38 protein-coding genes and 1 pseudogene (1 of these 39 only partly in view) are annotated in these 44,093 nt (G+C 61.5%); 24 read left to right on the forward strand and 15 right to left on the reverse strand.

What is annotated here, in order from left to right; genetic code table 11:
* The 3 genes from A3CW_RS0132250 to A3CW_RS0132260 all read right to left on the reverse strand — a co-directional run.
* On the reverse strand, nucleotides 1-1,022 hold the 5' portion of the coding sequence (locus A3CW_RS0132250) for a branched-chain amino acid ABC transporter substrate-binding protein (RefSeq protein WP_028207248.1). The gene continues 124 nt to the left of window position 1, outside the view; the window shows 1,022 of its 1,146 coding nt (coding positions 1-1,022); it begins with the start codon at nucleotides 1,020-1,022; its stop codon lies beyond the left edge, outside the window.
* 129 nt (nucleotides 1,023-1,151) lie between these two features.
* Entirely contained in the window at nucleotides 1,152-2,507 is a 1,356-nt protein-coding gene (locus tag A3CW_RS0132255) for an amidase (RefSeq protein ID WP_028207249.1), read from the reverse strand.
* A 5-nt stretch (nucleotides 2,508-2,512) separates the two neighbouring features.
* The gene (locus tag A3CW_RS0132260) at nucleotides 2,513-3,196 is read right to left on the reverse strand and encodes a DUF2848 domain-containing protein (RefSeq protein WP_028207250.1); all 684 of its coding nucleotides are present in this window, start codon (nucleotides 3,194-3,196) and stop codon (nucleotides 2,513-2,515) included.
* A gap of 198 nt (nucleotides 3,197-3,394) precedes the next feature.
* Between A3CW_RS0132260 and A3CW_RS0132265 the strand changes: the two genes are divergently transcribed.
* Complete coding sequence (locus tag A3CW_RS0132265) at nucleotides 3,395-4,339, forward strand: LysR family transcriptional regulator (RefSeq protein ID WP_028207251.1); 945 nt, start codon at nucleotides 3,395-3,397, stop codon at nucleotides 4,337-4,339.
* A gap of 30 nt (nucleotides 4,340-4,369) precedes the next feature.
* On the forward strand, nucleotides 4,370-4,909 hold the full coding sequence (locus A3CW_RS0132270; RefSeq protein ID WP_028207252.1) for an ureidoglycolate lyase: 540 nt from the start codon (nucleotides 4,370-4,372) through the stop codon (nucleotides 4,907-4,909).
* Nucleotides 4,910-5,087: 178 nt separating this feature from the next.
* Here the strand turns inward: A3CW_RS0132270 and A3CW_RS0132275 are convergent, their stop codons facing one another.
* On the reverse strand, nucleotides 5,088-5,912 hold the full coding sequence (locus A3CW_RS0132275) for an AraC family transcriptional regulator (protein ID WP_028207253.1): 825 nt from the start codon (nucleotides 5,910-5,912) through the stop codon (nucleotides 5,088-5,090).
* Between A3CW_RS0132275 and A3CW_RS0132280 the strand changes: the two genes are divergently transcribed.
* The 6 genes from A3CW_RS0132280 to A3CW_RS0132310 all read left to right on the forward strand — a co-directional run bounded on the left by A3CW_RS0132280 (nucleotide 5,902) and on the right by A3CW_RS0132310 (nucleotide 12,362).
* On the forward strand, nucleotides 5,902-7,206 hold the full coding sequence (locus A3CW_RS0132280) for an MFS transporter (RefSeq protein WP_245623796.1): 1,305 nt from the start codon (nucleotides 5,902-5,904) through the stop codon (nucleotides 7,204-7,206). The genes A3CW_RS0132275 and A3CW_RS0132280 overlap by 11 nt on opposite strands.
* Nucleotides 7,207-8,295: 1,089 nt before the next feature.
* Nucleotides 8,296-9,567, forward strand: a complete 1,272-nt coding sequence (locus A3CW_RS0132290; protein ID WP_028207256.1) for an epoxide hydrolase family protein — start codon at nucleotides 8,296-8,298, stop codon at nucleotides 9,565-9,567.
* A gap of 80 nt (nucleotides 9,568-9,647) precedes the next feature.
* The gene (gene tatA / locus A3CW_RS0132295; RefSeq protein ID WP_028207257.1) at nucleotides 9,648-9,875 is read left to right on the forward strand and encodes a Sec-independent protein translocase subunit TatA; all 228 of its coding nucleotides are present in this window, start codon (nucleotides 9,648-9,650) and stop codon (nucleotides 9,873-9,875) included.
* A gap of 81 nt (nucleotides 9,876-9,956) precedes the next feature.
* On the forward strand, nucleotides 9,957-10,490 hold the full coding sequence (gene tatB, locus A3CW_RS0132300; protein ID WP_028207258.1) for a Sec-independent protein translocase protein TatB: 534 nt from the start codon (nucleotides 9,957-9,959) through the stop codon (nucleotides 10,488-10,490).
* Between the two features lie 69 nt (nucleotides 10,491-10,559).
* A complete protein-coding gene (gene tatC, locus A3CW_RS0132305; RefSeq protein WP_028207259.1) occupies nucleotides 10,560-11,336 on the forward strand; it encodes a twin-arginine translocase subunit TatC in 777 nt (258 codons plus the stop codon).
* A gap of 162 nt (nucleotides 11,337-11,498) precedes the next feature.
* Nucleotides 11,499-12,362, forward strand: coding sequence for an SDR family NAD(P)-dependent oxidoreductase (locus A3CW_RS0132310; RefSeq protein WP_028207260.1), 864 nt, complete (start codon nucleotides 11,499-11,501; stop codon nucleotides 12,360-12,362).
* Nucleotides 12,363-12,909: 547 nt separating this feature from the next.
* Here A3CW_RS0132310 and A3CW_RS0132315 read toward each other — a convergent pair.
* Complete coding sequence (locus A3CW_RS0132315; protein WP_028207261.1) at nucleotides 12,910-13,842, reverse strand: LysR family transcriptional regulator; 933 nt, start codon at nucleotides 13,840-13,842, stop codon at nucleotides 12,910-12,912.
* A 287-nt stretch (nucleotides 13,843-14,129) separates the two neighbouring features.
* On the opposite strand from A3CW_RS0132315, the gene A3CW_RS0132320 reads away from it, so the two are divergent.
* Nucleotides 14,130-14,456: a carboxymuconolactone decarboxylase family protein gene (locus A3CW_RS0132320; protein WP_028207262.1), complete on the forward strand. Its 327-nt coding sequence runs from the start codon at nucleotides 14,130-14,132 to the stop codon at nucleotides 14,454-14,456.
* Nucleotides 14,457-14,604: 148 nt separating this feature from the next.
* On the opposite strand, the pseudogene A3CW_RS51385 reads toward A3CW_RS0132320, so the two are convergent.
* Nucleotides 14,605-14,703 (reverse strand): annotated as a pseudogene (locus tag A3CW_RS51385) (DDE-type integrase/transposase/recombinase); the annotation flags it as partial.
* A gap of 473 nt (nucleotides 14,704-15,176) precedes the next feature.
* Here A3CW_RS51385 and A3CW_RS0132330 point away from each other — a divergent pair.
* The 4 genes from A3CW_RS0132330 to A3CW_RS48225 all read left to right on the forward strand — a co-directional run bounded on the left by A3CW_RS0132330 (nucleotide 15,177) and on the right by A3CW_RS48225 (nucleotide 19,814).
* Nucleotides 15,177-15,809, forward strand: a complete 633-nt coding sequence (locus A3CW_RS0132330) for a DUF3313 domain-containing protein (protein ID WP_051481855.1) — start codon at nucleotides 15,177-15,179, stop codon at nucleotides 15,807-15,809.
* A 22-nt stretch (nucleotides 15,810-15,831) separates the two neighbouring features.
* Nucleotides 15,832-17,397: a PqiB family protein gene (locus tag A3CW_RS0132335; protein WP_081771905.1), complete on the forward strand. Its 1,566-nt coding sequence runs from the start codon at nucleotides 15,832-15,834 to the stop codon at nucleotides 17,395-17,397.
* Complete coding sequence (locus A3CW_RS51390) at nucleotides 17,394-18,101, forward strand: PqiC family protein (RefSeq protein ID WP_081771906.1); 708 nt, start codon at nucleotides 17,394-17,396, stop codon at nucleotides 18,099-18,101. The genes A3CW_RS0132335 and A3CW_RS51390 overlap by 4 nt, the downstream gene beginning before the upstream one ends.
* A 486-nt stretch (nucleotides 18,102-18,587) precedes the next feature.
* Entirely contained in the window at nucleotides 18,588-19,814 is a 1,227-nt protein-coding gene (locus A3CW_RS48225; protein WP_245623797.1) for a paraquat-inducible protein A, read from the forward strand.
* A 70-nt stretch (nucleotides 19,815-19,884) separates the two neighbouring features.
* On the opposite strand, the gene A3CW_RS0132350 is transcribed toward A3CW_RS48225, so the two are convergent.
* Nucleotides 19,885-20,469, reverse strand: a complete 585-nt coding sequence (locus tag A3CW_RS0132350) for a TetR/AcrR family transcriptional regulator (RefSeq protein ID WP_028207265.1) — start codon at nucleotides 20,467-20,469, stop codon at nucleotides 19,885-19,887.
* A 72-nt stretch (nucleotides 20,470-20,541) separates the two neighbouring features.
* Nucleotides 20,542-21,123 carry a TetR/AcrR family transcriptional regulator gene (locus A3CW_RS0132355; RefSeq protein ID WP_028207266.1) on the reverse strand — a complete coding sequence of 194 codons (582 nt, stop codon included), beginning with the start codon at nucleotides 21,121-21,123 and terminating at the stop codon, nucleotides 20,542-20,544.
* Between the two features lie 328 nt (nucleotides 21,124-21,451).
* Here A3CW_RS0132355 and A3CW_RS0132360 point away from each other — a divergent pair, with 328 nt between their 5' ends.
* The 4 genes from A3CW_RS0132360 (at nucleotide 21,452) to A3CW_RS0132375 (ending at nucleotide 25,114) form a co-directional block, all read left to right on the forward strand.
* The gene (locus A3CW_RS0132360; RefSeq protein WP_028207267.1) at nucleotides 21,452-22,114 is read left to right on the forward strand and encodes a DUF3313 domain-containing protein; all 663 of its coding nucleotides are present in this window, start codon (nucleotides 21,452-21,454) and stop codon (nucleotides 22,112-22,114) included.
* A gap of 32 nt (nucleotides 22,115-22,146) precedes the next feature.
* Nucleotides 22,147-22,404 (forward strand): hypothetical protein, encoded by a 258-nt coding sequence (locus A3CW_RS48230; RefSeq protein ID WP_035514590.1) that lies wholly within the window; start codon nucleotides 22,147-22,149, stop codon nucleotides 22,402-22,404.
* A gap of 646 nt (nucleotides 22,405-23,050) precedes the next feature.
* Entirely contained in the window at nucleotides 23,051-23,395 is a 345-nt protein-coding gene (locus A3CW_RS0132370; protein ID WP_028207268.1) for a hypothetical protein, read from the forward strand.
* Between the two features lie 1,011 nt (nucleotides 23,396-24,406).
* Complete coding sequence (locus tag A3CW_RS0132375; RefSeq protein ID WP_028207269.1) at nucleotides 24,407-25,114, forward strand: response regulator transcription factor; 708 nt, start codon at nucleotides 24,407-24,409, stop codon at nucleotides 25,112-25,114.
* A 162-nt stretch (nucleotides 25,115-25,276) separates the two neighbouring features.
* On the opposite strand, the gene A3CW_RS0132380 is transcribed toward A3CW_RS0132375, so the two are convergent.
* The 3 genes from A3CW_RS0132380 to A3CW_RS0132390 form a co-directional block, all read right to left on the reverse strand.
* Complete coding sequence (locus A3CW_RS0132380; RefSeq protein ID WP_245623798.1) at nucleotides 25,277-27,568, reverse strand: TonB-dependent receptor; 2,292 nt, start codon at nucleotides 27,566-27,568, stop codon at nucleotides 25,277-25,279.
* A gap of 382 nt (nucleotides 27,569-27,950) precedes the next feature.
* On the reverse strand, nucleotides 27,951-28,973 hold the full coding sequence (locus A3CW_RS0132385) for a FecR domain-containing protein (protein WP_051481859.1): 1,023 nt from the start codon (nucleotides 28,971-28,973) through the stop codon (nucleotides 27,951-27,953).
* A 3-nt stretch (nucleotides 28,974-28,976) separates the two neighbouring features.
* On the reverse strand, nucleotides 28,977-29,504 hold the full coding sequence (locus A3CW_RS0132390; RefSeq protein WP_028207272.1) for a sigma-70 family RNA polymerase sigma factor: 528 nt from the start codon (nucleotides 29,502-29,504) through the stop codon (nucleotides 28,977-28,979).
* Between the two features lie 531 nt (nucleotides 29,505-30,035).
* On the opposite strand from A3CW_RS0132390, the gene A3CW_RS0132395 reads away from it, so the two are divergent.
* A complete protein-coding gene (locus A3CW_RS0132395) occupies nucleotides 30,036-32,267 on the forward strand; it encodes a TonB-dependent receptor (protein WP_028207273.1) in 2,232 nt (743 codons plus the stop codon).
* Nucleotides 32,268-32,581: 314 nt separating this feature from the next.
* On the opposite strand, the gene A3CW_RS0132400 is transcribed toward A3CW_RS0132395, so the two are convergent.
* Entirely contained in the window at nucleotides 32,582-34,081 is a 1,500-nt protein-coding gene (locus tag A3CW_RS0132400; RefSeq protein ID WP_028207274.1) for a SulP family inorganic anion transporter, read from the reverse strand.
* Between the two features lie 245 nt (nucleotides 34,082-34,326).
* Nucleotides 34,327-35,217 carry a LysR substrate-binding domain-containing protein gene (locus tag A3CW_RS0132405; protein ID WP_028207275.1) on the reverse strand — a complete coding sequence of 297 codons (891 nt, stop codon included), beginning with the start codon at nucleotides 35,215-35,217 and terminating at the stop codon, nucleotides 34,327-34,329.
* Nucleotides 35,218-35,440: 223 nt separating this feature from the next.
* Between A3CW_RS0132405 and A3CW_RS48235 the strand changes: the two genes are divergently transcribed.
* The gene (locus tag A3CW_RS48235) at nucleotides 35,441-36,970 is read left to right on the forward strand and encodes an MFS transporter (protein ID WP_154678091.1); all 1,530 of its coding nucleotides are present in this window, start codon (nucleotides 35,441-35,443) and stop codon (nucleotides 36,968-36,970) included.
* A 38-nt stretch (nucleotides 36,971-37,008) separates the two neighbouring features.
* The gene (locus tag A3CW_RS0132415; RefSeq protein WP_028207276.1) at nucleotides 37,009-37,902 is read left to right on the forward strand and encodes a LysR family transcriptional regulator; all 894 of its coding nucleotides are present in this window, start codon (nucleotides 37,009-37,011) and stop codon (nucleotides 37,900-37,902) included.
* Nucleotides 37,903-37,923: 21 nt separating this feature from the next.
* On the opposite strand, the gene A3CW_RS0132420 is transcribed toward A3CW_RS0132415, so the two are convergent.
* Together A3CW_RS0132420 and A3CW_RS0132425 are read right to left on the reverse strand one after the other, a co-directional pair.
* Nucleotides 37,924-38,931 carry an aldo/keto reductase gene (locus A3CW_RS0132420; protein WP_028207277.1) on the reverse strand — a complete coding sequence of 336 codons (1,008 nt, stop codon included), beginning with the start codon at nucleotides 38,929-38,931 and terminating at the stop codon, nucleotides 37,924-37,926.
* A 106-nt stretch (nucleotides 38,932-39,037) separates the two neighbouring features.
* The gene (locus A3CW_RS0132425) at nucleotides 39,038-39,979 is read right to left on the reverse strand and encodes a LysR substrate-binding domain-containing protein (protein ID WP_028207278.1); all 942 of its coding nucleotides are present in this window, start codon (nucleotides 39,977-39,979) and stop codon (nucleotides 39,038-39,040) included.
* Nucleotides 39,980-40,137: 158 nt separating this feature from the next.
* Here A3CW_RS0132425 and gtdA point away from each other — a divergent pair, with 158 nt between their 5' ends.
* The 4 genes from gtdA to A3CW_RS0132445 all read left to right on the forward strand — a co-directional run bounded on the left by gtdA (nucleotide 40,138) and on the right by A3CW_RS0132445 (nucleotide 43,913).
* Nucleotides 40,138-41,187 (forward strand): gentisate 1,2-dioxygenase, encoded by a 1,050-nt coding sequence (gene gtdA / locus A3CW_RS0132430; RefSeq protein WP_028207279.1) that lies wholly within the window; start codon nucleotides 40,138-40,140, stop codon nucleotides 41,185-41,187.
* Between the two features lie 95 nt (nucleotides 41,188-41,282).
* A complete protein-coding gene (locus tag A3CW_RS0132435) occupies nucleotides 41,283-41,981 on the forward strand; it encodes a fumarylacetoacetate hydrolase family protein (protein WP_028207280.1) in 699 nt (232 codons plus the stop codon).
* Nucleotides 41,982-42,010: 29 nt separating this feature from the next.
* A complete protein-coding gene (gene maiA, locus A3CW_RS0132440; protein WP_028207281.1) occupies nucleotides 42,011-42,661 on the forward strand; it encodes a maleylacetoacetate isomerase in 651 nt (216 codons plus the stop codon).
* A 43-nt stretch (nucleotides 42,662-42,704) separates the two neighbouring features.
* Entirely contained in the window at nucleotides 42,705-43,913 is a 1,209-nt protein-coding gene (locus A3CW_RS0132445) for a 3-hydroxybenzoate 6-monooxygenase (protein WP_028207282.1), read from the forward strand.
* Nucleotides 43,914-44,093 lie beyond the last annotated feature (180 nt).

Below are 44,093 nucleotides of genomic sequence, written 5' to 3' on the forward strand. Positions count from 1 at the left end.
GTTGCCGGCATCGCGGCGAGCACCTTCGCGCGATCGGTCGAGTTCGCCCTCTTCATCGCGTCGTAAATCACGTAGACGGCGTCATACGCGAACGGCGCATACGCATCGATCGGCACCTTGTAGCGCGAGGTATAGCGCTGGTCGAACTCCTGCCCCTTCGGCATCTTCGACAACGCAAGGCCCGCCTCGGAACATACGACGTTACCGATCGCGTCCCCTGCCAAGCTGATCATTTTGTCGGTGCATGCTCCATCACCGCCCAACACGCTCGCCGTGATGCCCAGATTTGCGGCCTGCTTCGCCAGCGGCCCAGCCGTCGCATCCGAGCCGCCATACATGATCACGTCGGGCCGCAAACCCTTGATCTTCGTGAGAATGGCGCGGAAGTCAGTCGCCTTGTCGTTCGTTGCCTCACGCGTGACGATCGTCCCGCCGTCCGCCTTCGCAGCCTTGATGAATTCGTCGGCGAGGCCCTGCCCGTATGCGGTCGAATCGTCGATCACAGCAATACGTTTCGCGTGCAGCGAGCCGAGCGCGTAACGAGCAAGCGCTGGCCCCTGCAAGGCATCGGTGGCGACTACGCGAAACGTCGTCTTGTAGCCTTGCTGGGTATATGCCGGGTTCGTCGAGCCCTGTGAAATCTGCACGACCTGTGCTTCGCTATAAATGCGCGACGCTGGAATCGACACCCCCGAATTGATGTCGCCGACCACGGCCACCACGCCGTCGTCGACCAGTTTCTGGGCGACCTGCGTGCCCGTGCGCGGATCGGCTGCATCATCCTGTGAATCCAGTTTGAACTGCACGGGCCTGCCGCCAATCACGGGATGCTGCAGATTGATTTCGTCGATGGCGAGGCGCGCCGCATTCTCGCTGTCCTTGCCCATGTTTGCGAGCTGACCGGTAAGCGGCGCAGCGTGACCGATCAGCACGACGGCGGGCGTTGCGTCGGCCGCATGCGCCGATGCGTAAATGGCGGCCAGCGCTATCACGCCGGCGAAGGAACGATAAGTAGGTTTCACGGCTGCCTCGCTTCAAGAGTGGATGTATCGATTGGCGCTGTACCGGATGCGATGCGCCTGGAAACCAGTATTCAGTCGCCGTAATTGCACGTCCAACGACAAATTCTTTTCGGCGCCGATAAACAAACCCTATGCCGTCGCGACGTGTGTGCTCGCATGCAGCAAGGTCTCGACGCTGCGTCCTGTCGCCAGAATCGATGCATCGGCGAGCGCGGGCCCGCAAATCGAGAACCCGACAGGCAGTTCGTCTTCGTGATGGCAAGGCAGTGTGAGCGCACAGCCGTCCATGAAATTCACAACAGCCGGATTGCGCAGCACCTTCGCGTTCAGCGCAAAAAAAGCCTCGTCGTCGCGCTCGACGCCGGAAATCGGCGGCGGCACAATCGCAACGGTCGGCATCAACCATGCATCGAACCTGGCCAGCCGCGTGCGCGCATCGCGCACGAATCGCTCACGCGCGGCAAGCAACTCGATATAGTCAGCGGCGCTGTGCCCCTCGCCTGCTCGCAAACGCTTCAGCACGCGCGGGTCGTAACCCTCGGCGTTGCGTGCAACGTGTTCGCGATGCCACGCCCACGCCTGCGCCGCCGTGATGCCCGCGAGCGGAAGGCGGCCTGCAACCTCATGCAGTTCGGGAAATGCGAAGTGTTCGACAGAAGCACCCGCACGCCTTAGCATACCGATGACACGATTAAACGCAGTGCTCACGGTTTCGTCCAGTTCGTCCGTGACATAGTCGGAAGTGACGCCGAAGCGCAGCCCGGTCAGCGGGCGCGGTGCGGTATCGAGCGTCTGTGCCGAGATCACACTATCGATGAGCGCGCAACAATCCACGCTGCGAGCGATCGGACCGATCGAATCGAACGACCTGGATAGCGGCACGACCCCTTCGAGCGGCACACGGCGTGCCGTCGGCTTGAAACCGACGAGACCGCAGAATGCAGCGGGAATCCGCACGGAGCCGCCCGTATCGGTGCCCAGAGCGGCTGCGACGTGCCCGAGTGCGACGGATGTCGCCGCGCCGGAACTCGATCCGCCGGCAAGACGGCTTGCATCGTACGGATTGACGGGCGTACCGTAGTGGGGATTGAGTCCGAGTCCGGAGAACGCAAACTCGCTCATGTTCGTTCGGCCAACGAACACCGCGCCCGCCTCCCGCAAGCGTGCGACTGCAGCGGCGTCCCGCACGGCAGGGGCTGCCCCACGCAAGATCCGCGAGCCGGCAGCCGTCACCTGGCCTTTCACATCGAAGAGATCTTTCACGGAAACGGGCGCGCCCGCCAACGCCGAAGGCACATAGCCGCGGTCGCGGAACGCGTCGCTGCTGGACGCGGCTTCGCGCGCCGCCTCGCGATCGACGTGCGTGTAAGTCACGCCACCGCGCGCCTCGTCGGCATCGATGGCAGCGAGACTGTTGTCGAGCGACTCGAGTGCCGAGGTGGTGCGTAGTGCAAACGCGCTGGCCGATTGACGCAGGGTCCTCATCTCGATCACTCCGTATGCGTGAGTGCATCGACCGAGTAGCGATGCTTTAGACTGCGGCCGAGTACGGGGTCGTGCAGTTCCAGCTCATACACGCCGGCCGACGTCAATGGTCCAATCACCGGCTGCGTGCCGCAGAACAGCACGGTCTCTGCAATCATCGACATCGTGCCGAACGCGCGCCTGATCAGATGCTCCGGATGCATCAGCCGCGCGAGCGTGCCCTCCTGATAACGGACGCGTTCGCCCGACGAATCGATGCGCCAGCTGCGCGCAATCAGTGCATCCCAATGCGCTGCGACGTCCGAATAACGCCAGAGCGCGCGGCCGAGCGGCTTCGCGCACATCTGTTTCGAAACGGCGACGTCGTAGCTTTCGACCCTGCGATCCGTATGATCCGAACCGATGCCGACCAGCAGCCCGTCTGCCTCGGTCTGAATGAGCACGACTTCGACCTCACCTGACGAATGCGCGCCCAGGACATCGATGCGCGCTAAAGTCGTCAGCAGATCGGGCGAGACTTCGTAGAAGCACGGCACAGCCGACGGCCTGCGTACGCCAATTGCTTCAAGTTCGCGAATATGATGCTCGACCTCGGCACTGTCCCTGCCCGCCCAACCCGCGATCACGAGCCTCTTCACCCGCACGTGGACGGGTGTTCCGGATTCGATTTCACATACCACTGTTTTCATCGCAACGTTCCTTCCTTCAATCGTCGTCTCGCCGATCCCGGCTGTATCGCTTCATCGGCGCTCGTTGCAAAGTTTTGGCGTGCGGCGCACCCTTGTCCAACAAATTAAAGTTGTCGCGAGGCGAAATATTTTCTTGTCCCGTCACGTGAGGCGTGGCGATACACTGGGACATTCCAGCTTGCCCTTTCAGGGGCGCGAATGAACCTGCGATTTCTCGAGACCTTTGTCTGGCTCGCCCGGCTGCGCAGCTTTCGTCTGACGGCCGAGCGGCTGAACGCCACGCAGGCGGCGATTTCCAGCCGCATTTCCGCGCTCGAGCAGGAACTCGGCGTGCGACTCTTCGAGCGCGGCTCAAAGGAAGCAACGCTCACGCAGGACGGCACGAAGACGCTGCCATTCGCCGAACAGATGCTGAAGTTGAATCAGGCGATGATCGCGAGCGTCGGCGACCGCTCGAAGGTATCGGGGTTGTTACGACTAGGCGCCATCGAATCGATCGTTCACACGTGGCTGCCGGATCTGCTCAAGCACATCCGCGAAACGTATCCGAATCTCGTGATCGAACTGACCAGCGACACATCGTCCAATTTGTCGACCCAACTGCTCAATGGCCAGATCGACGTTTCGTTTCAGACGACGAGCGTCGCCGGCTCCGACATGATGAATGTTCCGCTAGGCGGCCTGCCAATGCGCTGGATGGCCAGTCCGGCGCTCAATCTGTCGGCGCAGGCGTTGACGGAGGCGGAACTGGCCACTTATCCCGTGATCAGTTTCGCGCGCCACTCGCCGCCGCATGAGTTTCTGACCGGCCTGTTCGCCGCGAGTGGCGACGTGCAGGTGCAGATCAACTGCCTGTCGTCGGTGGCTGCGATCATCCGGCTCGTCGTCGACGGCTTCGGTATTGCCGTGCTGCCGCCAGCGTTCGTGATGGGCGAACTCGAAGCGGGGAAGCTGCAGCTGCTGCAAGTCACGCATCGCGTGCCTGCATTGCCACTCGTTGCCGCGTACCGGCGCACGCCCGACAGCCTGCTCTCCGAATCCATCACGCGGCTCGCGCTGAACGTCGTGCTCGACTTCTGCCTGAAGCACGGACCCGAATTTGCGCTATTCCCGCCCACGGACGACTCTGTCTCGCACACGTGAACATCTGCACATCAAAACGGGTATCCCCACATGCTTACCGCCCTTTCCATTCCAGTCGAACCGCTCCATGCGACTCGTTGCGAACCCTATGGCTGGATGCTTGGCAAGCCGGTGCGTGCCGACGGCGATGCACCTGCATTTATCAGCCCGGCGTCGGACTTCTGGCGCGAACATCTGTTCGATACCGGCGCGCCGGGTGAAACAGAAATTCTGTGGGTGACATACCGTAATCGTGACGAGAGCATTGCGTCACTTGAGGTTCATCATTTGACGCAACAGGCTATCGTGCCGCTGACGGCGCCGGTCGTCCATATCGTCGCGACTTCGACGAAAGACGGCGAGCCGGACATGGACACGGTGCGAGCCTTCACGATTCCGGTCGGGATGGGCCTTTGCATGCGGCCGAACATCTGGCATGCGACGCGGGTTCGTGAACGCGAGGCGACTTGCCTGATGCTGACGCGACCTTCGACGACCTACGATCTCGTCGTTCATCTGAAAACCGGTGCGCCAGCTTGTGAAAGCGCGATTCGGACTATCGAAACGCGCCGGATCGAAAGTGTGTACTAGTGCGCCCATGCAGTGGCCTGATGATCAGGTCACTCTCGATCGAATATTCTCTCTGGTACGGCTTGATCCAGTCAACTTACTACAGAGGTGACGTTGGAGTCTTCAATGTCAGCTTTCCGGCAAGGTGGACGAATGCGTACTGCCGGCCAGACACTCTCGCACTAATGTTCAGACGCTCTCACTTCATTGCGCGATCGACCAGGTAGTCCGTTGGCGATTGTCCCATTGTCTTGCGAAACATCGCGGCAAAGGCGCTGGGGCTGGCAAATCCCAGTGCGTACGCGACATTGGCGACAGGTTCCCCTTTCTCTAATCGATTCAGTGCCTCGGCGAGGCGAACCTGTTGCACCCAATGCCGAAACGTAAGGCCCGTTTCCTTGATAAACAAGCGTATCAGCGTCCTTGAGCTGCCTCCAACTTTCTCGGCCCAGTAATCGAGACTCATGGGAGTGTCAGGCGCAGCCAGTATCGCCTCGCACATCATTAGAATTCGGCGGTCCTTCGGCCATGGAATCTCGAGATTAATTGTCCGAGCTGCTTCAAGCTCGAGCAGAACCAACGCAACGATGTGCTCATTTTTTGCGTTTAGCGAATACTCGGCTGGCTCGGCGAGTAGCGCGAGTATCAACTCCCTCAAGAGTGAACTGATCTCGATCGTTCGACAGGTGTCTCCGAGCCGTACTGCCGTTACCGGCTCGATATAGATTGTCCTCATCGTTGTCGGGCTGAGCATGCGCTGATCGTGAACAACGCCCGCCGGAATCCACAACCCCCGCTGAGGAGGCAGAAGCCAGATTCCCGCGTCGGTCGCAGCGCGCATCAAGCCTGAGGTCGCGTAGAGCAATTGGCCGCGGGGATGACTGTGAGGCGCGACATAGCAGCCTGTTGCCTCGTTGCGAGCCAGGGCGGTCAGAACCCTTGGAACTGACTGGTCGTCAGAGTAATCGTGACGCTTTGCGGGCTGTCGGTGATTGTCACTTCGGCGACGAATCTTGTCACTCATCGATATTTCCTCACGCTCACGCACAAATTATTATCCCAGCCTGTTATCCATCTCAACCCATCAGGGCGTTTCATCGATGAGTGTCGATATTAGAGCCAACAGACTTCCGACTGAATACCGGGTGGTCGCCGGATTTTGCCTTCTGGTCCTGTCATTCGCTCTGCGACCCGGGATCGTGTCGATTGGCCCTGTGGTCCTGCACATCCGTGAGGATTTTGGTCTGACCTATTCCGAAGTGTCGCTTTTGACGTCTATTCCCGATGTGTGCATGGGTCTCTTTGTTCTCTGCGTGCCGAAGATCAGCCGGCGATTGGGGGCAAACCAAACGGTTTCGCTTTCTCTGCTCCTTCTCGGCGCGGCCATTGTGCTGCGCGCGCTAACGCATTCGACGAGCCTGCTCTTACTGTGGACTACGTTTGTCGGAATAGGAATCAGCATCTCCGGCGCTTTGATCGGCGGCTGGATCAAGGAACATTTTCCACGGGAATCGTCCCTCTTTATGGGGATTTATGCGGGAGGACTGAGTATCGGCGCGACCTTGGCAGCTGGCGCGACGAGTTACGTGTCCAACACGTTTGGCAGCTGGAGAGTCGGCGCGGGCATTTGGTGCATCCTGATCGTTAGTGCGATCGCAAGCTGGTCATACCTGGCTCGCCGGGTGGACGCTGCCGCCAGCGGTCGGCCTCACCGGGACACGAGAGACACGGTTGAACTGCCGTGGCGCAGCAAGCGCGCCTGGCTCCTGGCACTGTTCTTTGGGCTAAGCCAGTTTGTCGCCTATGCCTGCCTGGCGTGGCTCGCGCCATGGAACAGCGAAATGGGCGCGAGTGAAATATCCGGCGGACTGATGCTTTGCCTGTTCACGATTTTTCTCGCAGCCGGCAGCTTCGCGGCGGGGGCGGTGGCAGAGAAATTGGCCGACCGGCGTCCCTGGCTGGCGCTGGGCACGGTCAGCACGATGGCGGGCTTCGTGGGACTGACGTTTGCCCCAACCTCGTACCCAATCGCTTTTGTCGTGATGATCGCGTTCGGACAAGGTATGTGCTTCGCGTTGGGCATGACGCTCCCGCTAGACAACACGAAGACAGCCGGGGAGGCGCACGCCTGGACCATGTTCGTTCTATGCGTCGGTTACATGATCGCGGCCTTAGGTCCTCTGAGCTTCGGATTTCTGCGTGACTGGACCAGCGGATTCTTCGACTCTTATCTGATGCTATTGATCGTCAGCTCGATCATGATTGCAGTCGTCCCGCTTCTTAAACGGTCCACGCCCGTATCGCTCCCGATACGCTAAGGAACGGTAATCGACATGCCGTTTCTGTTATCCAGTGCTTATTGCTTCTGTCATATTCCGTTTGCGCCTCGCGTCGCACTGAGCGTCTCCCCACGGTTGCACGTGCTTGCCGTCCTCGGCACGCACCATCGGCCCCTTAGTAAACAGTCCACCACACGCTTTCTTCCCTTCCGCTACCCGACCCCAATAAATATCCGGGGTGCACGAAAATCCTGGAAAAGAAGGAAGAAATCCAGCCCGTGGGTTGTTTGCCCCGCTAGTGCCGCCGTGCAGCACTCCGAACCGAAAATTACGACTGTCAGGTGAAAAACAGCTCGAGCACTGGAAATACTCGAACTTATCGATATTCACTCCGACGTAGAAATATTCATTTCTTCATAGACTTCAGGATGTCGAAATACCGAATCGCATTGTCTTTGTCCTATCGCTGATAACCATCGCATCGGCCCGCATCGCCACCGACATTTGCGCCCAGAAGAAGACGCGTGCGGAGATTCGCCATGAGCAGATTCGGTCCGAAAGCAATGATTCGCGTCTCGTCAACGATCGTGAACGCATTCGTATGCCTCGCCGTAGCGGTCGGCATGCTCGCGAGTCCCACCCTGTTGCTTGCCCAGTCCGCAAACGCATGCGCCGCACCCGCATGAAGGCAGCCGCCGCGCACGGTGTCCCTCCCGCAAATCACCTCACGGAATTGTTTCTCAATGTATATGCTGCGCGGGCGAATACATAGTCATGCAATAAGCCACTCTCCCGACACAAGCCAGATACCTCGCCCGGTTCTAATGTACTCAACGACGGCATCTGATGACGGCGCTGGGGTAGACGCCACGCTTTGCCGCCTCCCCGGATTCCCGGGCGGATGTTTTCAGTTCGTCCAGCCTTAGGAATACGAATTGAGATAACGATGATCACCTTGGTTCTTGCTGTTTGCGCGACACCCGTCACAGCCTGTTTTCTCGACTGTCTGTTCTAAGTTCCACGCCAGCTGGGCGGTCAGGAAGTCCGGCGATGAAGCGTTCTCCTCGTGAACACTCCGGCGCATCGCGATGAGCGTGCCGGCTACTTTCTAGCTCCAGGATATCTATCATGTCTTCTACACCGTTTTCACCTCGTCGACGTCATATTCTCGCCGCTTCCGCTGCGGTCGCCGCCGTAGGCCTGATTCCCGGCTCCGTGTTTGCCGCAACCGGCGACGACAGGATCCGCCCGTTCAAGGCCAACGTGCCGGAAGCAAGCCTCGTCGATCTGCGTCGACGGCTCGCCGCCACGCGCTGGCCCGGCAAGGAGACCGTCAACGATCAGTCGCAAGGTTTGCAACTCGCGCGAATGCGGGCGCTCGTCCAGTACTGGCGCACCGACTACGATTGGCGCAGGGGCGAGGAAAAACTGAACACATTCCCGATGTTCATGACTGAAATCGATGGTCTCGACATTCAGTTCATTCACGTACGGTCTCGTCACAAGAATGCGATGCCGTTGATCATGACGCATGGCTGGCCAGGCTCGATTTTCGAAATGCTGAAGGTTATCGCGCCGCTTACCGATCCCACCGCCTACGGAGGAAGCGCGGATGACGCGTTCCACGTCGTCGTGCCATCGATACCCGGCTTCGGTTTCTCCGAGCAGCCGCAGATGACAGGTTGGGGCTCGGATCACATCGCGCGCGCCTGGGGCGAGTTGATGGCCCGATTGGGATATACCCGTTTCGTATCGCAAGGCGGCGATTGTGGATCGGTGATTTCCCACCGGATGGCTATGCAAAAGGTGAAAGGCCTGATCGGCATTCACGTCAACATGCCAGCAACAGTACCTCCCGAAATCGCCACGTTGCTCACCCTTGGTGAGCCTGCACCGAGCGACCTGTCGCCGAAGGAGAGGGCTGCATATGAGTCTCTCAGTGTCTTCTATCGTGACAATTGCGGCTATTCGGCCATGATGGTGACCCGGCCGCAGACCGTCGGCTATGCATTGGCGGATTCGCCCGCTGGGCAGGCCGCATGGATGTACGACAAGATCTGTCAATGGACCTATAGCGGCGGCGTACCGGAACGCGTGCTCACGCGTGATGAAATACTCGACGATATATCGCTCTACTGGCTGACAAATAGCGCTACGTCCGCGGCCCAAATCTATTGGGAAGACCATTCCAACAACTTCAACGCTGTGGATATTTCCCTGCCGGCTGCTGTGACGATCTTTCCGGGCGAGATCTATCGCGCACCGCGAAGCTGGACGGAACGCAGCTATCACGACCTCATTTATTTCAACGAGGTGGACAACGGCGGCCATTTCGCCGCGTGGGAACAACCGGTGCTCCTTGCGACGGAAGTCCGGGCAGCGTTCCGGTCGCTGCGCTAACGCGGGTCCAATCTGGCCGCAAGGTTCACATTATTTTTCGCAGGCAACCTGCGCGACGTAGCCAAAGAGGATTTTCAATCATGGGATCGTTGAGTATTTGGCGTTGGATGATCGTTTTGCTGATCGTGGCACTTGTCTTCGGTACGAAGAAGCTTCGTAACATCGGGGGCGATCTGGGTAGTGCAGTCAAGGGGTTCAAGGAAGGCATTGCCGAAAGTGAAGTTTCGGAGGGGCAGCGTGAATTGCCTCATAACGGTGTCGTCGAGGTGGAAACAAAGGACATGACGCGTCCGAGCGAGTACCGGTAGTTATCGGATCAGTTTAGCGGTCCACTTCGAATTGGTACGGCCTTGGCCGTACCCATCCCCAGTTTCAGGAGCTTTGATTCCATGCTCGATCTCGGATTGACCAAAATGGCGCTGATCGGCGTCGTCGCACTCATAGTGCTAGGGCCAAAGCGCTTGCCCGGCGTGGCGCGAACGGCGGGCGTGCTGTTCGGCCGTGCGCAACGGTATGTCGACGACCTCAAGGCGGAATTCGCCCGCGAGATTGAACTCGACGGTTTGAAGAAGATGCGCGCGGGGTTTGAAACAGCGGCATTGGATGTCGAGAACAAGGTTCAAGAAGTACTGCGCTCGCGGGAAAGCGAACTCGACGACGCACGGAAATCGGGCACATCCGCGTCGGACAGTGGGGCAGGCGTCGAAGGTCCAGGTCTAACGCGCGTCGACCGTGATACCGCTGGTGTTGTCATGGACATCAGCAAGGCGTCGCAAAGGAAGCGCAGGAACTGGCGCGTCAAGAAGGGCGCTATCCCGACCTGGTACAAGCACGCGACAGTGCGTAGAACGCGCCTGCAATCGCGGGCGTCGCAGACTGTGTGGTGTACTCCTGAGGCGATGCGCCGTGCGTGGTTTGTCTGATGGCTTTCCCGCTTTCATTTGGCAGTGGTCCATTTTTCCCCCATCGATGATTCCCGGCGGAGGCCTGGCATGAGCGACCTGCAACACACTGTAGACGAGCCAATCGAAGAGACGCTCATTTCACACCTGGTCGAACTACGCGAGCGGATTATCCGCGCCGGCGGTTCAGTGGTCCTGGTGTTCGTGGGACTGGTTTACTGGGCGCCCAATATCTTCCGACTGCTTGCGCACCCGCTGATCCAGAACCTGCCGAAGGACGGCAAGCTGATTGTCACCGACGTCGCTGGCTCGTTCTTCGTCCCGGTGAAAGTCACCATGATGGTTGCGCTCGTCATCGCACTGCCTGTCGTGCTGTACCAAATCTGGGCGTTTATCGCTCCGGGGCTTTATCGGCACGAGAGGAAGCTCGTCGTGCCGCTGGTCAGTAGCAGCTACACGCTGTTTCTATGTGGCATGGCATTCGCCTATTTCGTCGTGTTTCCCATCATTTTCCGTGTGATGGCGCATTACAACGCCCCACTCGGTGTGGAAATGACCACGGATATCGACAAGTATGTGAGTTTCGTCCTCACCATGTTTCTTGCGTTTGGCGTGACGTTTGAGGTGCCGATCATCGTGGTGATCCTCGCACGAATGGGGATCGTGACGATGAAGACGTTGCGTCAGATCCGGCCGTATGTGATTGTCGGTGCGTTTGCGGTTTCCGCCGTGGTGACGCCACCGGACGTGTTCTCTCAGTTGGTTCTCGCCTTCCCGCTGGTCATTCTCTACGAAATTGGAATCATTGCAGCCAGGATATTTACACGCAAGGCCGGGATCAAGGAGCAGGAGGCAGAAGGACTGTGATGGGTATGTGGCGTCCCAGGAAAGCGCGTTCTCACTCACTCATTTTCGCGCGCCGCACCGAGCGAAGCCCCCTTTACAACAGGCTTTTGTGGAAGGCCTTGCGGTAATTTTTTGCTCTGTAAATGACTGTCTAGTCGCTTGGTTGATGAAAGGAGATTTGAAGTGTCTAAAGTTTGGCTTATCACTGGAAGTGGAAGCGGTCTGGGTCGATTCATTGCCGAGGCGGCGCTGGCAGCGGGCAATCAGGTCGTCGCAACCGCCCGTAACGTTCGCCAGCTCGACGAACTGGTGGGCCTCTATGGCGAGAGTGTCAGGACGGTCAAACTCGACGTCACGGACGAGTCTCAAGGCCAGGCCGCGGTCGATGCAGCGATCGATGCGTTTGGCCGACTCGACGTGCTCGTGAATAATGCCGGTTACGGGGACACCCGCCCGTTTGAGCAGGTTCCCTCAGACGAGTTTCGCCGACTGGTCGAGACGTGTTTTTTCGGAGTTGTGAATCTTACGCGCGCGGCGCTACCTGTCATGCGGCAGCAGCGCAGCGGACACATCATCCAGATTTCCTCGTTGGGTGGTCGCACGGCGTTCCCGGGCAACGCGGCCTATTTCGCGTCGAAATGGGCCGTTGGCGGCTTCACCGAAGGCCTGGCGCTGGAGACTGCACCTTTCGGTGTCAAGGTTACCGCTCTTGAGCCCGGTGGCATGCGCACCAATTGGGGAGTACGTGCTCACGCAGACCGGCCGGTCTTGCTGCCAGATTACGAACCCTCAGTCGGCGCAAGCGTGAAACAGATGGAAGGCTATTGGGGTAACGAGTCTGGGGATCCCATCAAGGTTGCACAGGTGGTCCTCCAGATTGCTGACGCCGAAACCGTTCCGCCACACATTCTGCTCGGAAGCGACGCTTTCCATTTTGCGCGTCAGGCCGAGCAGGCAAGAGCGGCCGAGGCAGATCGTTGGCACGCGGTCAGCGTGTCAACCGACGTCGATGCTGCCGGCCCCGTTCCGACGTTTCCGACGATTTGAATTGGGCGTAATTCATGACTAACTTGTTCTGACCAGCCACTTTGAAGAACGGCGACTGCCTGAAGTGGGTCGGTACCGCCGACTGCATCAGGCTGCCAGTTTGGGACATTCGACGCCGATCGCCGCGAGATACGGCAGGTGCAGTTATTCATAAGTCGTTCACGGAGCGATTGAAAATGAGGGAGCGGGGTCGTCTTTCAAGCTGGCGATAGGAGTTCTCGTATTTGGCGTCTGCGCCGTCATCTACGTGTTTGTCGTACTACCTCCGCAGGTAGTGCAAGAGTTGACGCCGCCGCCGACAGTCATCGAATCGGGTCGAGTCATCTCGGTTACCGGACGCTGGCCTACGGTTCAACTCGCTCATGGTTCTATCCTCATACCGGCTACTTCTTCGCTGCACGTAGGGGACACAGTTGAGGTTCAACATCCAGATGGTTTTCCGGCGCGCGTGAAGAGCATCCGTCGTGTCGACGCTGGTTGAGGCCATCCTCCCACTCCGCCCACGAATGGTTGCTGCACTGGCACATGAGCTGCCCTTCCGGGTCCGTTATGCTTTTTGCATGAGGCGCACGCCGCTTGCCCGGCCAGACTCAACGAGGCGCAAAGCCTGCACGACGAGCGAGAACGCCGGCGACGGCTGCCGCCTGCTTGGGTAATACAGGTGATAGCCCTCGAACTTCGGACACCACTCCTCCAGCACGCGCACGAGGCGACCCGACTTCATGTGCGGCATCAATTCGTCTTCAGGCAGGAGCGCGATCCCCAGCCCAGCCAGCGCTGCGTCCACCTGGGGCTGTGTGGTATTGAAAATCAACTGACCGTCGACGCGCACATTCACCCTGCGGCCCCGCCGTTCGAAATCCCACACGTACAGGCCGCCTGAGCTCGGCATGCGCTGGTTGATGCAGGAGTGCCGGGTAAGCTCGTTCGGCGTTTTCGGTGCGGGGTGCGCCGCAAGATACCTGGGCGACGCCACCACCGCCAGACGCATCGGCGGCCCGATCGGCACCGCGATCATGTCCCTGTCGATGGTGTTCCCGAGACGCACGCCCGCGTCGAACCGGTCCGCCACGATGTCGCGGAATCCGTAGTTCACGTCGAACTCCAGCTTGATGTCCGGATACGCATGCAGTAGCGGAGCAAGTTGCGGCAGCAGAATGCTGTGCAGCACATAGTCGCCGCAGGTGATCCGCACGGTGCCCGCGGGCTTCTCGCGCAATTCGGTCAGTGCATCCAGTTCCGCCTCGATTTCGTCGAAGCGCTCGCCAATGGCCTGCATCAGGCGCTCGCCGGCTGCGGTAGGTGAAACGCTGCGCGTGGTACGCGTGAGGAGCCGGATCTGCAGGCGCTCCTCCAGCGCGCGAATGGTTTGGCTCAAAGCCGATTGAGTCACCCCCAGTGTGGCGGCAGCACGGGTGAAGCTGCCTTCGCGCGCCACGGTGACGAACGCCAGAAGATCATTGAAGTTGCGTCGGACCACAGCCATTTCTCCTGCCAGGAATTGATTAGCCTATCTTATATGGTCTTTAAGAATCCATTAGCTAGTCAAGGAAGCGTTTGCCCGCGAAGATAGACGCCGTGGGCAAGCTTCCCGATGCCTGCTTGCGATTGGAGCGGTGGTCGACATCGCAGGTTCGGGCAGCACCGCGGTGTCGATTACCGGTTCGAATGCGGTATTGGCGCCTGGCTGGCCCGGCAGTTCACAGGACCCGACAGGACAGCGAACCACGCGAAGGACTCCACCAACCAAATCGGACGAGAAACCATATGAAACACGAACCCACTGCCGCCCGCGAATCTTTTGGCGACGTTGCGCCCCACCTTGCTGAACTCACCGACAAGGTGTTGTTTGGTGATGTCTGGGAACATGCTTCACTATCGCCCCGCGACCGCAGTCTCATCACGATCACGAGCCTGATCTCGCTTTACCGCGTCAACGAAATGCCTTTTCATTTGAGAAAAGCCATCGAGAACGGTCTCACACGCGACGAGATCGTCGCGACGATCACCCAACTGGCCTTTTATGCGGGCTGGCCGCCCGCCATGACGGCTTTGCAGATTGCGAAGAAGGTCTTTGACGAGACTGGAAAATAAGGGCGACCTGAGCAGACCCTCGTGCCGGAGGCGACCACGCCCCCCCCAGGGACCACCGCTATCCCTCTGTTGGCGCCTTTATGGGTTTCGTCGCGGTAAGGATCGTGTGGTTGGCGAAGTCTATATGCCATGCACTGCTTACAGTGCGAATGGCATTACCGTCCTTGTCAACGGCCCGGTACAGATATTTCCAGTCACCCTTGACGCGAATGTACGCCTCGTCCATTCACCAGCCCTTTCCGACTGGACAATGTCCGAGTTGTCGCTATCTCGACCGACGCCGCGCGATTTCGCGCATCCCTGACGGTGCCAAACTGTCTTGCGCGACGGTTTGCAAAGCATCACAGGTCTGGGTTTGCGCGGGTGAACCCTTCGCCACGACCCGCTCGATAAACACGGCGCCGAAGCAATCCCGGCCTTTTCGTATTTGGGTTGACCGTCCGACGCGGACTCGTAGGCGAGCAATTTGACGACTGCTTCCGGCTCCATAGCCCGTGCCGGGATCCACTGAGAAGCGACGCGACTCCCGAAGAAACCACCAAAGCAAGTGCTGCTCAGATACGAACCGTCTGGACGGTTTACATCGTGGCCGAACTCCGTTAGTATGGCGCCGTGAGCAAGTCGGCCCCGAGCCCGCGTGTATATCTCTACGGCCAGGACGTTTCCAAGGACTTCAGCATCACGAAGTCCGCAATATACAAACCGGCCAGACGGTTTTAAATGAATATGCTGAAACTAAAATCCCCCGCAGTGGAGTTGCTGCTGAAGCAGGCCCCAAAAGCCTCGATGTTCGCAACGCTCTGTCTTGCGCTGTTCGCAACGCTCTGTCTAGCACTCTCGGCGTGCTCGGCAGTCAAGCCCGTCAAGTATTCCAGCCTCGCCTCATGGCCTTACCTGCGCGTCAATCCCGACGACAGGAATGGCACCCATATGCCCTATCGGTATGCGCTGCCGCAGGACTGGTCACGGTACAGAAAACTCATCCTTGAACCGGTCCAGATTTACGGCGGCCCAGACGCTGAGTTTCACCACGTCACCGATTCGGAACGTTCGAAACTCGCGCAATTCATGCAGGCTACGTTCGCAGAAAAGCTGGCCACCCGTTTCGATCTGGTGAATGAATCCGGAGCCGATACGCTTCGTGTTCGGCTCACGCTCACCGGTGCAGGCACGGCGCTGCCAGGATACGTCATCTACGCAGTAGAAATTTTGGATTCCTCTTCAAATCAGCTCGTTGAAGCTTATATCGAAAGGTATCCAGATGGCGGCCTTTCTGCGAGGTTGAGCTCGCCAGACGCCCCCAGAGCCGGCATTGAACGGGGCGCAGACGAACTTCTCGCCCAATTCAGGTAATCCGATCTTGCAGCACCGTCCAATGTCCCTCAGACGATTTCTCCCGCTCACCATCTGGCTCGTACCGCTCGCAGCAGCGCTGATCGGCATCGCGCTACTTGTGCGATCCGTCGCCGCGCAAGGTCCGACTGTCACCATCAGCTTTCTCACTGCGGAAGGACTGGAGGCCGGGCGAACAAAGGTGCGATACCGGAACGTGGAGATCGGCGAGGTCAAGGCTATCCGCCTGTCAAACGATCACTCCCGTGTCCTGGTGGATGTACAGATCGCTGAAACCTCACGAAATCTCGCGGTCGACGACGCCCGCTTCTGGGTGGTGCGCCCCAGGATCGGCATGAGTGGTGTTTCTGGTCTTGGCACCGTCCTTTCCGGCGCTTACATCGGCATGGATCCCGGTCGCTCCGACCAGCCCCGTGAAAAATTCATCGGACTTGAGACACCTCCCACCGTGACCAGCGACCAGAATGGCCGTCGCTATGTTCTTGAAGGCGATTCCCTCGGCTCCGTTGATATCGGTTCGCCAGTCTATTACCGCCGCTTCCAGGTCGGACGGGTGGTCGCACGCTCCCTCAACGATGACGGCAAAGGGGTCACCATCCAGGTTTTCATCGATGCGCCCTACGACAAATTTGTCAAGGCGGATTCATGCTGGTGGCATGCAAGCGGTGTGGACCTGCGGCTGGATTCGGGCGGTATGAGGCTGAACACTCAGTCACTGGCGACGGTCGTAATGGGTGGTCTCGCGTTCCAGTCCCGCCCCGACCATCAGTCGGAAACAGAAGCGCCCAACGGTGCCGCTTTCCCGCTTTCCGACAGTCAGGCAGAGGCCATGCGCGCACCGGACAGCCCGGCCGCTCGCGTTGTCATGAAGTTCAACCAGTCACTGCGCGGCCTGTCAGTTGGCGCAGTGGTCGATTTCCGCGGAATCGAGCTTGGATACGTCACCGCCATCGACGTGGAATACGACCCGAAGCGATCGGAATTCACGATGCCCGTGACGGTGAACCTGTTTCCCAATCGTCTCGGAAGAAGTTTCCGGGAGTCGCTGGGCGAAGGCAACAACGACGCCGGAAAGGCGCTGCTGCAAAAACTCGTCGCCCAGGGTTTGCGTGCCCAGTTGCGCACAGGGAGTCTGATCACTAACCAGCGCTACATTGCACTGGACATCTTTCCGAACGCCCCACGGGCCACCATAGACATGACGAAGGTACCGCTGGAACTGCCGACTGTGCCCAACTCGCTGGAAGAGCTTCAGGTGGTCATCGCTGATATTGCGAAAAAGCTGGATCGCGTGCCCTTCGACAGGATCGGTACCAACCTGGATCAAACGCTCCAGAGTGCCAATCGCGCATTCACGCAACTGAACACCGAACTCGGACCTCAGGCCCGCGATACCCTCGCGACAGCCCAGGAAACGTTCCGTACAGCGCAGGCGGCGTTACAGCAGGATTCGCCGCTTCAGTCGGATATGCGGCAAGCCGTTTCGCAGCTCAATCGCACGCTGCAATCGCTGAACGAGCTGGCTGTCTACCTTCAGGAGCATCCGGAGTCACTGCTGCGCGGCAAGCCGAGGGACGAGAAGCCATGAAACCAAATACAACCAGGCGATGTAACCAGCTCAGAGGCGTAAAGTTGCTTTCCGCTTTATGCAGCATTGCTGCGCTTGTAGCGGCGTGCACCTCTATACCGGAAGTACAAACCTACACGTTGGGCACGGGATCCCCGCCGCAGGCGTCACGAGAAAATGCCTCCGTCGATGAAAATGCACACCCAGCGTTTCTGATAGATGTGGCGCCTGTCGTCGTTCCAGCGCAGGTAGCGAGACGGCAACTCGTATTGCAGAAAGACCCCGTGCACGTTCAGGTCATGGAACAGGAGCGCTGGAGCACCGCCCCGGCCGATGAGATTCGCCAGAGTTTGTCAGCGAGCCTTTCTGCGGTGCTTGGCACGTTCGAAGTCGCGAGCGTTCCTTTCCCGGCAGATCAACCGGTCTATCGGGTTAGCGTCGTGGTACAGCGATTCGAGTCATGGTACGCATCGCACGCATTGCTGGACGCGGTGTGGACGGTGAGTCCACGAACAGGAGCGACCATGCTGACCTGCCACTCGATAAATTCGGTGCCCGTGGGCAGTGGCTTTGACGAGCTTGTGAAAGGGCATCAACTGGCAGTGTCCCAGCTGTCGAATGAAATAGCGGCCGCGATCCTCGCCGAACAGCAGGAATCGCCCGCACCGTCGAAATGCGTTCGTGGAGGGATGCGGACGGCGGCAACTGGCATACAGGCGAAGTAGCGAGCCTTGTCCGGAGCAGCCCCCTCCTGCTGACTCGTCGGCTCACCACGCTGTATTCACCTTGAAGTGACAATCAAGTAGAAGAGGTCAACGTGTTCCTTGCGACAACCCGGCCGACTGGCGAACCATCACGCAGCAGGATCTGTCGCAACAGCCTGTCCGACGGTGCGTGCGAATCGTGCCCGCAACCGTGTGCACGATTCACACTTGCCGCCGTCCATCACGAACTCGAGCTCCTGCGGCAGACTGTGCTCAAGCAGTGGAACGAGATCGCTGCACTGGAAGTGGAACTCGCATCCATGCGGACGGGGTTGAGCAATGCGACGGACGCATCTGAAGCCTGACGAGGCGAGAGACCTGAAATCCATGGAAATCCGGAGCCTCATCGCCTGTCCCGATTGTGATCTGCTGCTATCGCGACCAGTTCGAACCGGGAAGACGGGAATGCACTGCCCCCGTTGCGGGGCGAACATCGCCAGCACAGACATGGCGCAGCTCGATCGCGTCCTGGCACTGGCTCTCGCCGCGATGATGACTTTCTTCGTCGCACAGGCGTATCCAGTCGTCGAGCTGGAGATGGGGGGAATCACATCGGCCACGACCCTGACAGGGACTGTCTGCGCACTCTGGGCTCAAGGCATGTGGCCACTGGCTGTGCTTGTGGCGTGCCTGACCATCGTGTTTCCGTTTCTCGATCTTGCCGCGGTGCTCTACGTCACCGCCCCTGTGCGCCTCGGTGTGGTCCCGCCCGCGTTTTCAGCAGTACTGCGCGCGCTGCAGTTCGTGCGGCCGTGGGTCATGATCGAAGTCCTGTTCCTCGGGGTCGTTGTTACCGCAACGAAGCTTGCCAGCCGCGCGTACGTCATCCCGGAGACCGCCCTCTTCGCGCTTTGCACGCTGCCGTTCATGCTCGCAGTCGTCATGGCATTCGAGCCGCGTGTGCTCTGGCACATCCGCGAGACACTGGATGGTTGCGAACCCGATAACTTGCCGCAATCACTCACGACTTTGCCCTTCGCGTCTGCTATGGATATGGGGCTTGTTGCGTGCAGGAGCTGCGATGGTGTTGCCCGCCGTGAGTCAACTGAGTCCAGTCATGGCGCCCCTTCCTCCACCCCGCAAGCGCGCCCGGCTCCGCAGCAATGCTCCCGTTGCGGAGCCAGGATGCATCCCAGGAAACCGGACAGTCTCATGCGTACCCAGGCATTATCGGTCGCAGCGGCAATCATGTATCTACCTGCGAACCTGCTGCCTGTTCTTCATACCGTGACAATTCTCGGCTCGAAGGACGACAGCATCATCAGTGGCATTGTCCAGTTCTGGCGCAGTGGGGACTGGCCAATTGCTACGATTGTCTTCATCGCGAGCGTCGTTTTCCCGCTACTCAAGCTCGTCGCGCTCGCGTTCCTCGCCTGGACTGCAGGTTGTACCTCGCGCAGCCACCCGTTGTTGGGTACGAGGCTGTTCCGGGTCGTTGAGCGTCTCGGACGCTGGTCGATGCTCGATATTTTTGTCATTGCGCTAACGATCGCGCTCGTCAATTTCAGGTCTGTCGCTACTGCTACCTCGGGGTGGGGCGCCGTCGCTTTTGCGGCCGTGGTGGTGCTGACGATGACAGCCACGATGCAGTTCGATCCACGGTTGATCTGGGACGCTCACGCTGGCCCGCATGACCGTAACCGGAACGGCTCAAGTAGCCCAACCGGCTCGTGACTGCCCCGCTTTTGGCCGTGCCGGTCCGATGGCAATACCGGCAATGCCTGAATCGACACAACGTACAGCCCTAGCCTGCCGGCGAACCCGGTGCATCCCGGACCGTCCACGACGGCTCATCGAGCAGCCGCTCGAAAAGCCGTTCGCGCTCTTCCGACGACAATGGCGATAGCCCGATCAACCCGGTAAACGCCATGCCAACTGCAGCTGCCCAACGCAGAACGGCGATATCGCCGTCTGGTGACTCCTTGCGAACCACGCCCAGATCAGAGGCGTGACATTCTCGAATGGTTGCGAGAAGTTCAGGCGCCTGGACCAATGCCGCCAGTACGGCACGATTAGCCGAATGTGGTTGATTGGCCGTTTCCCGCATCACGGCAATCTGCGCGAGCAGGAACGGCTCCTTTACGGACACATCGCAGGAATTCAGGTACCCCACTGCAAACTCTTCAAGGTACCGCCTCTGAAACTCCAGCAGTGCCAACAGGATTCCGTCCTTTGTGCCGAACTGATGCAGAAGCCCCCCCTTGCTGATGCCGCTCTCGCGGGCGAGTGCATCGAAGGTAAGTGCGTTGAGGCCATCCCTCGAGAGGATGGTCAGAGCGGCCTTGAGGGCCGTGTTTCGGGACCGTTCTGAGCGGGTCGCGTTATCCATTATTGGCGGCTCGTTGGAATTTCTGGTGTCAGTTGCAGTTTCCCGGTCGGGACCTCACCTGCTATCCGGGTATCAATCGACATCCGGTATCTTGTTGAATCGCGTCCATGCGCCATCGTCAAGCAGTCGGTCAAACAGATGACCGCGCTCCTTGTCCGACAAGGGGGAAAGTCCGAACAGCGCATACAGTGCGAGGCCCCATGCCGCCTCCCAGCGCAATAACGCGAGTTCAGGGTCGGCGGCCTCTTCCCTGATCTGTCGGACGTGCCCGGCGAATCTCTCCCGGATAAACGCCATGGGGCTCGGGTCATCCACAAGGATCGAAAGGACTGCCCGTGCAGGTGAGCGGTTCTCGTCCACCATCTGGCGCATTGCCGCGATCTCGAGTGAGAGCGTTTGCTGAGGGGCATCCTTCGGACGCGATTTCAGATAGTTGCGCCGGAACCGCTCGAAACTGTCGTTGCGATATGCCAGTACGCCCTTGAACAGATCAGCCTTCGAGCGAAAGTGATGCGTGACGGCCCCCTTGCTCAGACCTGCTTCCCGGGCGACGGCCTCGAATGTCAGCCTCGCCGTCCCATCCCGGGCGAGGACGGTCAACGCCGCCTCGATGATCGCATTGCGGGTCTGTTCTGAGCGCTCCTGCCTGGCCAAAGTCTGTCCCCAAAGTTATGGAGGGCTGAAATGGCGCGGTCGAACGTGCCCTGCTTCCAGTAGCCCACTTACACAATATCTGCATCCTGATCCAAGAGTATACGGCCCGCTAAAAAAACCGTCCAGACGTTTTGCTTTCTGCCTATCCCATGCTAGACTTCGCTCCAGTGCTTCTCCTTGCGTACAAACAAAACCGTCTGGACGGCTTTTATACTTCTACCGAGACAGCTGGGACTCCCTGCAGCCACCGTAGATCAAACCGTCCAGACGCTTTTTTTACGCTGTTCACCCTTTCCGTTGCTGTCGCGTCTCTCTCATGGAACCCAAAATGACAATCACCAAGGATGTTCGCCACCTGCTATTCGCGCTGTCGTTTCTCTCGCTCGCAGGTTGTGCAGGGGTTCAACCCGTCGCCTATTCCGGCATCCCCTCGTCTTCGTACCTGAAGGCGAATGCTCACGACGATAGCGGACGCGTCCCGTATAACTACTCGACGACGGTGAACTGGCAAGCCTACTCCCGGGTAATGGTCGACCCGGCCACGGTCTATAGCGGTGCTGACAGCCAGTTCGGCGAGATGAGCGACGCCGACAGGGCAACGCTGGACACCTACCTCCAGAAGTCTTTCACACAGAAACTCGAGACGAGATTTGCGTCGGCTGCGCAGCCCGGCCCAGGTACGCTCCGCGTCAAGCTGATCCTCACGGGTGCCGAGACGACGAAACCCGTGCTTGGTCAGTTCACGCATTTCGACATCGGTGGAAACGTCTACAACGGTGTGCAGGCAGTTCGCGGCGGCAAGGCAATGTTTGGCGGCTCCGTTTCGTATGCGGTTGAGATCTACGACGCGTCGAACAACAAGCTTTTGAATGCCTATGTGACAAGGCAGTATCCGAACGCCATGAACCTGGTCGCCAGTTTTGGCTCACTCGGCGCGGCAAAAGCAGGGATCGACAAGGGCGCCGACGCACTGGTTGCCCAACTCCGGTAAGCGAAAACACACGTCGGGTGACGGAGCGTGCAATGTCAGAAATCGCGTCCCTCTTCGCATTGCCCCTCCGACCGCCGGTTATGGTGGCACTGGTTTTCGTTGCTGCCTATCTGCTGGTTGGCATTCCGCTTCATTTCCTTTTCGGTGCCGAAGCGCGCGACGTATGGGGGACGCTGGCTGGACTATTCGCCGGACTGCTTTACATTGTGTTCATCGTTGACTTCTATCCTGATCCGCACGATGTCGCGACACGTCAACCGACCGTTGCGCAACTGGGACAAGAACGATGATCCAGACAGCGCATCTCGGACTCCCGCACATTTTTACTGCCAGTCTTTCCGTGTCCGGAAGCGGGACCGACGCACCGTCAAGCCGGAGAAAGACATGGCGGATCCTGCGCCGCAGCACCCGGGCAGCAGCAAAACTATGGCGGATGGTGATCTGTATATACAAGGTCATTGTTGGCCAACTGTGATCCACGAGTACTGCGGCAACCGCGCGTGAGCTGGCCTCCATCTTCATCAAGAAAAGTTGACGTGAAAGCAAGCACTCCGGAACACTTCGACGACGCAACCTTTATAGGCCATTCGCAAAATGAATTCGTCCTTCCAACAGCAACCCACGACCACGACGACATCCCGTAGGTTACTGATCTGCGCGATCCCGCTACTCACAGCGCTCTTCAGTGTGCTCATTACCACGATGGTATTCTCACGCGACGTGCCAGGACTCACAAAAGAATTTCCGTCTGCAAGCAATATCGACGCGCATAAGATCCAGGCCTCATCGAATCGGCCTGAATATCAACCATGACATGCGCAGGTATTAACAATATCTCCGTCGGTGTGCGACGCCGGGGGCTAAATCGCAAGACGGCTGGCTGGGCTATCGACTAGCGGCTGGCCCGATTCCTACCGTCAAGACAGGCGCAGAGAGATGGCATACATCATCGGTCAGGACGTCGGCGCGATTCTCGACCTGTTTTCGTCGCGTGCGTACCCAACGATCTGGGTACTTGGTCTGCCCATCGCATTTCTATCGCTGATAGCAGCTTCTATTTACCTCATGCGTCGGGCGGAATCCGTCAAGATTTTCTTGGGCGCGGTTGCAGGCCTGATGGCGGGGATCTCTTATTTTGCTCTTGCGCTGGGAGCATTCCCTGAAAGCGACGCTCGCGCAACGCGCTCGACGAGTTCGCCGCCGACCAGCGTCGATGCACGCGCAAGCCCGATACGCTTGTCTGGTGATAGGCCGCATGCTCGATGCAAGACAAGAGACTAAACACTACCTGTTTTGTTGATCGAGCCTCAACAGAAGAATATTTGTTTCGAATCCGGCGCGCACACTGCGTAAAAGCCGCTTGGGAAACTAGGGAGGTAGGGAATGAGAAGCCTGGGAGCCGTTCTGACACTGTCAATCGCGTCCGCATGCATGCTGGCTGGATGTGCTTCAACAACGGAAAGTGGGATCAAACCGGAGAGCATGTCGGAATTCACACTCGGTGCGACAACCCAGCAATACGTAGTCTGGAAGTTGGGAACCCCGTCATCGACAACCACATTGCCCGACGGATCGACCTTTCTCGTGTACGCATTTACAGGAGGACCACCATTTTGGGACAGAGTGATGTCAAGTTTCGGTCCGTATGCAACGACAAATGTCCGAAGAACCACCATCAGCTTTCTTTTCGGACCAGACGGCGTTCTCAAGAAGTCGGATACCGTTTCCTATCAATGATCGTCCGTCGGAGCTACGGGAGCCAACGCCGATATCTACGTCGCGACGTCAACGTTCACGCCACCTGGTTTCGTCGTCCATCTGTCAATGTGACATCGATCAGGTGCAAACGTACCGGGTCTTTTTCTTTTCAGGATTTCCCTACGCTCATTCCAGACAACCCTTCTTTGCCTTTTTGACACTATCGCCATAATGAAAAGTTCGAGCCAGCGTTACCGCGTTGCATTCTCGTCGTGGCGCAGTGTGCCAGGAGAACGTGTGCACGGGCGCACATCGGCCAAAAGCCAGAGCCGAACCCTGCAGCCAGGAAGCCAGGTCGTGATCGAAGCCCCGTCCCGCTGGACCAGAAGCGAATCCACAATTGCAACGAATGCGTGGTCGCCCGCCAACGGAGGCCTCTTTATCGCTGATGTCCTTGCAGTTGCAACGACCGTAAAATCGACAAGACATACATCGGTTGCAAGTGCAGTGCGAACCCGCTGACGCTACGTCAGGTACGGATCGGCTGCGCGGGATAGGTGCGGCCTACGCACCACGACTCCGGATTTGTTCACTATGCGTATCGCAGTTCTCGATGATGACCCCAGCCAGTCTCAATACATCTCCGAAGCGCTGACCGCCGCCGGCCACGACTGCCATGTGTTTGCCGAGGGACACGCGCTGATTCGCCGGATGCAGCGGGAAACTTTCGACCTCGTGACACTCGACTGGAACGTCGTTGACATTCAGGCCGACGCCGTGCTCGCATGGATCCGCAAGAACTGCGACTCGAACCTGTCTGTGCTTTTCGTGACAAGCCGCACGCGCAAGCGAGACGTAGTCTACGCGCTGAACGCTGGCGCTGATGACTACGTCACCAAACCGATCGCCGCCCCCCAGCTCGTCGCGCGCGTCTCTTCTCTTTTGCGCCGCACTGACCGCCAGGAAGCGATCACGACATCGCAGCAGTTTGGTGAGTACCTGTTCGACCTTCGGAAGGGTAGGATTTTTCGCGAAGGTACGCATTTGCCAGTTACCCAAAAGGAATTCCAGCTCGCGCTGCTTCTCTTTCGCAACTTTGCACGACCGCTATCGCGAACTCACATCCTCGAGACGGTCTGGAAGCCCTTCACTGACATTCCCAGCCGCACGCTCGATACACACATTGCCACCGTACGAGTCAAACTCGATCTTCGGCCAGAGAACGGCTACTGCATCGTTTCGATCTACGGCTATGGTTATCGCCTTGAAAAGCTGGATCCCGCCGCGGTGGGCGCGTCATGAATGCTCGGCAGGTTGTGATGTCCATATCTTCATCGCGACGTCATTGACAGTGCGAACCCGTATCGCCGCCGCGGTCCATCTGATTGTTGTTGCGCGAGGGTGGTTTGGGGCAATCTGGAACTACACAGAGGCTCTTCCAGCCAGCAGCCTCCGTGTTATGCCTCAAAAGTCAGTCGAGGCCGACACCCAGAACGTGCGCGGCATGCCACTGATGACATAACCCGTCGGATTGGCCTGCCAGTAGTACCTGTTGAACAGGTTCGTCACATTGGCTCTGAGCGTGATGTCACGACCGCCGATTTTAGTCGTATAGCGGCCGCCGAGATCGACGCGCGTCCAGCTCGGCACGTGCTGGAGGTTGTCCTGACTGACATAGGCCTCGCCGGTATAGATGAGCCGCCCGGTCAGCGTGAAGCCCGGAATGAACGGCGTATCCCATTCCGCGCCCACGTTGGCCTGGAACGACGGCGCGCCAACCGCGTGGTTGCCGTCGTACGTGCCGCCCTGCGTACGTTCGAGCCGGGCGTCGAGCCACGTTACGCCGCCCAGGAAGCGAACGCGTTCTCCCAGCTTTCCGAATCCCGAAAGCTCGATGCCCCGGTTACGCTGCTCGCCGTCGAGACTGTAGATCTTCGTGACCGGGTCGACGACGCCGCTCGGCACCTTGATCTGGAAAAAGCTCAGCGTCGCGCCGAAGTTCCCGAGGTCGAGCTTCGATCCCACTTCGACCTGCTTCGACTTGTACGGCGCGAAGACGGCGTTCGGATTCGCAGCGTCTGCGGGCGGCGAGGAGCCAGGTGTCAGCGCCTCGATATAGTTCGCGTAGAACGATAACTGGTCGAGCGGTCGGATCAGGAGTGCGAACGAAGGCGTCACCGCCGACTGGTTGTAGTGCGAGGTCGTCGCACCCGACACCGCGTAGTTGCTGCTGTCCACCCACTGCTGCCGCACGCCCAGCGTGAACTGCACGAGGCCGCTCATGGCGGAAAGCGTGTCGGCGACGGCAATGCTGCGCAGCGTTTGCGAGCTGTCCCTGGCCTCCGGCGACGAGGAGACTGCGTCGCCTGGGCTCGACAACCGCACCGGCGAATAGATGTTCGTCAGGTAGCTGCCATAGGTCGTCTGTCCAAACCAGGTCGTCTGCTGGAGCGAGCTTCCGCTGACCACGAATTGATGATCCACCGGTCCCGTCTTGAAGCGCGCCCTCATGCCGGCCTCAGCGGAAACAGCATGCGATTTGCCCTCCTGGTAGCGCGAAGTGGAAAGCGCATCGCCCTGCGCGTTCAGGAGCGTCGCGCCCGGGTCTTCGAGCTTGTCGTAGCCGAACTGGTTGACGCCGACGGCACCGAACAACGTCACGTTCGACGTCAGGTCGTATTCGACGCGCCCCATCGCCGTGATGCTGTGCGAATTCGAGTACGAAAAGGTCTGTGCAAGATTGATCGTCGGGTCGGGCGCGCCGGGCATCGCGATACCGGCCAGCGGCGTGTAGCCCCGCGCGGCCGCACGCATGTAGTCTTCCTGGTAGATGACGTCGCCCGATGCGCGCAATCGCTGGCCGCGATAGTCGAGGCCGACGGAGAAGGCGTTGTTCCTGCGATATTGCTCGTCGATCGGCGTATCGCCCTCGCGATGCGCCGCGTTGAGACGGATGCCGAATGCGTTGTCAGGACCGAAGCGCCGGCCGACGTCGGCATGGGCACCGAACACGGAGTTCGAGATGTACTCGCCCGTCAGGCGCGTGAGCGGCTCATCGTCGGCCCGCTTCGTGACCAGGTTAACGCTTCCGCCAACGCTGCCTTGCGGCAGCATCCCATTGAGCAGCGCGCCTGGCCCCTTGAGGATTTCCACACGCTCGATAGGGTCCGGACCAACGCGGTAGTCGGGCACCAGCCCATACAGTCCGTTGAGCGACATTTCGTCGTTTTCGACCCTCAGCCCGCGAATCGTCAGCGCGTCGTACCGGTTGCTGCTGTCGATCGCCGCGCGCACCGAAGGGTCCGTGGTCGTGAGCAGTTCGGCGACACTCGTCGACTGCTCGTCGCGAATCAGCTTCTCGGTATAGCTCGCGATGCTGAACGGCGTGTCCATGTAGTCGCGCTCGCCGAGCAGGCCGACGCTCGCGCCGCGTGCGACCTGCCCGCCGGCATAGGGTGCCGTCACCGATTCGGCGACCCGGCTGGCGACGACTGCCATCGTCGGGAGCACGGCTTCGGGCACGCCAGAGGAGGCAGAGCGAAACGAGTAGCTCCCATCGGCCTGCCTCACCGCTTCCAGGCCCGTACCGGACAGCAGCTTCTGGAAGGCTTCGTCGACGGAATACGTACCCGAGACGCCATTGGTGGTTTTTCCCGCAGTCAGTTCACCCGGTACGCTGATCAGTACGTCGGCCTGATCGGCCAGACGATTCAAGGCGCCCGACAGCGGGCCGCGCGGTACTTCGTATCGCCGCACGTTTGCGCTCGTTGCCGCATTGCCGATTGTTTGCGCATGAGCCGACGACACGCCGCCGCCCGCTCCCGCGAGCAGGGCGCCGAGCAGGGCGAGGCAAAGTACGCGCGGAACCGGGCGCCTTGTCTTTGCAGGCGCGCGATCTTTTTGTTTGCTGCACGGAACTGTGCCGCGCAGATTACGGTGGCTGTCTAACGGCTGGCGACGCATAGGGCGCTTCTTCCTCGAGATGAACGTGAACTCGGGAGGCCCATCGCACAGTATCGTCGCCCGCTCCCCTGCTTCTCTCGCGCGTGCCTGACGGTTCGATGAGTCCTCTTTCATCTACAAATCGAACGAGGACGAGAAATGCGAACTCATCGGGTAATTTTTTTTCGGAAGCGGCTCATCGCGGTTCGACGGTCGTCCACCACGGCAGCGTTCGTCGAACGGAAACAGGCAAATCGCGGGCGAGCATCGCCAGCACCTGCTCCGGGTTACCGGCCGGGAAACGGCCCACGACGCGGATGTTTGCCACGCGCGGATCGACGCCAATGTGGCCGCGCTGATAGCGACCGAGTTCATTGATCAACGCTGCGAGTGAAATGTCGTCGGCGAGAATGACGCCACGAGACCAGGCCTCGCGTGCGGGATCCGCGGCGGCCGAACTGGAGATGGTGTCGCCGGTGAACGACCGCTGCGTGCCGGCGCTAACGCGTTCCGTCTTGCCCGAGAGTGTACGGATCTCCACCAGCCCTTCGAAAACCCACAGTTCGGTGAAGGAAGCCGTCTGACGCACCGTGAACCGGGTCCCGAGAGCCTGCATCCGCCCATGTCGGGTATCGACGTAGAACGGCCTGGCGCGTGGGTCAGCGCCGGTATCGACGAGAATTTCGCCGGCCTTCAGCGTGAGCAGGCGGCGCGTATCGTCGTAGTCGACATCGAGCGCGCTGTCCGTGTTGATCCAGACGCGCGTGCCGTCGGCAAGCACGACGTCCTTCTGTTCCCCAACCCCCGTGTGGTAATCGGCGCGCCACGCCATGAGCAGGTCGGGCATGGGCGTGAATTGCCACGTCAGCCACGCCGTCAGGCCGGTTCCGCCGAGTGCCGCGAGACAAGCAAGCGCGCGCCTGCGACCCGCAGCCTGCTTCGCCGCAACGCGCGCCGCGGCAACGGCCGCTTCGCGCTCGCCTTCGCCATGCGCTCGCAAGGGCTCGAACCGGCGACTGACCGATTCGATATGCGCCCAGGCACGGCGATGTTGGGGAGAGGCTGCGAGCCACTCGCTCCAGGCCTTACGCTGCGGGCCGCCTTCGCCCTCTGCGTGCAACGCGGCATACCAGGTGGCGGCCTGTTCGAGGCTCTCGAAGTCGGCCCCGGCGTTGGCTTCGACGTCGTCCGTCACGGGCAAACGTGGCGTGCTCCCCATGTGCTAGCGTGTCAATCCCGCGTCGAGCAGCGCGAGATGCAGCATCGCCTGGGCCAGGTACTTCTGGACCATACGATCGGAGACGCCAAGCTCGGCCGCAATTTCCCGCGTAGTCAGGCCGTGGATCTGCGCCAGGATGAATGCTGTGCGCACTTTCTCCGAGAGACGTGCAATGAGCGCCCCTATCTCCATCAACGATTCGATGATGAGGGCGCGATATTCGGGCGAGGGTTCGAAGGGTTCAGGCTGCGTGGCGAGCGTGTCGAGCCAGGCCTGCTCGACCTGGCGCCTGCGCCAGAGATCAATGCACATGCCCTGCGCCATCGTCCGCAGGTAGGCGCGCGCCTCACCCTGACTGGCGAAGCTCGTGGCGGCCGGCTTGACGATCAGGCGCAGAAAAGCATCGTGAGCGAGGTCCGCCGCATCGGCTGCGTCGCCCAGGCGCCGACGCAGCCAACCCTGCAACCAGCCATGGTGGGCCTGATAGAGGGCGTGCACCTCCCCATGGGCAGTCGGTTGTACGGCGCTCATGGCGCTACCCTTTTCAGCAATTGACGGGACGCGCGGTTGGCGCAAACCCATTTGGAGTCCGAATTCATTACGCTGGTCTGCGGCTGGAAAGATGCGCACGCAATCGCCCGCACTGCCTGTACCCCAGCTGGCTCGGCATACACCCCTACGAGCTTGTCCAGGCTGGCTTCGAGGCCGGGCACGTACCTTGCCGTTATCGCCCGCTATGCGTAACGAGAATTGTTCGTATTGTAAGTATCGTTTACAAATATTGCAATTGTCTTCCTAAAGGGACAGTTCCAACGCTCGTCGGGACACGCGCATCACACAATTTTTGATGAAGATCGTGGAAACTTCGTCCAATTTCCGCGATCTGCGCGCGCCGCGTCAGAAATCGCTTGACACAACCTTACAAATAATAATAATTCTCATTTTCCTGTACGCGCATAAACCGACGCAGACGACTACGGCCAACAGGGGGCCGGACGCGGCGTAGTCACATCGAGCGTCATGAGGTCAGCCATAACAATGATGAGAACAAGGAAGCAACAAATGGTTAGCAGTGCGTATTGGACTCACGCCGAATTGGTCCGGGATCCCACGCAGCCTCAACCCAGAATCCTCGCGATCGCGGCACGGCTCGTTTTTACGGGGGCGCTCGCTGCGGCTTTCTCGCCGGCTTCCTATGCGGAAGAACTCCCGCAGGCTGCGCCCGAGGCGCAGGATTCGCAGCACACACTCCCCGCAGTCGTCGTGAAGGCTGCCGCGCAACCCGATGAACTCCCGGCACCCTACGCCGGCGGCCAGGTGGCAAAGGGAGCTCGTGTCGGGCTCCTCGGCAACAAGAACGTCATGGACACGCCCTTTAGCGTGACCAGCTATACCTCGAAGCGGATACAGGATCAGGAAGCCGCGACGATTGCCGACGTGCTGAACAAGGATCCGTCGATCCGCTTCACGGGCCAGACGGGCGGCGTGACCGACTCGTTCTTTATTCGCGGATTCCCGATTAACGAAGGCAACATCAGCGAATTCGCGTTCGATGGCGTCTACGGCGTCGTACCGAACTACCACGTCTTTCCCGAATACGTCGAGCGCGTCGAGGTGATCAAGGGACCGGCCGCCCTGCTCTACGGCATGTCGCCGAACAGCGGAGTAGGCGGCGTGGTCAATATCGTGCCGAAGCGGCCGCTCGATCAGGACCTCACGCGCGTGGGCCTCGACTACACCTCGGATTCGCAGGTCGGCGGACACGTCGACATCAGCCGCCGGTTCGGCAACGAGCGCCAGTTCGGCATCCGTTTCAACGGATTGCACCGTCAAGGCGGCACGCCGCTCGACAACCAGAAATCGCGCGCGGAAGTCGGTGCGCTTTCGCTTGACTATCAGGGGGAACGCTTTCGCGCGACGCTCGATTTCATCGAGCAGTATCAGTGGATCGATGCGCCGACTCGTCCGTTCCTGCTCGCTTCGGGCATCGCGGTGCCGTCTGCGCCCGATGGTGCGCGCAATGTCACGCAGTCGTGGGGATGGTGGAAGTCGCTCGATCAGTCCGTGCTGCTGCATACCGAATACGACGCAACCCGGAGCGTCACCGTATTCGCGGATGCCGGCACCGCAAAAACCGACGTTTCGCGCCTCTCCGACCAGACACCGACCATCCTGAACGCGGCAGGCGACACGCGCTCGACGCCGCAGAACTGGAAATTCCAGGTCAATCGGTGGAGCGCGGACACCGGCGCGCGTGCACATTTCGACACCGGCCCGGTCTCGCACTCGCTCACGGTGATGGCGAGCATTTACGGCGATCGCATCGCCAACGGCAGCAATTCAGGCACGGCGATCCTGTCGAACATCTACTCGCCGATCGCCAGTCCGGAACAGGACATCGCCTCGCCTTCGCGCGTGCCCAAGGTATCGTCCTCGCAGCTCTACGGCGTGGCGCTCGCCGATACGCTGAGCGTCCTGAATGATCGTGTGCAGCTTACGGCGGGCGTGCGGCAGCAGCAGGTCCAGTCGGACAACTTCAACACGACCACCGGCGCGAAGTCGTCTTCGTACGACAAGGGCGCGGTGACGCCGCTCGTGGGCATCGTGTTCAAGCCGGTCGAGCATGTCTCGCTCTACGCGAACTACGTCGAAGGTCTGAGCCGCGGCGACATCGCGCCGACCACGGCCTCGAACGCGGGCCAGGTATTCGCACCATACAAGGCAAAGCAGGAAGAAGTTGGCGTGAAGCTCGACTATCACAGCCTCATGACAACGCTCGCGGCTTTCCGTATCACCAAGCCGAGCGGCCAGCTCTATGGCACGGTTTACGCGGTGGACAGCGAGCAACGCAACCAGGGGCTCGAATTGACGTTTGCAGGCGAGCCGGTGAAGGGCATCCGGTTGCTCGGCGGCGTCACCTACATCAATGCGGAACTCACGAAGACCAACAGCGCTTCGACGGTCGGGAACCGCCCCGTCGGCGTGCCCCAATGGATGGCCAACGTGGGTACCGAATGGGATCTCCCGTGGGTAACTGGCCTCACGCTGACCGGCGGCGTCAATTTCACGGGACAGGAATACTTCGATCAGGCGAACACACAGTCGGTGCCGTCGTGGACGACCGTGGATCTCGGCGCGCGCTACACCACGTCGATCCATGGAAAGTCGACGACGTTCCGCGCCGGCCTGCTCAACGCGTTCAATCGCAAGTACTGGGCGGGTGTCGCCTCGTACGGCACGATCTCGCTCGGCGCGCCGCGCACGGTGTTCGCGTCCGCCACGGTGGATTTTTGACGAAGATGGACGAACAACCGGCAGCCCTGCTGGCCCGCCTGCTGTAACGTCGACCTGGCCGCCGCTGATCCGGTTGAGTCGACAAAAGCGGCTCCAGGCACCTCGACACCGCGTCGCGCCACATGTCCCGCAAGCTGACATGGGCGACCGGTTTGGCAAGCAGCTTCCATGGAGTCGCGCGTCCAGTCACGGCCTCACGATGCGAGGGGGCCCCCCGCTCGGATCCTTTGTGCACCGACAGAGCGAAATGCGGGCCTTTCATCGCAGCGTATCAGCGCAAACAAAAAAGGCGGGGAATCCCCGCCTTCGGCATATCACGCGGTCACCCGCAACTCCACATCCGCCCGCGCCAGTAACCCGCTGCAACGCGGCGAAAGATGCGCGAACACGACGCGCTTGCCCGCGCGCGCGTAGCGACCCTGCACCGCTTCGAGCACGGCGATGGCCGAATGGTCCGCCACATGCAGATGCGCGCAATCGATCGTGACGTGCGCGGGATCGTTCTGCGGATCGAACAGCGTCTGGAAGTGCGCGGCCGAGGCGAAGAACAGCGTGCCGCGCGGCGCGTACACGCGCTCGCCCGACGCCGTATCGCGGGTATCGCAGCGGAATTCGCGCGCATGCTGCCACGCAAAATTGAGCGACGCAATCACGATGCCGCAGAGCACCGCCGTCGCGAGATCGGTGCACACGGTGATGATCGTGACCGCGACGATCACGACGGCGTCGTTGCGCGGCACCTTGTGCAGCACACGCAGCGAGCCCCACGCAAAGGTCTGCGCGGCCACCACGAACATCACCCCCACCAGCGCCGCGAGCGGAATGCGCTCGATCAGCGGCGAAAGGAACAGGATGTAGAGCAGGATCATCACGCCGCTCGTCACGCCCGAGATGCGCGCGCGACCGCCCGAACCGAGATTGATGACGGTCTGGCCGATCATCGCGCAGCCGCCCATCGCGCCGAACAGGCCCGAAGCGACGTTCGCCGCGCCGAGCGCCACGCACTCGCGGTTGGGGCGGCCGCGCGTGGCCGTCACGTCGTCGGTGAGGTTGAGCGTGAGGAGCGTCTCCAGCAGCCCCACCATCGCCATCAGCACCGCGTAGGGCAGCACGATCTTCAGCGTGGCGAGGTCGAACGGCACCGCGGGCAGCGCGAACGTGGGCAGGCCGCCCGCAATGTGCGCCATGTCGCCGAGCGTGCGCACCGGCAAATGCAGCAGCTGCGCGGCGAGCCCCACGCCGACGATGGCCACGAGCGCGGGCGGCGCGGCCTTCGTCACGCGCGGCAGCAGGAACACGATCGCCACGGTGAGCGCAACGAGCCCCGCCATGAGCGCGAGCGCCGGGCCGTGCATCCATTGCGGCCCCTGCGGACCGGGCACCTTGAAGTGCTCGAACTGCGCGCGCGCAATGATGATCGCGAGGCCGTTGACGAAGCCGAGCATCACCGGATGCGGCACCATGCGGATCAGCTTGCCGAGGCGCAACGCGCCGAACAGCATCATGACGAGGCCGCTCAGCACGACCGTGGCGAACGGATACTGCGGCCCATGCTGAACCACGAGCGCGACGATCACCACGGCCATCGATCCGGCCGCGCCCGAAATCATCCCGGGCCGGCCGCCGAACAGCGCCGTGATCGTGCAGATGAAGAACGCGCCGTACAGCCCCGCGAGCGGATTGACGCGCGCGACGAGCGCGAAGGCGATGCACTCGGGCACGAGCGCGAACGACGACGTGATGCCCGCGAGCAGTTCGCTACGCAGCAACGAAGAACGGGAAGAACGGCGCGAGCCGGTACGGTCGGATTCCATGTAGCGGTATGGATTTACAGCAGATTGGCTGGATGTCGTTGCCACGCCCCACGCGTCGCGTTGGCTCGAAGGGGGGCGGGGAAATGGTCGGGATGCGAGGCGGCGGCGTGGCGCCGCTTCGAGGGCCCGCGAGGTCCGTGCGGCGCTCACGGGTCTGCGCACGCCATGATCCGGACGGACGAAAGCGCGCATCCTAGCATGATTGCCGTCAGGTTGCCGGTGAGGCCAGCGGGCTGGAGGCGAACTCAGGGCGTCTTGAAGAGCCGCTCGCAGGCGAAGTCGACAAACGCGCGCACGCGCGGCGTGAGGTGCCGGTTAGAGGGCCAGAGGATCGAGAACTGGCCCGGCGCTTCGCAGGCCTCGTCGAGCACTGTCGCGAGCGTGCCAGTCGCCAGCGCGTCGCGAGCGAGGAAGTCCGGCATGTAGCCGATGCCGAAGCCCGCCTCCACCGCCCCGCGCAACGCCTCCATGTTGTTGCAGACGAGCGCGGCGCCCAATGCCGGCGGCGCTTCCGTTCCCGTGGCGAGGTCCCACGGCTGAAGCTTGCCCGTCGTCGGAAACCGGTAACGCACGCACGCATGCGCTTCGAGATCGCTCAGCGTGAGCGGCACGCCCGCGCGCGCGAGATAGGCGGGCGCCGCGGCAAGCACGAAGCGAAACGGTCCGAGACGCCGCGCCATCAGGCTGGAATCGCTGAGCGCCCCGCTGCGGATGGCGGCGTCGAAGCCGCCTTCCACGAGATCGACGAGCCGGTCGTTGAAGTCCAGATCGAGATCGATTTCCGGGTAGCGCTGCGCGAATTCGGGCAGCACCGGCAGCAGGAAGCGATAGCCGATGGCGGGCAGGCTCACCCGCAGGCGCCCGCGCGGCGTCTGGGCCACCGCCGAAAGCAGTTCCCGCGTATCGCGCAGTTCTTCGAGCATGCGATGGCAGCGCTCGTAGAAGAGTTGTCCTTCCTCGGTGAGTGTGATGCGGCGTGTAGTGCGATGAAAGAGCCGCACGCCGAGCGACTGCTCGAGCCGCGCAATGCTCTTGCCGACCGCCGAGGCCGAGATGCCGAGTGCGTGCCCAGCCTCGACGAAGCTGAGCGCCTGTGCGACGCGCACGAAAGCGACGATACCGTTGAGATTGTCCATAGCGTATTCGAGTCGTCCCGCGCGCAACGATTCGCGAATCGCGTTCCGCAATCTACGGAACGCCAGCCTGTTTTTCCGCACGCGCTTGCGCATTATCGTCGTTCGCTCCAGCCGGCGTACGCCCGGCGACTTCAGGAGCCTTTCCGTGACGATATCCCGCAACGACAACGAGGCGTCGCGCCGCGTCGCCATTCTGGCAGCCGTCTGCCTCGCCGGCCTCGCCATGCCGCTTGCTTTCTCGGGTGGTGCCATCGCCACCCCTGCGATCGGCCGCGCGTTCGTGCGCGACGCCGCCAGCGCCCCCGCTGCCCTCACCTGGGTCACCAATGCGTTCATGCTCGCCTTCGGCAGTCTGCTGATGGCGGCAGGCACACTTGCGGACCAGTACGGGCGCAAGCGCGTGTTCGCACTCGGCGTGGCAGGTTTTACGCTGGCTTCGCTTGCGCTCGCGTGTGCGCCTACGCTCCTGTCGCTCGACCTGCTGCGCGCGGCGCAGGGCTTGTTCGCCGCAGCGGCGCTGGCAGGCGGCACCGCGGCGCTCGCGCAAGAGTTCGACGGCCACGCGCGCACGCGCGCATTCAGCTTGCTCGGCACGACGTTCGGCCTCGGGCTCGCGTTCGGGCCCGTGATCGCCGGGCTCCTGATCGAGCGCCTCGGCTGGCGTGCGGTGTTCGCGACCGGCGCAGTGGCGGGCGCATTCGCGCTCGTATTCGGTGTACCACGCATGCGCGAGTCGCGCGACCCGAACGCGCGCGGACTCGACTGGCCCGGCACACTCACCTTCACCGCGGCGCTTTCGTGCTTCACGTATGGCGTGATCGAAGCACCCAGCCGCGGTTGGACCCATCCCCTCGTGGCGGGATTGCTGGCCGCTTCCACGGTGTTGGCCTGCGCTTTCGTGGCAATCGAAAAGCGCCGCGCACGCCCCATGCTCGATCTATCGCTCTTTCGCTATCCGCGCTTCGTGGGCGTTCAGTTGCTGCCCATCGCGACCTGCTTCTGCTACGTCGTGCTGCTCGTCGTGCTGCCGCTACGGCTCATCGGCGTGGAGGGCTACCGCGAGATCGACGCCGGCTGGCTCATGCTCGCGCTCTCGGCGCCCATGCTGGTCGTGCCGCTCGCGGCTGCGGCGCTCACCCGCTGGCTCTCGCCGGGCGTAGTCTCGGGCATGGGCCTGGTCATTGCCGCCGCGGGGCTTTACGCGCTGGCGCTGGCGTTGCGCGGCGGGGCGAATGCGTCCGCGATCGGGCCGATGCTCGCGATCGGCACCGGCGCGGCAATGCCCTGGGGTTTGATGGACGGCCTCTCCGTGAGCGTCGTGCCGAAGGAGCGCGCCGGCATGGCCACCGGCATCTTCAGCACGACACTCGTGGCGGGCGAAGGGATTGCGCTTGCCTGCGTGAGCGCGCTGCTGGCTGCGCTCACGCAAACCCGGCTGCTCGCGGCGGTCCACGTTCATGCCGATGCGGGCGCAATTGCGCAGGCGTCGGCAAGACTCGCGACGGGCGACCTCGCGCAGGCTGCGGCGTGGCTGCCGGGCGTGCCTGAGTCCGCGTTGCGTGCAGCCTATGCCGATGCGTTTTCGGTGCTGCTTGCGGGGCTGGCTGCGCTGACGCTTGGCTGCGCTATGGCGGCGCTCGCGTTTCTAGGGCGTACGCGCGCTGCAAGCGCCGTGCAAGCGGATTTGCCGGAGCACGGCGCGGCGACTGTGCATCAAGGAGGCGAGGCGCACACTTGCCGTTCGCGTGTTTGATACGATTCGCTCCACCCGCCCCCACAGCAAACCCCATCATGGCGCGTGAAAACTTCAGCGATCTCCTTGCGTTCCTGGCCGTCGCGCGCGAGCGCAGCTTCACGCGTGCGGCCGCGCAACTCGGCGTCTCGCAGTCGGCGCTGAGCCACACCATCCGCAGCCTCGAAACGCGTCTCGGCCTGCGTCTGCTCACGCGCACCACGCGCAGCGTCGCCACCACGGAAGCCGGCGAGCGGCTCTTTCAGGCGCTCTCGCCGCGCTTCGAGCAGATCGACGCCGAGCTTGCCGCGCTCACCGAACTGCGCGACAAGCCGGCGGGCACCATCCGCATCACCGCGATCGATCATCCCATCGACACCGTGATCTGGCCGAAGCTGCGCCCGCTCCTCGCCGACTATCCCGACATCAAGGTCGAGATCACCGTGGACTACGGCCTGCGCGACATCGTCGCCGATCGCTACGACATTGGCGTGCGCCTGGGCGATCAGGTCGAGAAAGACATGATCGCGGTGCGCATCGGGCCGGACGTCAGGATGGCAATCGTCGGTTCTCCCGATTATTTCACCGCGCACAAGCCGCCGCGCGCGCCGCAGGATCGGCTCAAGCACAATTGCATTACGCTGCGGCTCACGTCGTCGGGTGGCCTGTACGCGTGGGAACTCAAGAAGGGCGAGCACGAGTTGCAAGTGCGCGTGGACGGCCAGCTCACGTTCAACGCCATGCCGCAAATGCTCAACGCCGCGCTGGACGGTCACGGCCTCGCGTTCGTTCCCGAGAATGCCGCGTTGCCGTTCATCCGCGCAGGCCGCCTGAAAAGCGTGCTCAAGGACTGGTGCCCTGTATTCCCGGGCTATCACGCGTTTTACCCGAGCCGGCGACAGTCGTCGCGCGCACTCGCGCTCGTGATCGACGCGCTCCGCTATCGCACATAGCGCAGCGCGTCCTGGTGCAAATTAAACGCCGGTCTTGCGCCCTTCGACCGGATAGCCCGGATCCGTATATCCCGGCGTAGAGGCATGCCCCGGCGCCACGAGGCTGTCGACGAACATTTCGTCATCGGGGCCGAGTTGAAGGTTCAGCGCCTCGATATAGCTGTCCCAATGCGCTTCGGTGCGCGGACCGGCGATCGTCGAACTGACGTGACGATTCTTGAGCACCCATGCGAGCGCGAAAGCGACAGGCGTCGTGCCGCGCTGCGCGGCGTAATTCGCGATCTCGCTCGCAATACGCAGCGACTCGGCGCGCCACTCCGTCTGGTGAATGCGCCGGTCGCCGCGGCCCGCGCGACTGTCGCCGGGTGGCGGTGCATCGACGGCGTATTTGCCGGTCAGCACGCCGCGCGCGAGCGGACTGTATGGCACCACGCCCAGCCCGTAATGCGCGGCCGCGGGCAACTGCTCGACCTCGGCCGTACGATCGACGATGTTATAGAGCGGCTCGCTCGCCACGGGCCGGTCCATGCCCATCTGGTCGGCGAGGCGCACGATCTCGGCAATGCGCCAGCCACGGAAATTCGACACGCCGAAATAGCGTACGTTGCCCTGGCGGATCAGATCGCCCACGGCGCGCACGGCTTCGTCGAGCGGCACGTCGGGCAGCGCGCGGTGAAAGTAGAGCATGTCGATATAGTCGGTTCCAAGGCGCTTCAGGCTCGCCTCCACCGACTGGTAGATCCACTTGCGCGACTGCCCCTGCTCATTCGGCCCCTGTGCGAACGGGAAACCGAATTTCGTCGCCACGACCCAGCTGTCGCGCTGCGCCGCGATTGCCCGGCCGACGATTTCTTCCGAGCGGCCCGCGTGATAAACGTCGGCCGTATCGATGAAGTTGATCCCCTGTTCGAAGGCCTTGTCGATGATGCGCTTCGACGCGGCCTCGTCGGTCTCGCCGCCAAACATCATCGCGCCGAGGCACAGCGGGGAAACCTTGAGCGCACTGCGGCCCAGATTGCGATAGTCCATATCCTCTCTCTTCGAGCTCGTTGCCAAAGTAGCGATTTAAATACGTAGTCGCTTTTCGATAAAGGCCTGGATCGCGCATGCTTTCATGAATGGGATTCATGAAACGCTATTGAAGAACCGCGCCCTCCGCCGGCAGGTTCGCGCTCTCGCGCAGACAGTCCAGCGCCAGCGCCACCGCCGCGCGGCTCACGCTGTCGCGCCGCCAGTACATGGCCACCCCGCCCGAGCTGCCGAGGGGCATCGGCATGGCAAGCACGCGCAGCACGTTCAGCCGCGAGAAGCGCACGGCCGCGCGATGCGAGGCCACGCCGATCAGGTGCGTCTGGTTCAGGAGCGTCACATTGAGCATCGACGAATTCGACTCCACGGTGTGGCGCGGCATGCTGCGCCCCGCCGCGGCGAGCGCCGTTTCGAGCGCCGTGCGAATGGGCGTGCCGGCCGGCCAGACGATCCACGCATACTCGAACAGATCGGGCCAGTCCAGCTTGCGGCGTTTCGCGAGCGGATGCCCGAGCCCCACGACGAAGTTCACCGGGTCGCGATAGAGCGTTTCCATTTCGAGCGTCGGGTCGACCTGCGCGTTGGCCGCGCGTCCCACCACGATATCGAGGTCCCCATGCACGAGCGCCGGCATCATGAGGTTCATCGTGCTTTCGACGAGGCGCACCTGCGCGCGCGGCATCGCCTCGACGAGGCGCGCGACCGCGAGCGGCACCGTGTCCGCCGCCGAAACGCCCGACGTGCCGATCGAGATCAGCCCGCTGCCGCCCTCGCGCAGCGCATCCATGTCGTCGCGCGCGCTGTCGAGGTGGCCTTCGATGCGCCGCGCATGCTCGATCAGCGCGTCGCCGTAGGGCGTGGGCCGCAGGCCGCGCGCGTGGCGCTCGAAGAGCGGCAAGCCGATATCGGCTTCGAGGTCCTTGAGCCATTTGGAAAGCGCCGGCTGCGTGGTGTTGAGCGCCTCGGCCGACTGGCTCAGATTGCCGGTCTGCGCCACAGAAAGCAGCATCTGCAGGTGCCGCAGACGCAGGCGATGTGTCCAGTCCATGTGTCCCCCCACTTAGCTATACCCAAAAACATATGGATAAGAAGAAATCATGATTTTACTGGATATGGCTCACTGGCTTATAAATTCGTTCAACGGCGACGCAAGCCTAACGCCGTGCCGACGAATACACAGGAATAAAGGAGACTCGCATGTCCAGCATGTCAGCCAGCGCAACCACGCCCGAACGCGAAGCCTACTACGCGCAGATCGCCCACAGCGGCATGTCGCCGCTCTGGGAATCGCTGCACGCCCTCGTGCCGAAGTCGCCGCGCCCGCAGGCCCTGCCCGCCATCTGGAAGTACGCGCAGTTGCGCGAACTCGTCATGCAGGCAGGCGCGGTCATCAGCGCCGAAGAGGCGATCCGGCGCGTGCTCGTGCTCGAAAATCCCGGTCTGCCCGGCAAGTCGAGTCTCACGCCCAATCTGTACGCCGGCCTGCAACTGATCCTGCCCGGCGAGATCGCGCCGAGCCATCGCCATACGCAGTCGGCGCTGCGCTTCATCGTGGAAGGCAAGGGCGCGTGGACGGCCGTGAACGGCGAGCGCACCACCATGCACCCCGGCGACTTCATCATCACGCCCTCGTGGACCTGGCACGATCACGGCAACCCGTCTGTCGAGGAAGGCGGCGAGCCCGTGGTGTGGCTCGACGGTCTGGACATTCCGCTCATCGCGCATCTCGACGCGGGCTTCGCCGAGAACTATCCCGAGGCCACGCAGCCCATTACGCGCCCCGAGGGCGACAGTTACGCGCGCTTCGGCCACAACATGCTGCCGGTGCGCCATACGGTGAGCGATCCGACCTCGCCGATCTTCAGCTACCCGTATGCGCGCAGCCGCGAAGCGCTCGACACGCTCTACCGCGGCGGCGAACTCGACGACTGGGACGGCGTCAAGCTGCGCTACGTGAATCCGGCCACGGGCGGCTGGCCCATGCCCACCATGGCGACCTTCATGCAATTCCTGCCGAAGGGCTTCAAGGGCAAGGCCTACCGCAGCACCGACTCGACCGTCTACTGCGTGGTGGAAGGCAGCGGCGCGGTGCGCATCGGCGAGGAACGCTTCACGTTTGCCCCGCACGACGTGTTCGTTGCGCCCTCGTGGGTGCCGGTGCAACTCGAAGCGCAAAGCGACGCGGTGCTGTTCAGCTACTCCGATCGCCCTGTGCTCGCCGCGCTCAATCTGCTGCGCGAAGAACGCATCGGCTAACGCCCAGACGACGAGCGCGCGTCCGACCCGATACGCGCTCGCAACTTGATTCGCCATCCATATCAATCTGTTCACTCTCTCCAAGAGCAACCATCATGGCATTCGTTTTCCAGCCTGAGGCGCCCGTCGCCCTTGCCGTCGCCGGCTCGACCGATCAGTTCGCCGTGCGCCGCGTGTACTGCGTAGGCCGCAATTACGCCGCGCATGCGCGCGAAATGGGCTTCGACCCGGACCGCGAGCCGCCCTTCTTCTTCTGCAAGCCCGATAACGCCATCGTGCCGGTCGCCTATGGCGAAACGCTCGAACTGCCGTATCCGGCGCAAACGCAGAACTACCACTACGAGGCCGAACTCGTGGCGGTGATCGGCAAGGCGGGCTCGGACATCGCCGAGGAAGACGCGCTCTCGCACGTGTGGGGCTACGCCGTGGGCCTCGACATGACGCGCCGCGACCTGCAGATGAAGACGCGCGAAATGGGCCGCCCCTGGGAGATCGGCAAGGCGTTCGATCAGTCCGCGCCGGTGGGCCCCGTGCATCCGGCAAGCGAGGCCGGCCATTTCGGGAACGCAGGCCTGTGGCTCACCGTGAACGGCGAAACGAAGCAGAAGAGCGACGTCTCGCACCTCATCTGGTCGGTGGCCGAAACGGTTTCGTATCTCTCGAAGTTCTTCCGCCTCGAACCGGGCGACGTGATCTTCACCGGCACGCCCGAAGGCGTGGGCCCCGTGAAGGCCGGCGACACCATGAAGGTGGGCGTCGAGCGCCTTGGCGAGCTGACCGTGAAGGTGGTTTGAGCCGCATCCGCTCTACAGGAAAGTCCATCGTGCAGCTCTACAGCTTCTTCAATAGCTCGACTTCGTACCGCGTGCGCATCGCGTTGCGGCTCAAGGGCGTCGAGCATGAGTATCTCGGCGTCAACATCCGCACCGGCGAGCATCGCGCGCCGCAGTACGTGGAGCACATCAACGCTTCGGCAGCGGTGCCCGCGATCGTCGAAGGCGACTTCCATCTGGGCCAGTCGCTCGCCATCATCGACTGGCTCGACGCGCGCTATCCCGAGCCGCGTCTGATTCCGGCAGAGCCGCAAGCGCGTGCGCGCGTGCTCGAACTCGCGTACCTGATCGGCTGCGACATGCATCCCGTCAATAACCTGCGCGTGCTCAAGTATCTGCAGGATGTGCTGGACGTGACGCCGGAGCAGAAGAGCGCGTGGTATCGGCACTGGGTCGCGCAAGGCATGGCTGGCGTGGAGCGCCTGCTCGCGCAGGCCGCCGGGTCGCACGATGGACCGTGGTGCTTCGGCGCGGCGCCCACGCTGGCCGACTGCTGCCTCGTGCCGCAGATCGCCAACGCGTTGCGCGTGGGCTGCGATTTGTCCGCTTACACACGCAGCATGGCTGTCTATCGGCACGCCTGCGAGCATCCCGCATTCGCGGCAGCCGAGCCGCAGCGTCAGCTCGATTACACCGCCTAGCCGCGCGCCGCGGGCCTCAAACAAGTTATTCAGGAGACAAGACATGCATACATCCAACGCCAGACGCAGCGCGATCGTGGTGGGCGGCGGCATCGGCGGCCTTGCCGCGGCGCTTGCGCTTGCGCGGGCCGACGTCCGCGTGCTGCTGCTCGAGCAGGCCCCGCAGATCGGCGAGATCGGCGCGGGCATCCAGCTCGGCCCCAATGCGTTCACGGCGCTCGACGCGCTCGGCGCGGGCGAGGCGGCGCGCAATCGCGCCGTGTTCACAGACTCGCTCACCCTCATGGACGCGACCAACGCGAAGCCCGTTGCGCGCATCGAAACGAGCGAGCGCTTTCGCGAACGCTTTGGCAATCCGTATGGCGTGATTCATCGCGCGGACATTCATCTGTCGATTCTCGAAGCGGTGAAGGACAATCCGCTCATCCAGTTCCGCACCGACACGCAGATCAAGTCGCTCGAACAGAACGAGCGAGGCGTAACCGTGATCGACCAGCATGGCGAGCGCTACAGCGCCGACGCCGTGATCGGCTGCGACGGCGTGAAGTCCGCGGTGCGCAGGGCGCTGATCGGCGACGAGCCGCGCGTGACGGGCCACGTGGTCTACCGCGCGGTGGTCGACGTGGAGAACATGCCGAAGGATCTGCAGATCAACGCGCCCGTGGTGTGGGCGGGGCCGCACTGCCACCTCGTGCACTATCCGCTGCGCGGCGGACGGCAGTACAACCTCGTTGTGACCTTCCATAGCCGGGAGCAGGAAGTCTGGGGCGTGCGCGACGGCACCAAGGAAGAAGTCATTTCGTATTTCGAAGGAACCGACGCGTTGCCGCGGCAGATGCTCGACCGCCCGACGTCGTGGAAGCGCTGGGCCACGGCCGACCGCGATCCGGTCGAGCAATGGAGCTTCGGGCGAGCCACGATACTCGGCGATGCTGCGCACCCGATGACGCAGTATGTGGCGCAGGGCGCCTGCCAGGCGCTCGAAGATGCGGTCACGCTGGGCGTTGCGGTCAAGGCTGCCGATGGTGACTTCGTCGAGGCGTTCAAGCGGTATGAGGTGGCGCGTATTCCGCGGACGGCGCGCGTGCTTTACTCCGCGCGTGAGATGGGGCGCATTTATCACGCCAAGGGCGTGGATCGGCTCGTGCGCAATGCGCTGTGGGTGGGGCGTAGCCAGGAGCAGTTCTATGATTCGCTGCAGTGGCTTTATGGGTGGAATGCTGAGAATTGTCTCGGTTCTGGGGCTGTATGAGGCGCTAGCGCGCTGAGGTTTACCTGGGTTTTTTGGTCGTGGTTGCTGGGCATTTTCGCGTTTCCTTGTGTTCGCGTCGGTATGCAGGCGTTGCCCCTGTGCGGGGCGGCACCTCCTTTCTTTGCCGCGGTGTATGGACCGGAGACATGGGTAACAGGTGTGCGGGGACATGGGTAACAC

This window comes from Paraburkholderia nodosa DSM 21604, from assembly GCF_000519185.1.
GTDB classification, from domain to species: domain Bacteria; phylum Pseudomonadota; class Gammaproteobacteria; order Burkholderiales; family Burkholderiaceae; genus Paraburkholderia; species Paraburkholderia nodosa.

Coding starts and splice junctions, on each gene's coding strand:
- A3CW_RS0132255 (WP_028207249.1), bottom strand. CDS start 2,507: ATGAGGACCCTGCGTCAATCGGCCAGCGCGTTTGCACTACGCACCACC.
- A3CW_RS0132260 (WP_028207250.1), bottom strand. CDS start 3,196: ATGAAAACAGTGGTATGTGAAATCGAATCCGGAACACCCGTCCACGTG.
- A3CW_RS0132265 (WP_028207251.1), top strand. CDS start 3,395: ATGAACCTGCGATTTCTCGAGACCTTTGTCTGGCTCGCCCGGCTGCGC.
- A3CW_RS0132270 (WP_028207252.1), top strand. CDS start 4,370: ATGCTTACCGCCCTTTCCATTCCAGTCGAACCGCTCCATGCGACTCGT.
- A3CW_RS0132275 (WP_028207253.1), bottom strand. CDS start 5,912: ATGAGTGACAAGATTCGTCGCCGAAGTGACAATCACCGACAGCCCGCA.
- A3CW_RS0132290 (WP_028207256.1), top strand. CDS start 8,296: ATGTCTTCTACACCGTTTTCACCTCGTCGACGTCATATTCTCGCCGCT.
- tatA (WP_028207257.1), top strand. CDS start 9,648: ATGGGATCGTTGAGTATTTGGCGTTGGATGATCGTTTTGCTGATCGTG.
- tatB (WP_028207258.1), top strand. CDS start 9,957: ATGCTCGATCTCGGATTGACCAAAATGGCGCTGATCGGCGTCGTCGCA.
- tatC (WP_028207259.1), top strand. CDS start 10,560: ATGAGCGACCTGCAACACACTGTAGACGAGCCAATCGAAGAGACGCTC.
- A3CW_RS0132320 (WP_028207262.1), top strand. CDS start 14,130: ATGAAACACGAACCCACTGCCGCCCGCGAATCTTTTGGCGACGTTGCG.
- A3CW_RS0132330 (WP_051481855.1), top strand. CDS start 15,177: ATGAATATGCTGAAACTAAAATCCCCCGCAGTGGAGTTGCTGCTGAAG.
- A3CW_RS0132335 (WP_081771905.1), top strand. CDS start 15,832: ATGTCCCTCAGACGATTTCTCCCGCTCACCATCTGGCTCGTACCGCTC.
- A3CW_RS51390 (WP_081771906.1), top strand. CDS start 17,394: ATGAAACCAAATACAACCAGGCGATGTAACCAGCTCAGAGGCGTAAAG.
- A3CW_RS48225 (WP_245623797.1), top strand. CDS start 18,588: ATGGCGCAGCTCGATCGCGTCCTGGCACTGGCTCTCGCCGCGATGATG.
- A3CW_RS0132350 (WP_028207265.1), bottom strand. CDS start 20,469: ATGGATAACGCGACCCGCTCAGAACGGTCCCGAAACACGGCCCTCAAG.
- A3CW_RS0132360 (WP_028207267.1), top strand. CDS start 21,452: ATGACAATCACCAAGGATGTTCGCCACCTGCTATTCGCGCTGTCGTTT.
- A3CW_RS48230 (WP_035514590.1), top strand. CDS start 22,147: ATGTCAGAAATCGCGTCCCTCTTCGCATTGCCCCTCCGACCGCCGGTT.
- A3CW_RS0132370 (WP_028207268.1), top strand. CDS start 23,051: ATGGCATACATCATCGGTCAGGACGTCGGCGCGATTCTCGACCTGTTT.
- A3CW_RS0132375 (WP_028207269.1), top strand. CDS start 24,407: ATGCGTATCGCAGTTCTCGATGATGACCCCAGCCAGTCTCAATACATC.
- A3CW_RS0132385 (WP_051481859.1), bottom strand. CDS start 28,973: ATGGGGAGCACGCCACGTTTGCCCGTGACGGACGACGTCGAAGCCAAC.
- A3CW_RS0132390 (WP_028207272.1), bottom strand. CDS start 29,504: ATGAGCGCCGTACAACCGACTGCCCATGGGGAGGTGCACGCCCTCTAT.
- A3CW_RS0132395 (WP_028207273.1), top strand. CDS start 30,036: ATGGTTAGCAGTGCGTATTGGACTCACGCCGAATTGGTCCGGGATCCC.
- A3CW_RS0132400 (WP_028207274.1), bottom strand. CDS start 34,081: ATGGAATCCGACCGTACCGGCTCGCGCCGTTCTTCCCGTTCTTCGTTG.
- A3CW_RS0132405 (WP_028207275.1), bottom strand. CDS start 35,217: ATGGACAATCTCAACGGTATCGTCGCTTTCGTGCGCGTCGCACAGGCG.
- A3CW_RS48235 (WP_154678091.1), top strand. CDS start 35,441: ATGCCGCTTGCTTTCTCGGGTGGTGCCATCGCCACCCCTGCGATCGGC.
- A3CW_RS0132415 (WP_028207276.1), top strand. CDS start 37,009: ATGGCGCGTGAAAACTTCAGCGATCTCCTTGCGTTCCTGGCCGTCGCG.
- A3CW_RS0132420 (WP_028207277.1), bottom strand. CDS start 38,931: ATGGACTATCGCAATCTGGGCCGCAGTGCGCTCAAGGTTTCCCCGCTG.
- A3CW_RS0132425 (WP_028207278.1), bottom strand. CDS start 39,979: ATGGACTGGACACATCGCCTGCGTCTGCGGCACCTGCAGATGCTGCTT.
- gtdA (WP_028207279.1), top strand. CDS start 40,138: ATGTCAGCCAGCGCAACCACGCCCGAACGCGAAGCCTACTACGCGCAG.
- A3CW_RS0132435 (WP_028207280.1), top strand. CDS start 41,283: ATGGCATTCGTTTTCCAGCCTGAGGCGCCCGTCGCCCTTGCCGTCGCC.
- A3CW_RS0132445 (WP_028207282.1), top strand. CDS start 42,705: ATGCATACATCCAACGCCAGACGCAGCGCGATCGTGGTGGGCGGCGGC.